We start from the raw sequence: 56,777 nt of genomic DNA, 5'->3' as shown, positions 1-56,777 counted from the left end.
CAGGCGCAGGAGGGCGGACCAGAGGCCTTCCTTGGTGCGGGTGTGGCGTCCGACGAGGACGTTTTCCAGGACCGTCATGTTGTTGAAGAGACGGATGTTCTGGAAGGTGCGGGCGATGCCTGCGGCGGTGACCTTGTAGGACTTGGGGGGCAGGACCGTGCCCTTGTACCGGACTTCGCCCTCGGTGGGGATGTAGAGGCCGGTGAGGCAGTTGAAGAAGGTGGTCTTGCCGGCGCCGTTGGGGCCGATGAGGCCGACGATCTCGCCGCTGCGGACGGTGAGGTCGACGTTCTTGACGGCGGTGAGGCCGCCGAAGCGCATCGTGACGCCGCGGGCGTCGAGCACCGTCTCGGTGACCGTCTCGGTCGTGGTGGTGGTCATGGATCAGGCCCCTGTCTTGCCGAGGACTGTGGGTGCTTCGAGGTCCTTGTGCAGTTCGAGCTGGTTGCGCCGGTTGGGGATGAGGCCCTCGGGGCGCAGGCGCATGAGGACGACGAGCGCGATGCCGAAGACGAGGAGCTGGTACTCGCCGAGGAACTGGAGCTTGTTGGGGATCATGAAGAGGAGGGCGCCGCCGACGAGGGGACCGGAGATGGTACCCATGCCGCCGAGGACCACCGCGGCCAGGAGGAAGGCCGAGTTCGGGGGGACGGCGTTGGCGAAGACGTACTGGTCCGGGGTGACGGTGTAGTTCACGTGGGCCTGTACGGCTCCGGCCAGGCCGGCGAGGGTGGCGCCGAGGGCGAAGGCGATCAGCTTGACGCGGAAGCCGTTGATGCCCATGGCTTCGGCGGCGGTCTCGTCCTCGCGGATGGCGACCCAGGCGCGGCCGATGCGGGATTCGGCGCTGCGCCGGAAGACCATGATCACGATGAGGGTGACCAGGAGCATCAGCAGGAAGTAGTTGGCGAAGCGGCCGACGGTGAATCCGGCGATGGTGTGGGTGGCGCCGAAGTCGAAGCCGAAGAGGTCGACGTTGGGGACGCCGGCGATGCCGTTGGGGCCGTTGGTGAGGTCCGGGCCGGAAACGCCGTCGAGGTTGTTCATCGAGATCCGGAAGATCTCTCCGAAGCCGAGCGTGACGATGGCGAGGTAGTCGCCGCGCAGGCGCAGGGTCGGGGCGCCGATGAGGACGCCGAAGACCATGGAGGCGAGGGCTCCGAGGAGGATCGCGGCCCAGAAGGGGAAGTGCACTCCGAAGGGGGAGTTGGGGGAGCCGGAGACCAGGGCGGCGGTGTAGGCGCCCACGCCGAGGAAGGCGACGTACCCGAGGTCGAGGAGGCCGGTGAGGCCGACGACGATGTTCAGGCCGAGGGCGACGGTGGCGAAGATCAGGATGTTGACGCCGAGCGTCGCGTACTGGTCGTCGGTCTGGGTGAGGGGGAAGGCGGCGGCCGCGACGAAGGCGCCGACGAGGGCGACGTTGCGGTGCTTGTTGGTGAGTGCGGTGAAGCGGGCGACCAGGCCGGCCTTGTTGAGGGCGGTGAAGCCGAAGGCGGCGATGATCAGGAAGCCGATGAAGAGTTCCTGGTAGGCCGTGGTGACGCCGTAGGTGAAGAGGCCGAGGGCGACGGCGAGGAGCACGGCGATGAGCAGGATCTCGGCGTAGGCCGGGAGCGCGCGGGCCGGTGCCGGGGTGCCGCCGGCGTGGGCGGCCTTGGCGACGGCCCAGCTGTTGGAGACGTTGTGCTTGGTCTGCTCCCACCAGGTGTCTTCGGGGTCCGCGAGTTCGAGCGCGGGCCGTTCGAAGGGGAGGGAACGGGCGCCGATGTAGGCGGCCGCGGCGGTGACGACGGCGACGAAGGCGCCGGGTTCGAGGTTGACGAGGCCGCCGAGGGTGTTGCTGATGGCCCAGGCCGTGTAGAGCACGGTGAGCAGGGTGCCGAGCGCGGTGAGTTTGATCGCGGCGTCGGCTCCGCCGGGGGTGAGCCAGCGCAGGCCCTTGATGCCGTAGGAGGAGAGGCCGAAGAGGGTGGTGAGGGCGCCGCCGACGAGGACGAGCCACTGGAGGCCGCCGGGGTATCCGTAGACGGTGAGGTCTCCGGGGAAGGCGGCGGTCCAGGTCCAGGCGAGGAAGCAGGAGATGACGGTGAGGGCGCCGCCGGCGGTGGCGAGGGCGCGGGCCGTCTTCTCGGGGAGGGCGATCCCGGGGCGGCCGGCGAGCGTCTGCTGCGGGGCGTCCGTGGTGTCCGTGGTGGTTGTCGTCATGGTTCTCACGCCCTGTCGGCCACGCGCTCGCCCAGCAGACCCTGGGGTCGGAAGAGGAGCACGAGGATGAGGAGTACGAACGCCCAGGTGTTGCCCCAGGACTGGCCGCCGAGCTGGCTCATGCCGGGGACGTCGGCGATGTAGGCGGTGGTGAGCGTTTCGGCGAGGCCGAGGACCAGGCCGCCGATCATGGCGCCGTAGATGTTCCCGATGCCGCCGAGGACCGCGGCGGTGAAGGCCTTGAGTCCCAGGATGAAGCCCATGCGGTAGTTGACTTCGCCGTACTTGAGCCCGTAGGCGACGGCTCCGATGGCGGCGAACGCGGCGCCGAGGGCGAAGGCGACCGTGATGATGCGGTCGGTGTTGATGCCCATGAGCTTGGCGGTGTCCGGGTCCTGCGCGGTCGCCTGCATGCCGCGGCCGGTGCGGGTCTTCTTGACGAAGAAGCCGAGGAACGCCATGGAGATGGGGGCGGCGAGGAGGAGGAAGACGTCGCCCGTCTGGATGGTGATGCTGCCGAGGTGGAAGGGGCCGCCGGGGATCTCGGGGAACTTCACGGAGGACTTCGCGTCGGGGTACCAGGCCCACACCGCCTGCTGGAGGACGATGGAGAGGCCGATGGCGGTGATGAGCGGCGCCAGGCGCGGCGCGCTGCGCAGGGGCCGGTAGGCGAAGCGTTCGGCGCCGACGGCTATGAGGGTGGCGACGATGACGGCGCCTATGAGCATGAGCGGCAGCGCGACCCACATGGTGGTGCCGCCGGGGAGCATCAGCCAGACCGTGAGGGCTCCGAACCCGCCGGTCATGAAGATCTCGCCGTGGGCGAAGTTGATGAGCTGGACAATGCCATAGACCATCGTGTAGCCGATGGCGACGAGCCCGTACATGGATCCCAGTAGCAGGCCGTTGACCAGCTGTTGCGGCAGTTCGTGCACCGCAGGTCCTCCGAGTCTTTCGACGGATGTGACACCGCGCGGGGCGCTTGTGCGCGCCCCGCGCGGCAGGTGAGGGGTGAGGGCTAGCGAGCGGGTGCTAGCGGCGCCGGGTCAGCCGGCGAGGGTGCCGGACTCGACGGCCTTGAAGTCGTCGCCGTCGACCTTGTAGACGGTGAGCTGCTTGTTGGTGGCGTCACCGAACTCGTCGAAGGCGACCTTGCCGGTCACGCCGTCGAAGGAGACGTTCTGGACGGCTTCGAGGACCTTGGCGCGGGCGTCGCTCGGGAGCTTGCCGTCGTTGGCCTCGACGACCTTCTTGACGCCCTCGATGATCGCCCAGGCGGAGTCGTACGAGTAGCCGCCGTAGGCGGAGAAGTCGTCCTTGTAGCCGGCCTTCTTGTAGTTCTCGATGAACTCCTTGGCGGACGGCAGGGACTCGACGGGGGCGCCGACGGAGGTGCAGAGGTCTCCGGCGGCGGTGGTGCCGGCGAGCTCGACGAACTTCTTGTCCTTGATGCCGTCGCCGCCGACGAGCGGGATGTTGGCGCCGGAGGCCTTGATCTGCTTGCTGAGCGGGCCGGCCGCGGGGTACTCGCCGCCGTAGTAGACGACGTCGGCGCCGGAGCTCTTGACCTGGGTCACGATCGCCGAGAAGTCCTTGGACTCGGGGTCGATGTGGCCCTCGCCGGCGACGGCGCCGCCGAGCTTGGTGAACTCGCCCTTGAAGGTTCCGGCGAGGCCGGCGCCGTAGGTCTTCTTGTCATCGATGATGAAGACCTTCTTCTTGCCCGCCTTGTTGAAGAGGTACTGCGCCGCGTACGGGCCCTGGATGGCGTCCGTGGTGGCGGTGCGGAAGTAGCTCTTGTAGGTGCGGGTCTTCTGGCCCTCGGCCCACTTGGGGCCCTGGGTCAGGGAGGGGCTGGTGTTGGCGGGGGAGATCTGGACGAGCTTGGCGTCGTCGAAGACCTTCTGCATCGACTCGGAGACCGAGGAGTTCAGGGGGCCGACGACACCGAGGACGTCCTTGTCGGCGGTGAGCTTGGTGGCGTTCTGCTGGCCGGAGGAGGCCTGCGCCTGGTCGTCCAGGGCCGTGAACTTGAAGGTGACGCCCTTGACGTACTTCTTCTCGTTGGCCTGCTTGACGGCGAGCTCGGCGGAGTTCTTGATGCCGAGGCCGAGGGCCGAGAGGTCGCCGGTGAGGGGGGCGTCGACGGCGATGGTGACGGTGGTGCCGCCACCGTCGGAGCCGCCGGCCTTGTCGTCGCGCGATCCGCAGGCGGTGAGAGTGAGGGCACCCGCGGCGAGGGCAGCGGTCACGGCGATGAGCTGACGATGACGCACGATCAGTCCTTTCCTGGCGCCGCGTCCCCCCTGGGACGCGCCGAGTCGAACGCGGGGAACCGAACTGAAGTGAATCCGGCGGTCGCGGTAACTGGCCGTGACTCTAAGCGGCTCATCGGGGGATATGGAGGGCTGAGGCCAATGATGTGACTCTCTTGTTATGCCACGGCGTAATACATAGCGGATCTCTGCGGGTGGAACGGGGGAATTCAGGCCGGTTCGTCTTGTCCGCATGGTGAGACGCGTGAGGACCGTAAAGCGGTTTGAGTCCTGTCGCGCCAGGACTCTGGGACCTTTTGGTCATGACGGGGGCGTGGGCGCGGCGTCTCGGGTTTCGGGACAGGCCCTGGTCAGGGCGACGGAAAGATCCCTGGCATAACGGTCACCGGGGATGTAACTGTGATCCTCTTTCTGGAATCCATTACTGAGGGTTACTTCCAGGAAAGGGAGCCCGGAATTCCGTGCTACATGCACGCAGTCTTTCGCCTGAATCGTCAGGATCAGCTCGCGGACTTCCCCGGCTGCCACGGTGACCGGCAGCGCTGGCCGGATCGTGACGCCCAGCGCGCCCGACGGCTGGCCGATCCGCTCCAGCGTGACGGCCGGACCGGAGGAGGTCCGCACACGCACAGTGAACGCGAACGCGCTCCCGGCCGGAGGCGGCTCCAGCGGATCCCCGTAGCCGAGGGAGAGGGTCTGGGACGGGGGTGGCGGCGCGGCCGGGGGCACGGTCTCGGGCCGGGTGGCGTACCAGCGGGCGGCGCCCCCGGCCAGGACGGCGGCCGCCGCCAGGGCCAGCAGGGCGCGCCGCCGGCGCACCGCGCCCGCGCGGATCCGCAGCGCGAGGCGGGCCGTGGGCGTACGGGGACCCGTGCGCGGGGCCTCGCGGCCGGCCGTGCCCTCCCCGGGCTCCACCGGGCCGATGCCGCCGCTCACCGCCCCGCCCCGCGGGCGGTGGCGCCGCGGCGGGCATGGGGCGCGGCGGCGCTCGGCGCGGCGGTCCCGTGCGCGGTCGCCCGGGGCGTGCGCGCGGCGGTGGCGGCGCGCCGCGGCGCCGGTCCCGGTCCCATGGCGGGAACGCTAGACCGGCGCCGGTGGCCGCACAACTGCTCGTATCGGCCCGCTTGTTAAGACTCCGTGTCGCGCAGCAGGCAGGTGATGCGGGCGGTGCAGACACGGCGGTCAGCTTCGTCGCTGATGACGATCTCGTAGGTGGCCGTGGAACGGCCCCGGTGGACGGGCGTGGCCACGCCCGTGACCAGGCCGGAGCGGGCGCCGCGGTGGTGGGTGCAGTTCAGGTCGACGCCGACGGCGACCTTGTTGATCCCGCCGTGCATCATCGCGCCGATGGAGCCGAGGGTCTCGGCCAGCACGGCGGAGGCGCCGCCGTGCAGCAGTCCGTAGGGCTGGGTGTTGCCCTTGACGGGCATGGTGGCCACGACCCGCTCGGCGGATGCCTCCAGGACGCGGATCTCCATGCGGGTGCCGAGGTCGCCGGCCGAGAAGAGCGCGGGCAGGTCTATGCCCAGGGCCGCGTACTCGTCGAGGACTTCCTGCGGGAACTTCACGGCGTGCTGCTCGGCGTGCTGCTCGGCGTGCTGCTCGGCCATCGGGATGCTCCGTTCGTCAACGCTCGTTAACTCGATGTCTGTGGTGGCCGTTCTATCAGGCCTGCTCGAAGCGGACGACGACGGACTTGCTGGCGGGGGTGTTGCTGGTGTCGGCGGTGGAGTCGAGGGGGACCAGGACGTTGGTCTCCGGGTAGTAGGCGGCGGCGCAGCCCCGGGCGGTGGGGTAGTGGACGACGCGGAAGCCGGGGGCGCGGCGTTCGACGCCGTCGGTCCACTCGCTGACGAGGTCGGTGTAGGAGCCGTCGGCGAGGCCGAGCTCGGCGGCGTCGTCGGGGTGGACCATGACGACGCGGCGGCCGCCGGTGATGCCTCGGTAGCGGTCGTCGAGGCCGTAGATGGTGGTGTTGTACTGGTCGTGGCTGCGCAGGGTCTGCAGGAGCAGGCGTCCGGCCGGGACGCGGGGGTACTCGACGGGGGCCGCGGTGAAGTTGGCCTTGCCGGTCTTCGTGGGGAAGCGGCGTTCGTCGCGGGGGGCGTGGGGGAGCTGGAAGCCGCCGGGGCGGGCGACGCGGGCGTTGAAGTCCTCGAAGCCGGGGACGACGCGGGCGATGCGGTCGCGGACGGTGGCGTAGTCCGCCTCGAACTCCTCCCACGGGGTGGCGGAGGCCTTCCCGAGGACGGCGCGGGCCATGCGGGCGACGATGGCGGGCTCGGACAGCAGGTGGGGGGAGGCGGGGGCGAGGTTGCCGCGGGAGGCGTGGACCATGCCCATGGAGTCCTCGACGGTGACGAACTGCTTGCCGGAGGCCTGGACGTCCTTGTCGGTGCGGCCGAGGGTGGGCAGGATCAGGGCCCGCCGGCCGGTGACCGCGTGGGAGCGGTTGAGCTTGGTGGAGACGTGCACGGTGAGGGAGGCCCGGCGCATGGCGGCCTCGGTGACGTCGGTGTCGGGAGTCGCGCCCACGAAGTTGCCGCCCATGGCGAAGAAGACCTTGGCCTCGCCGTCGCGCAGGGCCTGGATGGCGCGGACGACGTCGAAGCCGTGGGCGCGCGGCGAGGTGATCGCGAATTCCCGGTCGAGGGCGTCGAGGAAGGCCGGGGCGGGCCGTTCGAAGATGCCCATGGTGCGGTCGCCCTGGACGTTGGAGTGGCCGCGGACGGGGCAGACGCCGGCCCCCGGGCGGCCGATGTCGCCGCGCAGCAGGAGCAGGTTGACGACCTCGCGGATGGTGGCGACGGCGTGCTTGTGCTGGGTGAGGCCCATGGCCCAGCAGACGATGGTGCGCCGCGAGGCCAGGATCATGGCCAGGGCGGATTCGATCTCGGGGCGGGTCAGGCCGGTGGCGGTGAGGGTCTCGTCCCAGTCGGCTTCCTTGGCGGCGGCCGCGAACTCCTCGTAGCCGTGGGTGTGCTCCCGGATGAAGGCCTCGTCGGTGGCGTCGCCGGCGTCGAGGACGAGCTTGTTGAGGAGGCGGAAGAGGGCCTGGTCGCCGCCGATGCGGATCTGCAGGAAGAGGTCGGTCAGGGCGGTGCCCTTGAGCATGCCGAGGGGGCTCTGGGGGTTCTTGAAGCGTTCGGTGCCGGCCTCGGGCAGCGGGTTCACCGAGATGATCTTCGCGCCGGCCTGCTTGGCCTTCTCCAGGGCGGAGAGCATGCGCGGGTGGTTGGTGCCCGGGTTCTGCCCGGCGACGATGATCAGTTCGGCCTGGTGGAGGTCTTCGAGGGAGACGCTGCCCTTGCCGATGCCGATGGTCTCGTTGAGGGCGGAGCCCGAGGACTCGTGGCACATGTTGGAGCAGTCGGGCAGGTTGTTCGTGCCGAATTCGCGGGCGAAGAGCTGGAAGAGGAACGCGGCCTCGTTGCTGGTGCGGCCCGAGGTGTAGAAGACGGCCTCGTCGGGGGAGGACAGGGCGCGCAGCTCCTCCGCGATCACCGCGAAGGCCCGCTCCCAGCTGATCGGCTCGTAGCGGTCCGCGCCCTCGGGGAGGTAGACGGGCTCGGTGATGCGGCCCTGCTGGCCGAGCCAGTACCCGGAACGGTCGGCGAGGTCGGCGAGGGGGTGCTCGGCGAAGAAGGCGGGGGTGACCCGGCGCAGGGTGGCCTCCTCGGCGACGGCCTTGGCACCGTTCTCGCAGAACTCCGCCGTGTGCCGCTTGTCGCCCTCGGGCCAGGCGCAGCCGGGACAGTCGAAGCCGTTCTTCTGGTTGACCTTGAGGAGGGTGCGCGCGGTGCGGGCGATCCCCATCTGCTCCTGGGCGATCTTCAGGGTGTGCCCGATCGCGGGCAGCCCGGCCGCCGCGTGCTGAGGGGGCGCGACCTGCGGCGCGTCCTGTACCGGATCACCTGCGGGCGGCTTGGTGGCCATGTCGCTCCCCTTTGAGCATCCTGGGCGTCGTGCGTCCCGAGCTGCCGCGTCCCGCCGTGCGGCCGCGGCAGCGCGCGTATTCGCGTACATGTCCGATCCTGTCACGCTCCGCCGACATCACCGAAGCCGGATTTGTCGGTGGGGGCGCCTAGGATCGGGGGCGTGGCAGAGACAGCAGCGAAGAAGACCGACCAGCCGCCCGCAGCGGACCGCCCCCGCCTGATGCTCATGGACGGGCACTCCCTGGCGTACCGGGCGTTCTTCGCGCTGCCCGCGGAGAACTTCACCACCGCGACCGGCCAGCCGACGAACGCCATCTACGGCTTCGCGTCGATGCTGGCGAACACGCTGCGCGACGAGGCGCCCACGCACTTCGCGGTGGCGTTCGACGTGTCGCGCAAGACGTGGCGCTCGACGGAGTTCCCCGAGTACAAGGCGAACCGTTCCAAGACCCCCGACGAGTTCAAGGGGCAGGTCGAGCTGATCGGCGAGCTCCTCGACGCGATGAAGGTGCCGCGGTTCGCGGTCGACGGCTTCGAGGCCGACGACGTGATCGCGACGCTGGCCACGCAGGCCGAGGCGGCCGGTTTCGACGTGCTCATCGTCACCGGTGACCGGGACTCCTTCCAGCTGGTGTCCGAGCGCACCACGGTGCTGTACCCCACCAAGGGCGTCTCCGAGCTGACCCGCTTCACCCCGGAGAAGGTCGAGGAGAAGTACGGCCTCACCCCCCAGCAGTACCCGGACTTCGCGGCGCTGCGCGGCGACCCGTCCGACAACCTGCCCGGCATCCCGGGCGTCGGCGAGAAGACCGCCGCCAAGTGGATCACCCAGTTCGGGTCGTTCAAGGAGCTGGTGGAGCGCGCCGAGGAGGTCAAGGGCAAGGCCGGGCAGAACTTCCGGGACCACCTGGAGGCCGTCAAGCTCAACCGGGTCCTGACCGAGATGGTCAAGGACGTGGAGCTGCCGAAGGCCCCCGCCGACCTGGAGCGCGCCCCCTACGACCGGTCCGCGGTGACCGGAGTGCTGGACGTGCTGGAGATCCGCAACGCCTCGCTGCGCGAGCGGCTGCTGGCCGTGGACCCGGGCACCGCCGAGGAGCCGGCCCCGGCCCCGGCCGCCGGGGTGGAGCTGGACGGCTCCGTGCTGGGCGCGGGCGAGCTGGCGCCCTGGCTGGCGGCGCACGGGGACGGCCCGCTGGGCGTCTCCACCGTCGACAGCTGGGCCCTGGGCCAGGGCAACGTCTCCGAGGTCGCGCTGGCCGCGGCCGGCGGGGCCGCCGCCTGGTTCGACCCGTCCGCCGCGGACGAGGCCGACGAGCGGGCGTTCGCCGCCTGGGCGGCCGACGCGGCCCGGCCCAAGGTCGTGCACAACGCCAAGGGCCTGATGCGGGTCTTCCCCGAGCACGGCTGGACCCTGGCCGGGGTCACCATGGACACCGCGCTCGCCGCCTACCTGGTCAAGCCGGGCCGCCGCTCCTTCGCGCTGGACGTACTGTCCAACGAGTACCTGCACCGGGAGCTGGCTCCGGCCGCCTCCGACGGACAGCTGGCCTTCGGCGACGCGGACGACACCGCCGAGGCCGACGCGCTGATGGCGCAGGCCCGCGCCGTCCTGGACCTGGGCGAGGCCTTCACCGCCAAGCTCGACGAGGTGGGCGCCACCGGGCTCCTGCACGACATGGAGCTGCCGACGTCCGAACTGCTGGCCCGGCTGGAGCGGGCCGGCATCGCCGCCGACCGCGACCACCTGGAGGCAATGGAGCAGCAGTTCGCCGGAGCCGTGCAGCAGGCGGTGAAGGAGGCGCACGCGACGGTCGGCCACGAGTTCAACCTCGGCTCGCCCAAGCAGCTCCAGGAGGTGTTCTTCGGCGAGCTGGACCTGCCGAAGACGAAGAAGACCAAGACCGGCTACACCACGGACGCGGACGCCCTGGCCTGGTTGGCCAAGCAGACCGACCACGAACTCCCGGTGATCATGCTGAGGCACCGGGAACAGGCCAAACTGCGCGTCACGGTCGAGGGCCTCGTCAAGTCCATCGCCGCCGACGGCCGGGTGCACACCAGCTTCAGCCAGACCGTCGCCGCGACGGGCCGGCTGTCCTCCACCGACCCCAACCTGCAGAACGTGCCGGTGCGCACCGACGAGGGCCGCGCCATCCGCCGCGGCTTCGTCGTCGGCGAGGGCTACGAGTCCCTCATGACCGCCGACTACAGCCAGATCGAGCTGCGCGTCATGGCCCACCTCTCCGAGGACGAGGGCCTGATCGAGGCCTTCGCGACCGGCGAGGACCTGCACACCACCGTCGCCTCCCAGGTGTTCGGGGTGGAGCGGTCCCAGGTCGACGCCGAGATGCGCCGCAAGATCAAGGCCATGTCCTACGGTCTGGCGTACGGGCTGTCCGCCTTCGGTCTCGCCCAGCAGCTGAACATCGAGCCCGCCGAGGCGCGCGGTCTGATGGACACCTTCTTCGAGCGGTTCGGCGGGGTCCGCGACTACCTCCAGCGCGTGGTCGACGAGGCCCGCGCGACGGGGTACACGGCCACCGTGTTCGGGCGCCGCCGCTACCTGCCGGACCTCAACAGCGACAACCGCCAGCGCCGTGAGGCCGCCGAGCGGATGGCGCTGAACGCCCCCATCCAGGGCACCGCGGCCGACATCGTCAAGGTCGCCATGCTGCGCGTCGACAAGGCCCTCGCCGAGGGCGGGCTCACCTCGCGGATGCTGCTCCAGGTCCACGACGAAATCGTGCTGGAGATCGCGCCCGGCGAGCGCGGGCGGGTCGAGGAGCTGCTGCGCCGGGAGATGGCCGCCGCCGTCGAACTGCGGGCCCCGCTCGACGTGTCCGTGGGCGTGGGCGCGGACTGGGAGTCCGCCGCGCACTGACGCCCGTACCCGGTCCGTCCGCCCGGGCGCCCGTTCCCGCCTACGCGGCGGGGGCGGGCGTCCGCGCGTCCCGGCCGGACCGGCCGGCGGAGTCGGGGGAGTCGGCGGGACCGGCCGGTCCACCGGGTCCGGCCGGTCCGGGGCGGTGGCGCAGCCGCACGAGGGCCCCGTACAGCAGCAGTCCGACGGCGAGGCCGCCGCCCGCACCGAAGCAGACCGTCGGGATGATGTCGAGCGGGGTGCCGATCCGGTCGAAGAACGTGAAGTAGCGGACCACCCGCGCCGTGATGCCCACCGCCACGCACCCCGTGACCAGCACGGCCGCCGCCCACAGCGTGCCGCGGCCGAGCTCGGGCACCGCCGCGGGCGGCCCCGGCGGGACCGGCGTCCGGCGCAGCGCGCTCACCGCGAACCACAGCAGGGCGCAGGCGGCGAGTGCCGAAGTGCCGTACTGCACGAAGGAGTACAGCGGCAGCCCGAAGGCGAAGGGCTCCCCGAGCCGGGGCAGCAGCTCCGTGCCCCAGCGGTGCGGGTGCGTGAAGCTGTCCCACACCACGTGCGTGAGCGAGCCCGCCACCGCCGACAGGTAGAACCACAGGGCGAGCGAGGGGAGCCGGCGCTCCCGCCAGTCCTCGCCGCGCACGCACGCGTACGCCCGGCCCCGGCGGCGCCGCGGCAGCAGCGCGAGGAGCGGCTCGCGCAACAGGAGCCAGGCCGCGCACAGGGCGGCGCTCAGCACGGCGTCCACGGTGAACACGCCCGCCGGGGAGTGCGCGAAGCCGCCGTAGCCGAACAGGCCCTGGACGACCGCGTCCGCGAAGTAGAAGGTGTCCGGCGCGAACGAACCCGCGACGAGGGCGGAGGCGACCAGCGGTCCCCGGGCGCGGCCGGTCCTGCGGAGCACCGGAAGGACGGCTGCCGCATGGCTGAGGGTGAACGGCACGGGGGCTCCTCCTGCTCTTCGGGACCGGGACAGTATGCGCGAGCGGCGCGGGGACGTGCGGATCCGGTGAAATCCGGACCTCGCTGCGTGCCCTGTGAAGGGAGTTGACGTAGGGTCACGCGCACACCTAGGGGAGGGACCGCTCATGTCGGCACGAATAGTCGGACGCGGACTGCGCAGGGGCGCCGCGGCCGCTCTGGTCTCGGCACTGGTCGCCGCGGCGATGACGGCTTCGCAGGGTCCGGCCTCCGGCATCGGCGGGCGGATGTCCGCGGCCGGGGAGGACGCGCGGTCCGAGGCGGCGGGGCCCGCCGCGGGATCCGGCGGCGACTCCTCCTACATGACCGAACTCCCGCCGCTGCTCAGCCCCGCGCCCCCGGCCGTCCTGCTGCCGGAGGGCGGACAGCCCGCCGTCCAGCCGACGCCCGGCCCCGTGCCCGACGCGGCCGCCCCGGCGGTGCCCGTGACGGTGCCGGTGGTGTGGGAGGGCGCCGGCGCCCAGGGGATACCCGCGAGCGTGCTGGCGGCGTACCGGGGGGCCGAGCGCAGGATCGCGGAGACGGACCCCGGCTGCGGGCTGCGCTGGCAGCTCCTCGCGGCGATCGGCAAGGTCGAGTCCGGGCAGGCGGGCGGCGGCCGGGTCGATGCCGCCGGAACCACCCTGCGGCCCATCCTGGGACCGGTGCTCGACGGCAACGGATTCGCGAACATCTCCGACACGGACGGCGGGGCCTACGACGGCGACGCCCGCCACGACCGGGCCGTCGGACCGATGCAGTTCATCCCCTCCACCTGGGCGGCCTGGGGCCAGGACGCCAACGGCGACGGGCGCCGCGACCCGAACAACGTCCACGACGCGGCCCTGGCGGCCGGCCGCTACCTGTGCGCGGGAACCCGTGACCTGCGGGTGGGGGCCGACCTCGACCGGGCGGTGCTCTCCTACAACCAGTCCGGGGAGTACCTGAGGACGGTGCGGGCCTGGTTCACGTACTACCTCCAGGGGGCGCACGAGGTTCCCGACACGGGTGGTACGGGCGGCGGCGGTACGGGTGCGGGTGCGGGCACGGGCGCCGGGACGGGCGCGCCGGCCACCCCGAAGCCGGAGCCGAAGCCCACCCCGACGCCGAAGCCCACGCCGACGCCGACTCCGACGCCGAAGCCGACTCCCACGCCGACCCCCACGCCGACCCCCACGCCGACCCCCACGCCGACGCCCACGCCGACGCCGACCCCGAAGCCGACCCCGACTCCCACGCCGACGCCGACCCCGACCCCCACGCCGACCCCGAAGCCGACGCCGACCCCCACCCCGACCCCCTCGGCGTCGGCGTCCTCCCCGGCGAAGCCCTCCGTCCCGGCTGCCACCCCCAAGGCGAGCCCCGCCCCCGGCGCCTCCGCCACGCGCACCCCGTAGGGCCCCGGAGTCCCCGCGGCCCCAGGCCCGTTCCGCCCGCCGCCCGGGCGGGGCGGGCCTTCTCGCGCGCAGGTCCAGACGGTTCTCATCTCGCCCCCGCGTTGCTACGGTACGCCTCCCTGACGCCCCATCAGATATCGGAGGCCCCGGCATGCGCGCACTCGTCGCCGCCGCCATCGGGCTGGCCGCCGCGCTGGCCCTCGTCCTCGCCGTCACGGCGTTCGGGGCGCCGGAGGGCACGACCTCGCCCAAGCCCCTGCTCACCACCGCGCCCGCCGCGCCCGGACAGTAGAGGAGACCGGCCGTGCGACGCAGAGCGAGCCTGGTCCTGCTAGCCCTCGCCGTGTTCTGCGCGGCCCTCGCCCCACTGCTGCGCTGGTACGCGTACCCCAGGCTGGCCAAGATCCCGCCGAACCAGTACCAGGAGATGGTGCTGGAGGCCAAGGACGCGACCCTGCTCGACTACACCGGCGGCATGCAGCCCAAGAAGGTCGACAAGGTCACCATCGTCCAGACCCTCAAGGGCAACGTCGAGGCGTCCAGGGAGATCGAGGCCAGCGCGGGCAAGGACGTCGTCGTCTGGGACACGCTGTCCTACATCATCGGGCCGGACGGCAAGATGGTCTCCCGGATCCCCGAGCGCTACATCTTCGACGCGCACACCCAGGACCCGGTGCACGCCACCGGCGAGATGGTCGACGCAGACCCCGTCAAGCGCCAGGGCATCGAGTTCAAGTGGCCGTTCTTCACCGAACCGCGCGACTACCTGTACTTCGACGCGCAGACCCGCACCTCGTCGCCGATCCACTACGTCGGACCGCGCACCTACCGGGGCATGGACGTCTACTACTTCGAGCAGACCGTCCCCTGGACCAAGGTGCCCATGCCCAAGAAGATGCCGATCGAGGGCATCGACCCGGCGACGATCGAGCAGACCACCGGCACCACCCTCTGGTACACGGTGACGGCCCGGTTCTGGGTGGATCCCGTCACGGGGGCGCCCGTCAACGCCGAACAGGACATCCAGCAGGAGATGCGCGGCGGCATCGCGGCCGGGGCGCCCGATGGCAAGCTCACCGCCTTCGCCGGGCACGTCACCATGCGGCCCGACTACGCGAAGTACACCCTGGACCTGGTCTCCGCCAACCGTACGAAGGTCCTCGCACTCCACACCTACGCCCCGGCCGGCCTCGCCCTGGGCGGGCTGGCGCTGCTCGCGGCCGCCCTCTGGCTGGAGGCCCGCGGCCGCCGCGGGGAACGCCACCGCGAGGGCGGGCTCAGCGCCTGAGGCGGGCGTTGGTGTGCCGGGTCGGCTCGGCGGTCGCCGGATCCTCGGGCCACGGGTGCTTGGGGTACCGGCCGCGCAGCTCGGCGCGCACGGCGCGGTAGCCGCCCCGCCAGAAGGAGGCCAGGTCGGCGGTGACGGCGGCGGGCCGCCCGGCCGGGGACAGCAGGTGCACCAGCACCGGCACCCCGGCCACCCGCGGCGTCTCGGCCAGCCCGAACAGTTCCTGGAGCTTCACCGCGAGGACGGGCTGCTCGGCGGAGTAGTCGACGCGGACGCGGGAGCCGCTGGGCACCTCGATCCGCTCGGGGGCCAGTTCGTCGAGCCGGACCGCCTCCCCGGTGGCCCACGGCAGCAGCCGGTTCAGCGCCTGGCCCGCGTCGATGCGGCCCAGGTCGGCGCGGCGGCGGGCCCGCGACAGCTCGGGCTCCAGCCAGTCCCCGGCCCGGCCCAGCAGAGCCGCGTCGTCCGCCACGTCGGGCCAGCCGCCGCCCAGCGTCCGGTGCAGGAAGCCCAGCCGGGACCGCAGCGCCAACGCGTCCGCGGACCAGCGCAGCAGCCCCAGGCCGTCACCGCGCAGCCCGTCGAGGAGGGCGGCCCGGACCAGGTCCGGGTCGGGGGAGCGCAGCGGGCGGACGGTCAGCTCGATCGCCCCGAGCCGCTCGGCGGTGCGGGCGACGATGTCGCCGTCCTCCCAGCGCACCTCCTCGCCGGAGGTGAGCAGGTGCCGGGCCGCTGCGCGGGCGTCGCCCTCGTCGATGACGGCCGCCAGCCGGACCCGGGCGGAGGGGGAGTGCGGCGCCCGGTCGGCGACCGCTACGGCCAGCCAGGGCGCACTGCGCAGCGGCGAGGCCTCGGCGAGCTCGGCCCCCGTGCCGCCCGCCATCAGGAAGGCGCCGCCGCCCTTGGCCTTCGCCACCCGCTCCGGGAACGCGAGGGCCGCGACGAGCCCGGCCGCGGCCTGGTCGGACAGCGTGCGCTCCGGGCGCGGAGCGGGGTTCCCGTCGGTGGCGGCGCGTTCCAGCCGCCCCGCCTCCGCCCGCCAGCGCGCGGCGTACGCGTCGCCGCCCGACCGGGCCCGGCGCCAGGCGGCGGCGAGGTCGTCCCCGTACTCGCGCGGCGGCTCCTCGCTCAGCAGCGCGACGACCTCCGCCGCCCGCCGGGACCCCAGCGCGGCGGAGCCGTCCAGCAGGGCGCGGGCCAGGCGCGGGTGCAGCCCCAGCCGGGCCATCCGCTGCCCGCGCGGGGTCGGCCGCCCGGCCGCGTCCACCGCGCCGACGGCCCCCAGCACCTCCCGCGCGGCGCCCATCGCCCCGGCCGGCGGCGGGTCCGGCAGGGCCAGCCCGGCGGCGTCGGGGTCGCCCCAGCAGGCCGCCTGGAGCGCGAACTGCGCCAGGTCCGCGATCCGGATCTCGGGAGAGGGGAAGGCGGGCAGCCGGGCGTCCTCCGCCTCGGCCCAGCACCGGTACACCGTCCCCGGCGCCTCCCGGCCGGCCCGGCCCGCCCGCTGGCGGCCCGCCGCGCGCGACGCCCGTACGGTCGCCAGCGCCCCCAGGCCCCGGGCGTGGTCCACCCGGGGTTCGCGCGCGAGCCCCGAGTCCACGACCACCCGTACGCCCGGCACGGTCAGGCTCGACTCCGCGACCGCCGTCGCCAGGATCACCCGGCGGTGCGGCGCGGCCGTCAGCACCGCGTCCTGGACGGCGGCGGGCGCCCGGCCGTGCACCTGGAGGACCTCCGCGCCGACCGCTCCCAGCGCTGCGGCGACCCGGGCGATCTCGCCCACGCCGGGCAGGAAGCACAGCACGTCACCGGTGCGTTCCGCCAGGGCCCGCCGGACCACCGAGGCCACGTGCGCCAGCTGGGCCGGATCCACCCGCATCCCGTGCGGCGGCCGCACCGGCCGGGGCGGCGGCGCCCACACCGTCTCCACCGGGTGGGAGACGGAGGCGGCCTCCACCACCGGGGCGGGCGATCCCGCCCCGGGCCCGGCACCGGCCCCGGGGTCGCCCAGCAGCCGGGCCCACGCGTCCGCGTCGGTCGTCGCCGAGGCCGCCACCAGGCGCAGCTCCGGGCGCAGGGTCGCGCGCACGTCGAGGAGGAAGGCGGCGGCGGTGTCCGCGTCCAGGTGCCGCTCGTGGCACTCGTCCAGGACCACCACGTCCACGCCGGTCAGCTCCTGGTCCCGCTGGAGCCGTTGCAGCAGCACTCCGGTGGTGACCACCTCGACCAGCGCGGCGGGACCCACGACCCGCTCGCCGCGCACCGTGAAGCCGACCGACTCCCCGGCCCGCTCGCCCAGCAGCCACGCCATCCGCCGGGCGGCGGCCCGGGCCGCGATCCGCCGCGGCTCCGCGACGAGCACCCGGCGCCGCGGCCCGCCTCCCACGAGCCCCGCCAGCACCAGCGGCACCAGCGTGGTCTTGCCGGTGCCGGGCGGGGCGCACAGCACCGCCGCGCCCCGGTCCGCCAGGGCGGCGACGAGCGCGGGCACGGCCTCCCGTACGGGCAGGGCGTCGAGATCGGCGGTCCGCGGCGCGCGGTGGGCGGCGGGGCCCTGCGGGGGACGGGTCACGTCAGTCGCGCTCGCAGACGAAGATCGCGGTGCCCGGGATCAGGTTGCCGCGCAGCGGGGACCAGCCGCCCCACTCCTGGTCGTTCCACTCGGGCCACTCCGGCTCCACCAGGTCCAGCAGCCGGAACCCGCCCGCCACCACGTCGCGGACCCGGTCGCCGAGGGTGCGGTGGTGCTCGACGTACACGGCGTCGCCCTCCTCGTCCTGCTCGACGTACGGGGTCCGGTCGAAGTAGGAGGCGGCGACGGAGAGGCCCTCCGGCCCGGGCTCGTCGGGGAAGGCCCAGCGGATGGGGTGCGTGACGGAGAACACCCAGCGGCCGCCGGGCCGCAGGACGCGGCGCACCTCGCGCATCACGTTGACCGGGTCGGCGACGAAGGGCACGGCCCCGTACGCGGAGCACGCCAGGTCGAAGGAGCCGTCGCGGAACGGCAGCCGGCCGGCGTCGGCCTCGACGAGCGGGACGTCGTCGCCGATCCGCAGGGCGTGCTGGAGCTGGCGGTGGGAGAGGTCCAGGGCCACCGGACGGGCACCCCGGGCGGCCAGCCAGCGCGAGCACTGGGCGGCTCCGGCGCCGATCTCCAGTACGTCCTTGCCCCGGAGGGAGGCGGCCGGTCCCAGCAGGGCGGCCCGCTCCTCGTCGAGGCCCTCGGGGCCCCACACGAAGCGGTCGTCGCCGAGGAAGGCGCCGTGCTCGCTCTGGTAGTCGTCGGCGTTGCGGTCCCACCAGCCGCGGCTCGCCCGGCTGCTCTCCGCCTCCCCGGCGTCACGCCGGGTGGCCTCGGCGTCGTCCCCGGCGGGGTCTTCCGCCTCGTACGCGGCTTCGGGGGCGTAGTCCTCTTGGTTCATGGGGCCCGTCGTCGTAGTCTGCGGATGGGTTCTGGAAGCGTTCCGGACAGCTTCTCGATGTGCTCATCGGGACGTCCACGCCCACGAATTGTGCCGGTTGTGCGGTGATCTGCCCGGGGTGTGCGCCTTCGCGCATTGACCCTGTCCGGCTGCCCCCGTATGCTACAAGTTGCGCTGCGAGCCTGTGCTCCTCAGACCTAGCAGGCTGCGCTTGCTTCTGTTGATGTCCCCTCGGTTTTCGAGGCCCTGCCGCTTGAGCGGATCTGGGGCTTCCTTGGCTGTCCGGCTTCGGCAGATGCCGATAAGGGCTCCCGGCGTAGCAGTACCTACGACTTTCTGTCCGTAACCGGAGCCCTTTCCCACATGACGAGCAGCACCGAGACCACCGCCACCACCCCTCCGCAGGTAGCGGTCAACGACATCGGCGACGCGGACGCGTTCCTCGCGGCCATCGACGAGACGATCAAGTACTTCAACGACGGCGACATCGTCGACGGCGTCATCGTCAAGGTGGACCGGGACGAGGTTCTCCTCGACATCGGTTACAAGACGGAGGGCGTGATCCCGAGCCGCGAGCTCTCGATCAAGCACGACGTCGACCCGAACGAGGTCGTCAAGGTCGGCGACGAGATCGAGGCCCTGGTTCTCCAGAAGGAGGACAAGGAAGGCCGTCTGATCCTGTCCAAGAAGCGCGCTCAGTACGAGCGTGCCTGGGGCACGATCGAGAAGATCAAGGAAGAAGACGGCATCGTCACCGGTACCGTCATCGAGGTCGTCAAGGGTGGTCTCATCCTCGACATCGGCCTCCGCGGCTTCCTGCCGGCCTCTCTCGTCGAGATGCGTCGCGTCCGCGACCTCCAGCCCTACGTGGGCAAGGAGCTCGAGGCGAAGATCATCGAGCTGGACAAGAACCGCAACAACGTGGTCCTGTCCCGCCGTGCCTGGCTCGAGCAGACCCAGTCCGAGGTTCGCCAGACGTTCCTCACCACCCTGCAGAAGGGTCAGGTCCGCTCCGGCGTCGTCTCCTCGATCGTCAACTTCGGTGCCTTCGTGGACCTGGGCGGCGTCGACGGTCTCGTGCACGTCTCCGAGCTCTCCTGGAAGCACATCGACCACCCGTCCGAGGTTGTCGAGGTCGGCCAGGAAGTCACCGTCGAGGTCCTCGACGTCGACATGGACCGCGAGCGCGTCTCCCTGTCGCTGAAGGCGACGCAGGAAGACCCGTGGCAGCAGTTCGCCCGGACCCACCAGATCGGCCAGGTCGTCCCGGGTAAGGTCACCAAGCTGGTTCCGTTCGGTGCGTTCGTCCGCGTGGACGAGGGCATCGAGGGTCTGGTCCACATCTCCGAGCTGGCCGAGCGCCACGTGGAGATCCCGGAGCAGGTCGTCCAGGTCAACGACGAGATCTTCGTCAAGGTCATCGACATCGACCTCGAGCGTCGCCGGATCTCGCTGTCCCTGAAGCAGGCCAACGAGTCCTTCGGTGCCGACCCGGCGTCGGTCGAGTTCGACCCGACCCTGTACGGCATGGCTGCCTCGTACGACGACCAGGGCAACTACATCTACCCCGAGGGCTTCGACCCCGAGACCAACGACTGGCTCGAGGGCTTCGACACCCAGCGCGAGACGTGGGAGCGCCAGTACGCCGAGGCGCAGGTCCGCTTCGAGCAGCACCAGGCGCAGGTCATCAAGAGCCGCGAGGCCGACGAGGCCGCTGCCGCCGAGGGCGCTGCCGCCCCGGCCGCCGGTGGCAACACCGGTGGCGGCGCCAGCCTCTCCGGCGGTTCGTACTCCTCCGAGGGTGCGGACGAGACCTCCGGCGCCCTGGCGTCGGACGAGGCCCTGGCCGCGCTCCGCGAGAAGCTGGCCGGCGGCCAGAGCTGATCGCAGCGCACGGCACCGGCACCGCGCCACGGCGCATGCCGAGCTGAGCACGACGACGAGGCCCGTCCCCTTCGGGGGGCGGGCCTCGCCGCGTTGCGGGGCGCGTGCGGCGGGCCGTTGTGGGGGCTCTTCCGGTGAAAGGCGTCAACTGGGGAATGACACCGCCTCCTTGCACGTTCTCACCCAAGAACACGGCGCGAGGGAGGAGTGGTGACGGTGCTTGATCCACAGGGTCTGTACGAGTGGGACGCCAAGGGGCTGGCGGTGGCCGACCTGGCGCTCGCCCAGGACTCGGCCGGACTGGTCATGCTCTACCACTTCGAGGGGTACATCGACGCGGGCGAAGCCGGCGAGCAGATCGTCGAGCGGCTCCTGGACTCGCTGCCCCACCAGCTCGTCGCCCGGTTCGACGCGGACCGGCTCGTGGACTACCGCGCCCGGCGCCCGCTGCTGACCTTCAAGCGCGACCACTGGACGGAGTTCGAGGAGCCCGCCCTGGAGGTGCGCCTGGTCCAGGACGCCACCGGCGCCCCCTTCCTGCTGCTCTCCGGCCCCGAGCCGGACGTGGAGTGGGAGCGCTTCGCCGTGGCCGTCCGGCAGATCGTCGAGCGGCTCGGAGTGCGGCTCTCGGTCAACTTCCACGGCATCCCCATGGGCGTCCCGCACACCCGCCCCGTCGGCATCACCCCGCACGGCAACCGCACCGACCTGATGCCCGGCCACCGCAGCCCCTTCGACGAGGCGCAGGTCCCCGGCAGCGCCGAATCGCTCGTCGAGTTCCGCCTCGGCCAGGCCGGGCACGACGTGCTGGGGGTCGCCGCGCACGTACCGCACTACGTCGCGCGCTCCGCGTACCCGGACGCCGCGCTCACCGCGCTGGAGGCGATCACCGCCGCGACCGGGCTGGTCCTGCCGGCCGTCGCGCACGCCCTGCGGACCGAGGCGCACCGCACCCAGACCGAGATCGACCGCCAGATCCGGGAGGGCGACGAGGAGCTCGTCAGCCTGGTCCAGGGGCTGGAGCACCAGTACGACGCCGCCGCCGGGGCCGAGAGCCGGGGCAACATGATCGCCGAGCCCGCCGAGATCCCGTCCGCGGACGAGATCGGCCGCGAGTTCGAGCGCTTCCTGGCGGAGCGCGAGGGCGAGGGATAGCCGTGGCGGGGCCCCGGTCCCCGCTCCCGGCCTCCGCTCCCGGCCCACGGCCGGTGCGGGGGGCCTGGCTGCGGCGGGCCGACGGGGCCTAGGGTGCACAGCATGCTGAAAGTGGGCCTGACAGGCGGAATCGGTGCCGGCAAGAGCGAGGTCTCGCGGCTGCTGGCGGGGTACGGGGCGGTCGTCGTGGACGCCGACCGCATCGCGCGGGAGGTCGTCGAGCCCGGTACCCCCGGGCTCGCGGCCGTGGTGGCGGCCTTCGGGGAGGGCGTACTGACCGCGGGGGGCGCCCTGGACCGGCCGAAGCTGGGCGCGGTCGTGTTCGCCGATCCCGAGCGGCTGAGGACCCTGAACGCGATCGTGCACCCGCTGGTCGGAGCACGCTCCGCCGAGCTGGAACGGGCCGCGGGACCGGACGCGATCGTGGTGCACGACGTACCGCTGCTCGCGGAGAACGGGCTCGCACCGCTCTACGACCTCGTGGTCGTCGTGGACGCCGCGCCCGCGACGCAACTGGCCCGGCTGACGGCGCTGCGCGGCATGACCGAGGACGAGGCCACGGCCCGGATGGCCGCGCAGGCCACCCGGGAGCAGCGGCTCGCGGTGGCCACGCTGGTCATCGACAACGACGGGCCGCTGGCGGAGCTGGAGCCCCAGGTGCGCGCGGTGTGGAAGGAACTCACGGCGCGCGCGGCGGCGCAATAGCCCCGGCGGCGGGGGGCGTTGAACGTGCCCGAAGAGGGAAGGAAGAACACCGTGTCCGACACCACGCCCCCACAGCAGCCGGAGCCGGAGCCGCAGCCGCAGGACCGGTCCGGGGACCGGCCGGCTCCGGGTGCCGTCAGTCCCGAGACGCACGTCATCGACTACCGGGCCGCCGAGCAGCTGCTCGCCGCCCGGGACCCGCGCGGCGCGCTCCGGCTCCTCGACTCCGTGATAGCCGCCCACCCCGAGAACACCGCGGCCCGGCTGCTGCGCGCCCGGGCCTTCTTCGCCTCGGCCCAGCTGCGCCGCGCGGAGCGGGAGTTCGGGGTCGTGCTGGAACGGGAGCCGGACAACGCCTTCGCCCACTTCGCGCTCGCCCGCACCCACGAGCGGTCCGGGCGGCCCGACCGGGCGCGGCGCCACTTCCGGCTCGCCGCCGCCCTCGACCCGCAGCCCGAGTACCTGGCTGCGGCGCGCTTCGAGGAGTGAGTCAGCCGCCCCGGCGGGGCGGCTTGTACGGGGGCACGTCCCGGCCCGGCTGGTAGTGCGGGCCCTGTCGCATGTGCCGGACCACGACCACCAGGTCCACCCCGGCCAGCACGACGAGCGCCGCGCAGGCCGCGGCCCAGCCGGGACGGCCGGCCAGGGCGAACGCGGCCGCCCCGGCGGCGCCCCAGACCATCCCCCACAGACTCAGCCAGAACCGCAGCCGCAGCGGACTGCGGGCGGTCACCGGCTCGTTTCCGGTACGCATGGGCATCGCCTCATGTCCATGGTCGCACCGTGACGGCGGTCAGGGGTTGAGCTTGTTCACGGCCGTGGTGGTCGTCTTCTCGAAGGCCGGGACGGGGGCGTCGGTCAGGTGCCCCATCTGGCCCCAGGAGACGACGGTCACGGTGGCACCGTCGCGGCCGATCCCGAACAGGTGCACACCGGGCTCGGACTCGGGGATCGAGGTGTCGACCCCGTAGACGTGCGCGCCCTCCTCGACCGGGAGCTTCCCGTAGTCCTGCCAGGAGGCCGTGCCGCCCGGGGTGCGGCGCAGCCAGTCCGCGGCGCAGGCGGCGGCCCTGCGCTCCAGGGCGGTGGCCAGCTTGGCGGCCGCGGCGTCCGAGGCGGTGCGTACGGAGACCTGCACGGCACCGGTGTCGAGGTCGGTCCCGAAGGAGCGGTGCCAGCTGCCGGCCGCCGGAAGGGCCCCCTCCAGGCAGAACGGCGCGGTCTCGGGCAGCCCCTTGACGATCTTCCCCGCGGTCCAGGGGGAGGAGGGGTGCGGGGGCAGGTCGGCGGCGCCGAGGAATCCGGGCGCGGTGGCCGCGGCGGTGGCGGTGCCGGAGGCGCTCAGGGCGAGGGCGAGCGCGGCGGCCGTCGCGAGGACGGCGGAGGCGGTGGAACGTCGGAACACGGTGTACTCCCCGTACGAGATGCGGATGCGGCGTGCGGCGTGCGGCGTGCGGCGTGTGGCGCCCGGCGTGCGGTGCCGCGGGAACAGCCTTCCCCGGTTCGGGGGGCGGTGCGAGGTCTTGGGGCGGGATCGGGACACTGGGACGGTCGTACATGCCTTCACCTGGGGGAACATCCCTGGCATGGGACGGAGTCACGGGACGGGGGGCGTCGTGGGAGATGCGGAGACCGAGCGGTTCGCGCGGCTGATGCGGGAGCTGAAGGAGCGCGGGGGAGCGAGCTACGGGACGCTCGCGCGGCGGCTGTACACGAGCGGGTCGAGCCTGCACCGGTACTGCAACGGGGAGGCGGTGCCGGCGGAGTTCGCGGTGGTGGACCGCTTCGCCCGGGCCTGCGGGGCGTCCCGGGACGAGGCGGTGGAACTGCACCGCGCCTGGCTCCTGGCCGACGCCCGCCGCCGCGCCCCAACCCCACCCGGACCCCCCGAGGCCCCGGCCCCGGCCCCGGGCCCGGGTCCGGCTCAGGTTCCGGGGCCGGAGGCGGGTGGGGGAGGGTCCGGTCACGGGGGAGCGGCTGGGGGGAGCGTGGTGCGGCCTGCGGGCGCGGGCGGCGCCGCGGGGGTCCGCCACCGGCGGCGGGGGGTCGTGGCGGCCGGGGTGGGGGTGGTGGCCGCGGTGACGGTGGCGGCCGTGCTCGCGGTGGGGCCGTCCCAGCCGCCCGCCGGGGGCGCCGCGCCGTCGCGGGCGGGCGGTCGGGCCGGGCCGGTGGCGCCGGGGGCCACGGAACCGGCGCTGCCGACGCCCTCCGCGTCGCCGTCGGGCAGCGTCCGCCCGTCGCTCCCGGCCGCCGCCGCGCCGGGGAGCCCCGTACCGCAGGCGTCTCAGGCGTCTCAGGCACCGCAGGCGGCACCGGCGGCCGTCGTCCGGTCGCACGTGTGGGCCTCGGGGTGCGATCACGCCTACCTCTCCGAGCGGGCCCCGGCGGCCGTGCCCGCGCCACCCGTGCAGGCGGACGCGCCCGGCTGGGCGCGGGCGCAGCGCGCCGTGCACGCCGGGAGCCAGATCGTCGAGGTCACCCTGCACGGCACCGGCGAGGGGGCCGTGGTGCTCCAGGGGCTGGAGGTACGCGTTGCCGCGCGGCGGACCCCGCCGCCGTGGAACGTCTACCGGATGTCCCTCGGCTGTGGCGGTGCCCTCACCCCGGCCGTGTTCGCCGTCGACCTGGACGCCCCCCGTCCGCTCGCACGCCCCCTCGCGGGCAACGACTCCGGGGAGCCGATCCCGGCCCCCCGCTTCCCGGTGCGCGTCTCCGCCGACGAACCCGCGGTGCTCAGGGTGGAGGCCACCGCCGCGCGCTGCGACTGCGACTGGTACCTCGACCTGCGCTGGAGCGGCCCCGGCGGCTCCTTTGGCACCCTGCGGCTGGACGACTCCGGCGTCCCCTGGCGGACCAGCGGCACGACGGGACGGCCCGAGTACGGATACGCCACCGAGCAGGGCCGCTGGATGCGCTGACCCACCCCTCACCCCGGTATCCGTGCAGGTCAGCGGCGGTTGTCGGTGGGCCCGCCTAGACTCGACGGCAGTGGAGCCGCCATGACCGGGCGGAGCCGGAGACGTCAGGGAGGGGGAGCGCAATGAGCTCGCCGCAGCCGCCACGACAACCGCCGTCGCCGCTGCTGCGCCGGGCCGCGGTGTTCCTGCCCGCCGCCGTCCCCCGCGAGGGCCGGGTCGCCTTCTGGTGTCCCGAGGGCGATCCGCTGCCCGAGACCGGCGGCGGCAGCCCCGGCCCGCTCCAGGTGGTCCGGCCGCACGGCGACGGGGTCCGTACCCGTACCGTGCCCGCGCTGACCCTGACCCTCGCCGAGGCCCTGCCGGTGCTCGCCGGAGCACCCCACAGCCCCGCCTCCCACCCTGCGACCCGGGCCTGGGGAGCCGCGGCCCGGCTCGCCCTGCTCCTCGTCGCGCGCGGCCGGCTGCTGCCCGGGCTCACCCCCGAAGGGATCGACGCCTGGCGCGCCGGGCCCCTCGAAGCCGAGGACGTCGCCCACCTGCGCGCCGTCGCGGCGGCCCTCCCGTACGAGGGGTACGCCACCCCGCTCGCCGGCCGCCGCCCGCTGACGCTGCCCGAACCGCAGGCCCTGGTCCGGGCGTTCCTCGATGCCGTCGCCGACACCCTGCCCCGTACCCCGGCCGCGCCCTTCGCCGCCGGGCTCCCCTTCGCCGCGCGGGAGCCGCAGCGGGTGCCCGGCATGAAGGAGTGGGCCGCGCAGGTCGCGGCCGGCGCCGATACCGGGGTGGGGGTCTCGCTGCGCCTGGACCTGTCCTCCTTCCGGCTTTTCGACGAGGCCGAGCCGCCGGACGTGCGCCGCGCCGGGGCCGCCGTGGTGCAGGTGCACAGCCTCGCCGATCCGACGCTGGTGACGGACGCCGCGCAGCTGTGGGCCGGGACCGCCGCCGCCGGGTTCGGGCCGCGCGCCCGGATCGACGCCGTGCTCGCGCTGCGCCGGGCCGCCCGGGTCTGGCCGCCGCTGCTGCGCCTGCTCGACCAGTCCGTGCCCGATGCGCTGGCCCTGTCCGACCCGGAGCTCGAAGACCTGCTCGGCACGGCCGCGCCCCGCCTCGCGGCGGCCGGCGTAGCGGTCCACTGGCCGCGCGAGCTGGCCCGTACCCTGTCCGCGACCGCCGTCGTGCGCCCCGCCGCGCCCGGTTCCGCCACCGACGGCACCGCCTTCTTCGACGCCGCCTCGCTGTTCGCCTTCTCCTGGGAGCTCGCCCTCGGCGGGGACCGGCTCACCCCCGGTGAGATGGACGCGCTCGCCCAGGCGCACCGGCCCGTGGTGCGGCTGCGCGACCAGTGGGTCCGGGTCGATCCGGAGCTGGTGCGCAAGGCGCGCAAACGGGAGCTCGGGCTGCTGGACCCGGTGGACGCGCTGGCCACCGTACTGACCGGGACGGCGGAGGCCGACGGGGAGACCGTGCCCGTCGTGCCCGTCGGGGCGCTCGCGGCGTTGCGGGAGCGGTTGACGGGGGAGTTGCCGGTGGTGGCGCAGCCGGTGGGGCTGAAGGCGGTGTTGCGGGACTACCAGTTGCGGGGTCTGGCGTGGCTGGATCTGATGAGTTCGCTGGGTCTGGGGGGTTGTCTGGCGGATGACATGGGGCTGGGCAAGACGGTGACGCTGATCGCGTTGCATCTGCACCGGGACCGGGCGGAGCCGACGCTGGTGGTGTGTCCGGCGTCGTTGCTGGGGAACTGGCAGCGGGAGATCGAGCGGTTCGCGCCGGGTACGGCGGTGCGCCGTTTCCACGGCGCGGGCCGCAGCCTGTACGGCCTGCCGCAGGCATCCGACGCGCCGGCCCCGGCGGGCTCGCCGGCGCCGGCTGGCTCGTCGGGCTCGTCGGCCTCGTCGGCCTCGTCGGGGGGCTTCGTGCTCACCACGTACGGCACGATGCGCGGCGCGGCCGCCGAACTGGCCGCCGTCTCCTGGGGCCTGGTCGTCGCGGACGAGGCGCAGCACGTGAAGAACCCGCATTCGGCGACGGCACGCGCGCTGCGCACGATCCCGTCCCCGGCCCGGGTGGCCCTGACCGGGACGCCCGTCGAGAACAACCTTTCCGAGCTGTGGGCCCTCCTCGACTGGACCACCCCCGGCCTGCTGGGACCGCTCACGACCTTCCGGGCCCGGCACGCCCGCCCCGTCGAGCACCAGCAGGAGGAGGACGGCGGCAACGAGGCGGCCGTCGCCCGGCTGGCGGCGCTGGTGCGGCCGTTCCTGCTGCGCCGCAAGAAGTCCGACCCCGGCATCGTCCCCGAGCTGCCGCCCAAGACCGAGACCGACCATCCGGTGTCCCTGACGCGGGAGCAGGTCTCCCTCTACCAGGCGGCGGTGGAGGAGGCCATGGCGGTGATCGAGTCGAGCGAGGGCATGGAACGACGCGGCATGATCATGAAGTTGCTGGCCTCGCTCAAGCAGATCTGCAACCACCCGGCGCAGTACCTGAAGGAGGAACCGCCCCGGATCCCGCACCGTTCGGGCAAGCTCGCGCTGCTGGACGAGCTGCTCGACACGATCCTCGCCGAGGGCGGCTCGGTCCTGGTCTTCACCCAGTACGTGACCATGGCCCGGCTCCTGGAGAAACACCTCACCACGCGCGGGATCACCACCCAGCTCCTGCACGGAGGAACCCCCGTACCCCGCCGCGAGGAACTCGTCGACCGCTTCCAGTCCGGCGAGGTCCCCGTCTTCCTGCTCTCCCTCAAAGCCGCCGGCACCGGCCTCAACCTCACCCGCGCCGGACACGTCATCCACTACGACCGCTGGTGGAACCCCGCCGTCGAAGACCAGGCCACCGACCGCGCCTACCGCATCGGCCAGACCCAGCCCGTCCAGGTCCACCGCATCATCACCGAAGGCACCGTCGAAGACCGCATCGCCGACATGCTCCACGCCAAACGCGCCCTCGCCGACGCCGTCCTCGGCTCCGGCGAATCCGCCCTCACCGAACTCACCGACCGCGAACTCGCCGACCTCGTCTCCCTGCGGAGGCCCGCGTGATCACCGCACGGGACGACCGCCGCCGCACCTTCGAGACGGTGCCGGCGGGCGTGGACGCGGCGACCTGGTGGGGCCGGGCCTGGGTGACGGCCCTGGAAGCGCGCGCGCACGACGCGGCCCGGCTCGCCCGGGGCCGGGCCTACGCCGCCGAGGGACACGTCGACGCCGTCACCGTCACCCCGGGCCGCATCGTGGCCTACGTCCGGGGCAGCCGCGCCCGCCCGTACCGCACCGAACTGTCGCTGGCCGCCTTCGCGGACGGCGCGTGGGCCGAGCTCCTGGAGGCGGTCGCGGCGGACCCCGCGGCCCTGGGAGCACTCCTGGAGCGGGAGGTTCCGCAGTCCCTGGCGCAGACGGTGCTGCCCGGCGCGGGCGAGCTCGTCGCGCGTTGCTCCTGCCCCGACGTGGCGCGGCCGCCCTGCAAGCACGCCGCGGCGCTCTGCTACCGGGCCGCCCGGCTGCTCGACGCGGACCCCTTCGTCCTGTTGCTGCTGCGCGGCCGCGGGGAGCGCGAGCTCCTGGAGGAGCTGACCCGGCGCAACGCCGCCCATGCCGCGCGCGAACAGCCCGGCTCCGCACCGGACTTCCCCGGCGTTCCGGCCCGCGCGGCGGTGGCCCGCACCGTCCTGCCCCCGCTGCCGGCCGTGCCCGCGGCCCCCGCCGCCATCGGGCTGCCGCCCGCCTACCCGGCCGACCCGGTGGCCCCCGACCCGCTGGCCCTGGACCAGCTCGCCACCGACGCCGCCGCCCGCGCCCTCGCCCTGCTCACCACCGGATCCGACCCCACCGGGGGGCTCACCCCGTGGCAGGACGCCGTACGACTGGCCTCCGCGCACCCCACCGCCGGCCTGACCGGCGCCGCGCGCACCCTGTACCGGGACCTGGCCCGGGCCACCGGCCGCACCAGCACCGACCTGGCCCGCGCCGCCGCGGCCTGGCGGCAGGGCGGCCTGCCCGCCCTCACCGTCCTCGACGAGCCCTGGGACCCTCCGGCCGGCCCGTTCGACCGGGCCCGACCGGCGCTCCTCGCCGCCGGTCAGGGCTCCTTCCGCCCCGACCGCAACCGCCTCACCGCCCGGACCCGTCAGATCCGGCTGAGCCGCGAAGGCCTCTGGTACGGCTACGAGTCCCGCCCCGGCACCGAGGACTGGTGGCCCACCCCCGCCCCCGCCTCGCCGGATCCCGTCACCGCCCTGCGCTGACCTCGGCCGCCCAGCCGGCCAGGGCACGGAAGTCCCGTTCGCGCAGGCCGCGTCCGGGACGGATGCGCAGGAGCAGGGCCGGGGCGGGATGGTGGGCGGCGACCCAGGCCCGGTCCGCGGGGGTGATCATGTCGTCGACCCAGGCGAAGGGACGGCCGGCCGCCCACTCCAGCAGCGGCCGGGTCTTCCAGAACAGCCCGTCGGGATCGCGTGCGAACATTTCCGGCCAGTCGATGACGGGCAGGTCGGTGGGGAGTCCGATGTGCGGTGCGATCAGGGTGTTGGCCTGGTGCGTCCAGGCCGTCGCCCACGCGAGCTCGAAGGGGAGCGCCAACAGGCGGGCCCCGTGGGCGGGATGGAGCCGGACCCGGAGCCCGCGCCGGGCCCGCCGGGACTGCGGGTCGCGGTAGGAGAGCCAGATGTCGGGTCGCATCCGGTGGCTCGTGTAGCCGCGCAGGGCGGCGAAGGGATCGCGGAACGGATTGAGGGGTCCGTCCACGTCCAGCAGGAGCAGAGGTCGTTCCGTCATGAAGGAGGCAGTACCCAATACACGATGGAGTGAAATGCTTACCTGCTCTATAACCCGAATGGGTTTAGGGCGTTGTTTCCGGTGCGGGCGAGATGTCCGCGAACCCTCCGGAAGGCAGGAAAACTGATGCGTCACAGTCGTCGGAACGGCTTGATCGCGGCGATGGTCGCGGGCGGTGGACTGGCGGTCGCGGGGGTGGGTGGCCTCGCCCACGCCGACGCGGACGCGGGCGGACAGGCCGAGCGTTCGCCGGGGCTCCTCTCGGGCAATCTGCTGCAACTGCCGGTGCAGACACCGGTGAACGTCTGCGGAAACACCGTGAGCGTCGTCGGAGTACTCAATTCCGCGAGCGGCAACCGATGTGCCAACGGGTCGGGAGGCGGGGGGAATCCCGGGCCCAGGCCCGCCCATCCGTCCGGAGCCGGGGACACGTCGACATCAGGGTCGAGGAACGGCGCGGGGGCTGTCGCGGACGGGCGCGGAAAGGATTCACCCGGACTGCTCTCCGGCAACGGCCTCCAGCTTCCCGTGGAGTTGCCCGTCAACCTCAGCGGCAACTCGGTGAGCGTCGTCGGGGTCGGCAACGCCTCCCACGGCAACACCGCCGTCAACGGCGAGACCCCCACCATCGGCAAGCCCCCGCAGCCGCCCGTCACCGCCCGGCCGGTCACCCCGCCCGCGCCCCCGGCCCCGACGGTCCGCTCCGTCCCGCCGCGCGAGACCACGGCACTGGCCCACACCGGCTCCGACGGCCTCGGCTACCTGCTGCCCGGCAGCGGAGCCCTGCTCCTGGGCGGTGCCCTGCTCTACCGGCGCTTCCGCGCTTCCGCCTGAACCGGCGGACGGCCCGGCGCCGGACTCCGGCGCCGGACCCCGGCGCGTGCGCGGCGGAGCTCACGGCGCCGCACGCCAGCCGTCCAGTACCGCGTCGATCCGGCCCGCGAGGCGGGCCCGGGCCGTGAAGCGGGGAACGCCCGCCATCAGCAGGGCGTCGTAATCGGTTTCGGTGTGCCGCACCGCCGCCCGGACCGCCACCGACACCGCCTGTTCGTCGAGGGCGCGGCCCGCGGCCGTGCGGCCGACCCGGCCGCTGCCGCGCACCGAGGCGTGCGCCGCGATCGCGTGGGCGCGGCCGGGCGGACACCGGGGGAACAGCCGCAGGATCTCGGCGCCGAACGCCGCGGTGAACCGCACGTCCTCGGCCGCCCTGCGCAGCCGGTCGCGCTCCCGGCGGCGGGCGCGGGCGTCCGCGTCCGCGAGGCAGGCGTGCTCCGCCCGGGCCAGGGCGGCCTCCTCGACCAGCAGCCCCTGACGTTCGTAGCGCCGCCGCCCCCGGTGCCGGCGCACGACGACGGCGGACAGCGAACTGGCCGCGCGGGCCCGCCGGGTGAGCGCCGCGTCGCCGCGCGGGAGGTACACGAGGTGCCCCAGGTCGGCACAGTCCAGGCAGCGGGGCACACCGGCCTCGCGCACGAGGTGCCGCAGCGGGCCCCGTCGGCACTCGGCGCACTGGATCTGCTTCTGTGACTCGAAAACGACGAGACTCATAGGGTGGTGATACCGCCGCCCCGGGCTCCTCTCACCTCGTACGGACGGGCAATCGGCGCCGCCCCGTACGGGGAAGTGCCGTGGTGACCCCCGTCCGCCACGGCACCGCCCCCCCCGGGGCTCAGACCAGCCGGCGGATCTCGCCGCGCACCCGGTAGAAGCCCCCGGACGCCGGGTGCAGCCCGTCCACCACGTACCGGGCGCCGGGCTCCCGGATCCCGCGCGGGAACTGCACGTTCCAGCTGGACTCGAAGCCCTCCGACACCACCTGCACCCGCATCCGGCCGTTCTGCTGCACGCACTCGACGACCACCGTGCCCGCCGGGACCGCGGCCGACCGCACCGTCGCCACCGCGGCGGCCGACGCCGCCGGGGTGAACACCGGCAGGGCGGCCGCCGACTTGACGTCCATCGCCGCGGGCACCGAGCCCTGCTGGGCCGCCGCGATGGCCGCCTCGCTCGCGTCCACGCACACCAACGAGCCGTCCGTCGTGACCAGATAGAGCCGTCCGTCGAAGTACTGCATCGACAGGGCCGCCCCGCTCCCCGTGCCGAGCTTCCAGAGCCTGCGCCCCTGGGCGTCGAAGCAGTACACCGAGGAGGCGAGGTCGCCCGCGAACACGTGCCGCCCGTCCGGGGAGGTCGCGCAGGAGTACACCGCCGCGTCGCACCGGTACGAGGCCTCCACCGCGCCCGTCGCCTTGGACAGCCGCTGCACGGTGTTGCGCCCGGTCCCCGCGTACACGGCGTCCCGCTCCTGCCAGCCGAAGAGCACCGAGCCGTTGGTGGCGGTGTGCCACAACTCGCCGCTGCCGTCCGGAGCGTAGGCCGTCACGCCCTGGCTGTGCCCGTGGTAGACGGCGCTGTCGTCCGCCCGGACCATCCAGGCGTTGGAGCCGGCGGAGCGGCGCGACCACTGGAACTCGTCCTCGTGGTCGATGACCGTCAGCCCGCCGTCGCGGTCGGCCACGTTCAGCACGCCCTCGCGGATGTCGAGCCAGAAGATGTCCACGTCCGCCGCGATGTCGTACGCCCCGAACGGCACCTTGGAGGACAGGTCGTAGACGGTGCCGTCGTCACAGCCGGCGTAGATCCAGAACTCGTCGGCGACCAGGCACTTGACCCCGTCCGGCAGCGAATAGCGGGCCAGCACCTCACCGCCGTGGCTCACCGTGTACACGTCGCCCGCCTGGTTGCCGACCCAGCAGCGCTCCTCGTCCACGTGGATGCCGAACGCCGAGGAGCCGGTGCGCAGCCGCCACAGCACCGGCGCCACGGCCCGCGCCGTGGACGGCGTCGAGGTCACCTGCCTGCGGGTCACCGCGCGGGCCGCGCGGGCGCCCTGGACCGCCGGCGCGTACCCCTTGCGGACCTTCTCGCCGATCTTCTTGGCGGCGGCCGCCCGGGCCTTGTCCGGCGTGGGGAACGAGGAGCTCTGCAGCTGTCCGGCGGCGCCGATGCGGCCGTAGCGCACCGAGACGGTGGTGCCGTCGACCGTCACCTCGTAGAACTTGTGCGCCGCGCCGTCCTCCTGCGACAGCTCCAGGTACGTCGTCTCCCGAGCCATGACAGACCCCTCCCCAAGAGTGGGGCCAACGGCTCCTGTTCACCGGTGATCCCTCGTGAAAAAAGCTAAGCCCGAGCACTGACAATGGGACCGTGAAGCTGGAAGCGATCACCTGGCAGCGGATGGCCGAGCGGCTCGCCGCCCACCTCGACGGCCCCCCGGCCGGGGGCGACGGCGGGGGCGACGGCGGGCCGGAGGCCGTCTGGCAGCGCGTCGGCATCGACGGCGCGCCCGCGGCCGACACCGGGCTGCTCGCGGGAGGCCTCGCGGACGCGCTGCGGGCGCGGGGCCGCACGGTGCTGGTCGTCGGCGCCGGGGGGTTCCTGCGGCCGGCGTCGCTGCGGTACGAGTTCGGACGGCAGGACGTGGACGCGTTCCTCGGGGGCTGGTACGACACCGGCGCCCTGTGGCGGGAGGTCTTCGGGCCGACCGACCCCGGCGGGAGCGGCCGGGTGCTGCCCGACCTCTGGGACCCGGTGACTGACCGGGCCACCCGCAGCCCGTACACCGCACTGCCGCCGGGAGCGGTGCTGGTCGTGCACGGGCCGCTGCTGATGGGGCACTGGTTCCCCTTCGACCTCAGCGTGCACATCAGCCTGTCGGCGGGGGCGCTGGCGCGGCGTACGGAGGAGGGCGCGCGCTGGACGCTGCCCGCCTTCGACCGGTACGCGCGGGAGACCGACCCGGCGGCGGCGGCCGACGTGCTGGTCCGGGCCGACGATCCGCGGCACCCGGCGTGGAGCGGCTGCCCCGGCCGGGGGTGACCGGGCCGGTCAGCAGGGGCGGGCGCCCAGACGGCTCACCGCCCGGGCGGCCGCGCCGCACCCCGCCGCGGCGGCGCCGGCCGGGTCGGCGCCCGCGAGCCGGGCCGCCAGGAAACCGCCGGTGAAGGCGTCGCCGGCGCCCGTGGTGTCCACGGCGTCGGCCGGCCGCGCCGGGACCTCGGCAGTGACCCGGCCCCCCTCCGCGACGAGCGCGCCGCCCGTGCCCCGGGTGACCACGACCAGCGGCACCCGCCGACTCAGCTCGGCGGCCGACGCGACCGGATCGGGCAGGCCCGTCAGGACCCGGGCCTCGTCCTCGTTCGGCAGCAGTACGCCGGCCCCCGCCACCGCCGCCAGGAACCGCCCGGCACCGAGCACGGTCAGGAACCCCGCCGACGCCGGGTCCACGCTGACCGGCACGCCCCGGGTCCGGGCCGCCCGCAGCGCGACCAGAGCCAGCTCCCGGCTGCTCTCCGCGAAGAAGAGGTACCCCGACAGGTGCAGGTGCGCGGCGCCGTCCAGCAGCGCGGGCGCCCAGTCGGCGGGGCACAGCCGCAGCGAGGCCCCGCTGTCGGTGAGGAAGGTCCGCTCCGCGTCCTCGCCGACCAGCGCCACCACCGTCCCGGTCGGCTCCACCGGGTCCACCACCAGCCGGGGCCGCACCCCCGCGTCGACCAGGGCCCGCTCATGCCAGCGCGCCGACTCCGCGCCCACCCGGGCGAGCAGCCGTACCTCCGCGGCTCCCGAGCGGGCCGCCCAGCAGGCCGCGTTCGCCCCCGCGCCACCGGGCAGCGTACGGATCCGGGCGGCCGTGTCCGTCGCCGGGGCGAGGGGTTCCGTATGGACCGCCACCACGTCCGTGACCACGTCCCCGACGACCACCAGCGCCCCCGGAGCCTCCGGAGCCTCCGGTATCCCCGCCACCTGCGCCGCCGTCATGCGCGGGCCGCCCAGGCCCCGGCGACGAGGGCGCCGAGGCGTACGTTGCCCCTGACCGCCGCCAGGTTCGCCTCCAGGGAGGCTCCGCCGGTCGCCCGTACGAGCTGGTCCAGCAGGAACGGCGTCACCGCCTGGCCGGTGATCCCGCGCGCCCGGCACTCGGCGAGCGCCCCGGCCAGGACCCGGTCGTGCAGGGCGGGGTCCAGCTGCTGCTCCACGGGCACCGGGTTGGCCACCAGGAGCGCCGACGGTGGTCCGCCGACGGCGTCCTGAGCGGCCATCACCGCCGCCACCTCGCGCGGGTGCTCCACCGTCCAGTCGACGGGTTCGCCGGAGTCGGCCAGGTAGAACCCGGGGAAGCGGCGCGTGCGGTAGCCGAGGATCCCGACACCGAGCGTTTCCAGCCGCTGGAGGGTGGCCGGCACGTCCAGGATCGACTTCACCCCCGCGCACACCACCGTGATCCGGGTCCGGGCGAGCAGCGCGAGGTCCGCCGACTCGTCCTGCGAGCGCGTCCACTCGCGGTGTACGCCGCCCAGCCCGCCCGTGGCGAAGACCCGCAGCCCCGCCCGCGAGGCCAGCAGGGCCGTCGCGGAGACGGTCGTCGCGCCCGTCGCCCCCGCGGCCAGGGCCGGCGCGAGGTCGCGGTGGCCGAGCTTGCGGACGCCCTCACCCGCGGCGATCCGCTCCAGGCCGCCCTTGTCCAGGCCCGCGTACGCCACTCCGTCCAGCACCGCGACCGTCGCCGGAACCGCCCCCTCCGCCCGGACCAGGGCCTCCAGTTCCAGGCCCACCTCCAGGTTGCGGGGGCGTGGCAGCCCGTGGGCGATGATCGTCGACTCCAGGGCGACGACGGGCCTGCGCGCGGCGAGCGCCTCGCGCACCTCTTCCGACAGGACGGGGACCCCGGTTGCTCTGTGCTGTGGCATGTCCCCATCCATGGCACGGGATCCGCGGCCCCAAACCCGCCCGCCGGGCTCCGGCGCGAAGCTGTCCGAGTCGCGTTCCCGCCGTCCGCGCCGCGCGGGCCGGAACCCGTCGGAGCCTGCCGGAACCGGCCGGCCGGGCTCGACGGAGTGACGGGTGCGCCGCGTCCGCACTGGACGCTCTGGTCACCCCGGGGGCGGGGGAGCCCGGATTAGGCTGACGCGTCATGAGCACCAGTGATCACACCGCCCCCGGCTCCTTCGCCGTGTCCGTCGCGGACGTGCCCGACTCCGAGCTGGAGGCCGAGGACCTCGACCCCGCGCAGATCCTCTCCGGCGCCCCCGTGGTGACGGGCCGGGTGCTGTGGGAGGCCGAGGACGGCTCGCAGGTCCGGGGGATCTGGCAGATCACCCCGGGCGTGGTCACCGACACGGAGGCCAACGAGCTGTTCGTCGTGGTCAGCGGGCGGGCCACGATCGAGGTCGAGGGCGGGGCGACGCTGGAGGTCGGCCCGGGCTCCGCCTGCGTCCTGCGGGAGGGCGACCGCACCACCTGGACCGTGCACGAGACGCTCCGCAAGGCCTACCACATCAGCTACTGACGCCCTTCGCCGTCACGGGGTGGCGCCGTGAGGTGAACAGGGCGAGCGCCGCCATCGGCAGGAGCAGCGCGGCGCCGATCGCGTTGAGCCAGCCGTAGCCCGCCTGGGACATGACGAGTCCGGCCGCCGCCCCGCCGAGCCCCGCGGCGGTGTTCATCGTCAGGTCGCCCAGGCCCTGTACGGCGGCCCGCGCGGGCTGCGGCACCGAGTCCGTGAGCAGCGCCGAACCGGCCACCATCCCGGCGGACCAGCCGAGGCCGAGCAGGAACAGGCCCGCCGCGCTCTGGGCGTGGTTGCCGTGCGCGGTGCCGGCGAGCAGCGCGGCGACCGACAGCAGGCCCGCGGCGAGACCGATCACGGACAGCCGGCCGAGCCGGTCGGCGAGCCACCCCATGACGGGGGAGAAGGCGAACATGCCGGCGATGTGGCCGCTGATGACGAGGCCGACGAGCTTGAGACCGGCGCCGTGGTGCCCGAGGTCGACGGGGGTCATCACCATGATCGAGACCATGGTGGTGTGGGACACGGCGACGGTGAGCAGCGCGAGCCGGGCCCGCGGGGAGGCCCGTACGGCCTGGATCCCGGCGCGCAGCGAGCCGCTCTGCCGGGACTGCTGCGCGGGTCCGGCCAGGGCCCGGGCCGTCAGCAGCGGGTCGGGGCGCAGGAACACGGCGAGCAGGATGCCGGTGAGGACGAAGACGGCGGCGGCCCAGACGAAGGGGCCCGCCGTCTGGGGTATGGAGGTGCCGGCGAAGCTGGAGCTGGCGGGGGCGGAGAGGTTGGGGCCGAGCACCGCGCCGATGGTGGAGGCCCAGACGACCACCGAGATCGAGCGGGCCCGCCGGTCGGGCGCGGCGAGGTCGGCGGCGGCGAAGCGGGCCTGGAGGTTGGCGGAGGAGGCGGCGCCGAAGGCGGCCATGCCGAGCATGAGCAGCGGGAAGCTCTTGACCGAGGCGGCCAGGACGACGAGGACGGCGCCGAGCGTGCCGATCGCGTAGGCGACGACCAGCCCGGGGCGGCGGCCGCGTGCGGTCATCAGCGCCGCGAGGGGCAGCGAGACCAGGGCGGTGCCGATCACGGAGGCGGTGGAGGCGAGCCCGGACAGCGCCTCGGTACCGCTGATCTCGGTGGCGAGCACGGGGGCGAGGGCGATGCTGATGGGCACGCCGAGGCTGCCGATCATCTGGCTGGCGATCAGCACCCCGGAGACCCGGCGCCGGAGCCGCGCCAGCTCGGCCGCGTCGGGGACCTGCGCCGGGACCGCGGCGGGGCCGCCGCCCGGGCCGGTGCCCGCGGCGGCGCCGGTGGCGTCGGCCGCGTCGGTGGCGGTGGCGGTGGCGTCGGCCGGGGCGGGCGCCGGGCCGCCGTCGGCGACGCCGCCCGGGGTGGCTTCGGGGGTGGGGGTCACGCCCGGCACCCCCCTCGCGGACACGCGGGAACGAGGTCCGGGGCGGGGGTGCGCGCGGGGAGGCCGGATGCGGCGGCAGTAGTCACCGCGGAAGTGTCCCACCCCTTACCGCATGGCGGAACAGGGCGGGCGCGGGCGACAACGCGCAGGTCAGAAGATCAGAAGAGGGGCTGCGGAAGGACTCCCTCCAGCGCGAGCAGCATCCGCTTGGTCTCCACCCCGCCCCCGAAGCCCCCGATGCCCCCGTCGTTCTCCACGACCCGGTGGCAGGCCACGACCAGGGGCAGCGGATTGGACCCCATGGCGTTGCCGACCGCCTGGGCCGCCCCGGGCTGTCCGGCCCGCGCGGCCAGCTCCCCGTACCCGACCACGGAGCCGTACGGGACCGAGCGGTCGAGCTCCAGGAGCACCTGGCGGTTGAAGCCGGAGCTGAGCCGCCAGTCCAGCGGGAGGTCGAAGCGGCGCAGCACACCGGCGAAGTAGGCGTCGAGCTGGCGCATCGGCTCCGCCAGCAGGACCTCCTCGCCCGGGGCCGGGCGCCGGGCGTCGGCGCCGAGCCGGGAGACGAGCGAGCCGATCATCCGCTCGACCCGCTGCGGCCCGGCGTGGAACTCGACCCGGACCAGGCCCTCGGGGGTCGCGGCCAGGAGGAGGGGACCGATGTCGCTGGGGACGACGGTCCATTCGAGGTGCGGCCCGCGGGGCCGCTCGGTGCTGTCCACGCCTCCACGGTACGGCGCCCCGCCGACAGCCCGCCCCGGCCCCGCCCCGCGACCGGCCCCGGCCCGCGCCGGCTCAGAAGCCGCCCACGGCCTCCCGTACGACGTCGGGCATGTTGGTGATGATGCCGTCGACGCCCATCTCCCGGACCTTGCGGGCCGTCGCCGCGTCGTCCACGATCCAGGTGTCCACTTCCATGGCCTTGCCGTGCGCGCCCCGCAGGCCGTGCACCGCCTTGACCCAGTCGGCCGTGATCGTGGTGTGCCAGGGGTTGATCCGGTCGGTGAATTCGGCGTAGCGGGGCAGCTCGGCGACGGTCGGGGTGCCCAGGAAGGCCGTCACCAGGTCGGGCCGCAGCCGGTGCACGATCCGTACGGAGTCGGCGCTGAAGCTCTGCACCACCAGCCGCTGCGAGACGTGCTTGGCGTCTAGCCAGCCCAGCTCGCCGAGCAGCTTGAGGGTCTGCTCCTCGATCCCCGGGTAGAGCTCCGGCTTCTTGATCTCCAGCAGCAGCCGCTGCTGGTTGTCCTGGACCCGGTCCATGTACTCCCGCAGGGTCGGCACCCGGGCGCCCGCGAACTGCGGGTCGAACCAGCTCCCCGCGTCCAGCCGGGCGATCTCGGCCGCCGTGAAGTCCTTGACCAGCCAGGGCTTGCGGTCGGGGAACACCTGCTCGACGTCGGTCGTGCGGGCCAGCGAGTCGTCGTGGATCACGACCAGCTCTCCGTCACGGGTCCGCTGGACGTCGTTCTCGACCCATTTGAAGCCCATCCACATGGCCCGGTCGATCGACTCGACGGTGTTCTCCGGGGCGTAGGCCGAAGCCCCCCGGTGGGCGTACACGACCGGGCCCAGGAAGCGCTGCTGCCCGACGGCGGAGGCGGGGGCCGGGGCCCCCGGCGCGCCGGGGGAACGGGGGGAGCCGGCGGCGCCCGGCGCGGCGGAGGCGGCGGTGCCGCCCAGCACACTGAGGGCGAGGCCCAGGAAGGCGGCGGCTGCCGCGGCGGCGGGTCGGACGACGTACATGTGCGATCTCCTCGGGTCGTGAGCCCTGCTCTGCCTCAAACGGGTGCGGAGCGACAGACGTTGCGGCGACGCACCCGCCGTGCACCGGCGGCGAGCCCTTCCACGGCGATCATGGGGTTGATGATCACCGCCCCGCCACCGAACTACGACAAACGGACCAGACCGCGCTGAGTGTCAGTGGGGGGCCGTACGGTTGACCCATGCGGCCCGTATCGAAGATCGAACGCACGGTGGCGCCTTTCGAGGTCGTCAGCCCCTACCAGCCCAGCGGCGACCAGCCGACGGCCATCGCCGAGCTGGAGAAGCGCATCCGTGCAGGTGAGAAGGACGTCGTACTGCTGGGTGCGACGGGCACAGGCAAGTCGGCGACCACCGCCTGGATGATCGAGAAGCTCCAGCGCCCCACGCTCGTGATGGCGCCGAACAAGACCCTCGCCGCCCAGCTGGCGAACGAGTTCCGCGAGCTCCTGCCGAACAACGCCGTCGAGTACTTCGTCTCGTACTACGACTACTACCAGCCCGAGGCCTACGTACCGCAGTCGGACACCTACATCGAGAAGGACTCCTCGATCAACGAGGAGGTGGAGCGGCTGCGCCACTCCGCGACCAACTCGCTGCTGACCCGGCGCGACGTGATCGTCGTCGCCTCCGTGTCCTGCATCTACGGCCTGGGCACCCCGCAGGAGTACGTCGACCGGATGGTCCCCCTGAAGGTCGGCGCGGAGATGGACCGCGACCAGCTGCTGCGCCGCTTCGTCGACATCCAGTACACCCGCAACGACGTGGCCTTCACCCGCGGCACCTTCCGGGTCCGCGGCGACACCATCGAGATCTTCCCGGTGTACGAGGAACTGGCCGTCCGCATCGAGATGTTCGGCGACGAGATCGAGGCCCTGTCCACCCTGCACCCGCTGACCGGCGAGGTCATCAGCGAGGACCGCGAGCTGTACGTCTTCCCCGCCAGCCACTACGTCGCCGGGCCCGAGCGCATGGAGAAGGCCGTCGCGGGCATCGAGGCGGAGCTGACCGAGCGCCTCGCGGAGCTGGAGAAGCAGGGCAAGATGCTGGAGGCCCAGCGGCTGCGCATGCGCACCACCTACGACCTGGAGATGATGCGCCAGATCGGGTCCTGCTCCGGCATCGAGAACTACTCGCTGCACATGGACGACCGCGAGCGCGGCTCCGCGCCCAACACGCTCATCGACTACTTCCCCGAGGACTTCCTCCTCGTCATCGACGAGTCCCACGTCACCGTGCCGCAGATCGGCGCCATGTACGAGGGCGACGCCTCCCGCAAGCGCACCCTGGTCGACCACGGGTTCCGGTTGCCGTCCGCCCTCGACAACCGGCCGCTGAAGTGGGAAGAGTTCCAGGAGCGCATCGGCCAGACGGTCTACCTCTCGGCCACGCCCGGCACCTACGAGCTCTCGCGCGGGGACGGCTTCGTCGAGCAGATCATCCGCCCCACCGGCCTCATCGACCCGGAGGTCGTGGTCAAGCCCACCGAGGGCCAGATCGACGACCTGGTGCACGAGATCCGCGCGCGCGTCGAGAAGGACGAGCGGGTCCTGGTCACCACCCTCACCAAGAAGATGGCCGAGGACCTCACCGACTACTTCCTGGAGCTCGGCATCCAGGTCCGCTACCTGCACAGCGACGTCGACACGCTGCGCCGCATCGAGCTGCTGCGCGAGCTGCGGGCGGGCGAGTACGACGTCCTGGTCGGCATCAACCTGCTGCGCGAGGGCCTCGACCTGCCCGAGGTGTCCCTCGTGGCGATCCTCGACGCCGACAAGGAGGGCTTCCTGCGCTCGGGGACCTCCCTCATCCAGACCATCGGCCGCGCCGCGCGCAACGTGTCCGGCCAGGTGCACATGTACGCGGACCGGATCACCCCGGCGATGGAGAAGGCCATCGACGAGACGAACCGGCGCCGCGAGAAGCAGGTCGCCTACAACACGGCGAACGGCATCGACCCGCAGCCGCTGCGCAAGAAGATCAACGACATCGTCGCCACCATCGCCCGCGAGGAGCTGGACACCGAGCAGCTGCTCGGCACCGGCTACCGCCAGGCCAAGGAGGGCAAGGGCGCCAAGGCGCCGGTCCCGGCCCTCGGCGGCAAGGCGGCCGGCGCGGCGGGTGCGGCCAAGGCGGGCAAGGGCGGCAAGGGGGCCAAGGGCGCGAAGGCGGCCGAGGTGCTCACGGACCGTCCGGCCGCCGAACTGGCCGCGCTGATCGAGCAGATGACCGAACGGATGCGGGGCGCCGCCGCGGAGCTCCAGTTCGAGGTCGCCGCCCGGATCCGCGACGAGGTGAGCGAGCTCAAGAAGGAGCTCCGGCAGATGAAGGAAGCGGGTCTCGCCTGACCCGGGGCCGGTCAGTAGGGTTGGGGCACAGCCACGGTTACACGCTGCGCGCCCGTTAACGGGGCGGGCTACGGAGAGGGGACAGCGCGTGACGGTCAACATGACCAAGGGTCAGGCCATCAGTCTGCAGAAGTCGGACGGCGGCACGCTGACAGCGGTCCGCATGGGCCTCGGCTGGCAGGCGGCCAAGCGCCGCGGGCTCTTCGGCTCGCGGACCCGGGAGATCGACCTGGACGCCTCGGCGGTGCTCTTCGCCGACAAGCAGCCGGTCGACGTGGTGTTCTTCCGCCACCTGCAGAGCGACGACGGCTCGGTCCGGCACACCGGTGACAACCTCGTCGGCGGCGTCGGCCAGGGCGGGGACGACGAGGCGATCCTCGTCGACCTCCAGCGCGTGCCGGTGCACATCGACCAGATCGTCTTCACGGTGAACTCGTTCACCGGCCAGACCTTCCAGGAAGTGCAGAACGCCTTCTGCCGCATCGTCGACGAGACCAACGGCCAGGAGCTGGCCCGCTACACCCTCGACGGCGGCGGCCAGTACACCGCGCAGATCATGGCGAAGGTGTCCCGGGCCGGCAGCGGCTGGCAGATGACGGCCCTCGGCAACCCGGCCAACGGCCGGACCTTCCAGGACCTGATGCCGGCGATCCTGCCGCACCTGTGAGCACGCCCGCCGCGCAGCGGCGGCAAGAGCAGTAGCGGTCGACAGCAGTAGCAGTAGCGGTATCGGTACGGAACAAGAGAAGAAGGCACGGGGGGTGGCTGCACAGTGACGGCCGAACTGGTCCGGGGGCAGAACCACCCCCTGTCCCGCAACCGGGTGGAGATCAGGGTTTCAGCGGGCGCCGCCGTGCTGGCACTGGCCGCCACCGCCGACGAAGGGGGCCGGCTCGCCGGTCCCCGGGCCCTGGCGCACCCCGGTGCCCGGGCCCTGCCGGGCCTGGAGGTGCCGGACCGGGTCGACGACCGGCACCGGTTCACCGTCGACCTCGACGCCGTCGGGGCCGACGTGCACCGCGTCCGGGTCCTGCTGGTGCTGCCGCCCGGCGGCCCGGCCCGCTTCGGCGCGGTCGCCGTCCCGCACGTGGCCGTGGCCGACCCGGAGGGCGCCGAGCTCGCCGGGTACACCGTCACCGGCCTGGACTCCGAGAGCGCCGTCGTGGCCCTGGAGCTGTACCGGCGCCAGGCCGCCTGGAAGGTCCGGGCGGTGGGCCAGGGCTACGCGGGCGGCCTCGGCGCGCTCCTGGCCGACGCCGGTCTGGCCGGACCCGCCGCCGCGGAGCTGACCGCCGCCGCACTGGGGCTGGTCGCCTCCGGGGACGTCACCCTGGCCGCCCTGCCGACCGGGGGCGCCCCGACCGTCCCGCGCGGGCTGCGCGCCCCCGAGGACCCCGCCCCGGGCCCCACCGCGCCCGCTCCCGTACCGCCGGACCCGCTGCCGCCGGCCGGAGCCGCCGCGGGCCCCGCCACCGTGGCCGGGGGACCGCCCACCATCGACTACGCCCACCCGCGCCGCCGGCGCACCACCGCCGAAGCGCCCGAGCCGGCGCCCCGGCCCGCCCCCGCCGACGCGCCGGGCCGGCCCCCGCGCCCCGTCGCCGGGGACGCCAGTGGCTGGTCCATGGACGAGCGGCTCTACAACCAGGTCTGGGGCATGTTCGAGGACCTGGCCCGCAGCGTCGCCGCCTACCGCAGCGCCGTGGACTTCGCAGACTCCCGGCGGGACCGCGAGCTCGACGCGGCGCTGGCCGACCCCCGCCACCGGCTGGGGGGCGCCGGGGACGCCGCCCGCGACACCGCGCGGGCCCGCCGCGACGACCTCGTCGCGCAGGCCCGGGCCGTCCTCGACCGGGACCTGGTCCAGCTGTCCGCCGAGGCCGAGGTGGTCGAGCCCGCGCTCCCGGCCGCCTACGCCCGCTGGGACGCTCCCGTCTGGCACGCCGGGTCCGTCCCCGAGGAGGGCCCGCTCGCCCTGCGCCTGGGCGACCTCAGCCTCCCCGAGCGGCCCGGTCTGCGGATCCCGATGCTGATGAGGCTCCCGCTGGAACGCGGCCTGTGGATCGACAACGGCCGCACCGGCTCGGAGGCGGCCATGACCATGGACACCGAGCGGCTGCGCCGGCTGGCGATGGACATGGCCGTCGCCCACGCGGCCCGGCTGCTCGCCGTCCACCCCGCCGACCGCTTCCGCGTCCACGTCATCGACGCGGCCGGGGCCGGGGCCGCCTCCCTGGCCCCGCTGGTGCGCGCCGGCGTGCTCGCCGCCCCGCCCGCCGCGGGCGCCGCCGGGGTCACCCGGACCCTGGAGCTGCTGACCCGGCGCGTGGACCTCGTACAGATGGCGCTGCGCGCCGGGGCCCCGGAGGACCTGCCGCCGGACGTGGACCGGGCCGAGCAGCTGCTGGTCGTGCACGACTTCCCGCACGGCTTCGACGACCGGGCCGTCACCCGTCTGCGCTACCTGGCGGACGAGGGCCCCGCCGTCGGCGTGCACCTGCTGATGGTCGCCGACCGTGACGAGGCCTCGGCGTACGGGCCGCTGCTGGACCCGCTCTGGCGCTCGCTGATGCGGCTGTCGCCGGTGCCGGACAGCCATCTCGCCGACCCCTGGGTGCAGCACGCCTGGACCTTCGAGCCGGACCTGCCCCCTCAGGGCAGCAGGGTCCTGGAACAGGCCCTGGAGCGGGTGGCACGGGCCCGGAGGTCCTCCCGCGGCTGACCGTTCATGACCGGGCGCTGACCGCTTCTTGGTCTGCACTTTACCTTTGACCCCCTCCGCGGGTACTGTGGGACGCGCGGAGGGGAGTATTCCTGCTATTTCCTGCGCGGCGTACCCGTCAATACGGACCGTTACGGTCCCGGGGCGCCGGCCCGCGGTCCCTCCGGGCCGCCCGGGTGGAAGAGACCTCCGGCAGCGATGACGCTGACCCTGTGCTGAGCCATCCGCCGGAGGCGTGAATACCGTGGACGTTTCGTTGACCCTATGGGTGCTGACCATCGTCGGTCTGGGCATCCTCATCGGCGCCGACTTCTTCATCGGCCGCAAACCGCACGACGTTTCCATGAAGGAAGCGGGCATCTGGACGGTCGTCTGGATCGCGCTCGCCGCCCTCTTCGGCCTGGGCCTGCTGCTCTTCGGCAACGGCCAGGCCTCCCAGGAGTTCTTCGCCGGCTTCATCACCGAGAAGTCCCTGAGCGTCGACAACCTCTTCGTCTTCGTCCTGATCATGGCGAAGTTCTCGGTGCCCTCCCACCTCCAGCAGCGGGTGCTGCTGGTGGGCGTGCTGATCGCCCTGGTACTGCGCGCGATCTTCATCGCCGCGGGCGCCGCGATCATCACCACCTTCTCGTGGGTCTTCTACATCTTCGGCGCGTTCCTGATCTACACCGCGTGGAAGCTGATCCAGGAGGCCCGCAAGGACGAGGAGGACGAGGAGTTCGAGGAGAACCGGCTCCTGAAGTCGATCGAGAAGAAGTTCGGCGTCGCCGACCGCTACCACGGCACCAAGCTCTTCATCCGGGACAACGGCAAGCGGATCATGACCCCGCTGATGGTCGTCATGCTCGCCATCGGCACCACCGACGTCCTCTTCGCCCTGGACTCGATCCCCGCGATCTTCGGCCTCACCCAGGACCCGTACATCGTCTTCACCGCCAACGCCTTCGCCCTGATGGGCCTGCGCCAGCTGTACTTCCTGATCGGCGGCCTGCTCAAGAAGCTGGTCCACCTCAGCTACGGCCTGTCCGTGATCCTCGGCTTCATCGGCGTGAAGCTGGTGCTGCACGCCCTGCACGAGTCCGGGGTGCACGTACCGCAGATCTCCATCCCGGTCTCGCTCGGCGTCATCTGCGGCGTCCTGGTGATCACCACCATCACCAGCCTCCTCGCCTCGAAGAAGCAGGCGGCGGCCGAAGCCGCCGCCACCCCGCAGGACAAGAGCATCGACGCCTGACGGATGTGAGGGGCCCGGGGGCCCGACGGATCACGCGGGGGCGGCCGCTTCGGCCGCCCCCGTTCCCGTGCCCGCCCGCGTCCGCAGGCGGGCGGGGTTGGTTTCCGGGAGGAGGGCGAAGCAGGCCAGGCTGGTCAGGGAGAGGGCGGTCAGGTAGACCGCCACGCCCCAGGGCGGGCCGGAGCCCTCCGCGAGGGCCGTCGCCACCACCGGGGTCAGGGCCCCGCCCAGCACTCCGCCCAGGTTGTAGCCGACGGCGGCGCCGGTGCAGCGGATCCGCGGGGCGTAGAGCTCGGGGAGGTACGCGCCGACCACCGCGAACGCCGAGACCATCCCGAGCAGCGCCCCCGCGCAGCCGAGGGTGACCAGCAGCGGGTCGGCCGTGCGCAGCAGGGCCACGAAGGGGAACATCCACACCGCGCAGGCCGCGCTGCCGGCCAGGCAGAGCGGGCGCCGCCCCCAGCGGTCGCCGAGCGCGGCGAGCAGCGGGGTGAGCAGCCCCTGGAGCAGGACCGCCGTCATCACGCAGGCCAGCATCACGGTGCGGTCCAGGTGCAGCCGGCCGGTGGCGTACGCGAGGGACCAGGTGGTGACCGCGTAGAAGACGGCGTACCCGAAGGCCATCGCCCCGCCGGTCAGCAGGAGCAGCCGCCAGTGGCCGCGGAAGACCTCGGTGAGCGGTGCCTCGGCCCGCCGGCCGGTCTCGGTGAGCGCGCGGAACTGCGGGGTCTCCTCGGCCGTGCGGCGCAGCCACAGCCCCGTCAGCGCGAGCAGTCCGGCGCCCCAGAACGGCACCCGCCAGCCCCAGGCGGCGAACTGGGCGTCGCTCAGGGTCGCCGACAGGGCCAGGACCACCCCGTTGGCGAGCAGGAAGCCCACGGCGGGGCCCATCTGGGGGAAGCTCGACCACAGCCCGCGGCGCCGCTCCGGGGCGTGCTCGGCGGTCAGCAGGACCGCCCCGCCCCACTCGCCGCCGAGCCCGAGCCCCTGGAGGAAGCGCAGCAGGACCAGCAGGACGGGGGCGGCGATCCCGATGGAGGCGTACGCGGGCACGCAGCCGACGGCCACCGTGGCGAGGCCGGTGAGCAGCAGCGAGCCGAGCAGCACCGGGCGCCGGCCGTGGCGGTCGCCGATGTGGCCGAACAGGACGGAGCCGAGCGGACGGGCGAGGAAGCCGACGCCGAAGGTGGCGAAGGCGGCGAGCGACGCGGCCAGCGGGGAGAAGGCGGGGAAGAACAGAGGGCCGAGGACCAGGGCGGCGGCCGTGCCGTAGGCGAAGAAGTCGTAGAACTCGATGGCGGTGCCGGCGAGGGAGGCCAGGGCGATCCGCAGCATGGAGGGGGAGGTGCCGGGGGGCGGGGAGGGGTGTCGTTGCATGGTGCAGCAGTTACCCCGGCCCGCCCCCTGGGGAGGTGCGTTCGGTGATCATCTACCGGAAGGAGTGCAGGCCGCCGCCGGGTTGACGGCGGCGCGGGTCACCAGCCGCGTGCGCGCCATTCGGCCAGGTGCGGCCGCTCGGTGCCCAGGGTGGTGTCGTTGCCGTGCCCGGGGTAGACCCAGGTCTCGTCCGGCAGCTGCTCGAAGAGCTTGTGCTGCACGTCGTCGAGCAGGCGGGTGAAGGCCTCGGGGTCGTCGTGGGTGTTGCCGACGCCGCCGGGGAAGAGGCAGTCGCCGGTGAACACGTGAGGGTGACCGTGCGGGTCGTCGTAGACGAGCGCGATCGAGCCGGGGGTGTGCCCGACCAGGTGGCGGGCGGTCAGGGAGACCCGCCCGACGGTGACCGTGTCGCCGTCCCCGACGAGGACGTCCGTGGCGACGGGGATGCCCTCGGCGTCGAGGGCGCCCGCGTAGGTCCGGGCGCCGGTGGCCTCCACGACGGGCGCGAGCGCGCCCCAGTGGTCGCCGTGCCGGTGGGTGGTGACGACGGACGCGATGCCGTCGTCACCGATCAGGCCGAGCAGCGTGTCCGCCTCGGCGGCCGCGTCGATCAGCAGCTGCTCGCCGGTGGCCCGGCAGCGCAGCAGGTACGCGTTGTTGTTCATCGGGCCCACCGCGACCTTGGAAATCATCAGGTCCGCGAGTTCGTGCACGTCGGCAGGGCCGCCGACCTTCACCGCTCCGCTGTACGTCATGTCGTCGATCCTAAGGGTGTGCGGGACGGGGGAGGTTTCAGAGCGGCGGGAGCACGGGCAGGCCCGCGCCGTCCGCGACGGTGAGGCCGGCGCCGTGCGTGCCGCGGCCGGCCAGCCAGCCGAGCAGTTCGTCCTTGGGGCCGGAGACGGTCACGGGGGCGCCCTCGGGGCCGCCGGTGTGCCAGACGTCGCCGGTCCCGGCGCGCAGGGTGACGGGCGGGACGTCCGGGCGGCCGGACCAGCGGTCGGCGAGGAAGGCGATCTCGCGGTCGGTGAACTCCTCGGGGAGGTCGCCGAGCCCGTAGCCGACGTTCAGGTCGACGTGGTGCAGCTCGGCCTCGACCAGGCGCCGGAAGGGCACGTTCGAGGCGAGGTCGGTGACGCCGTTGCGCAGTTCGACCGTGCGGGACCAGTCCTGGGCCGGCTCCGTGGTGGCGAGGAAGCGGGCGGCGGAATCACGGAGGTCCGCGAGGTGTTCTTCCAGGGGCCGGCCGGCGTCGCGCGCGATGTCCGCGTCACGGGCGGCGGCGCTCTCGTACATGGGGCGGCCCTCGAAGACGTTGACGAGGGCGTCCGCGTTGCGCGCGAGGTGGGCCAGGATGTGGCCACGGCTCCAGCCGGGGAGGAGTGACTCCTCGGCCAGGGCGGCGTTGTCCAGTTTCGTGACCGCGGTCAGCAGTCGCTCCGTGGCTTCACGTACAGATCGCAGGTCGTGCACATGATCAGTCATGGATCCGAGCGTAGTGGCCCCGGGGCCCTCGCCACACGATCGGGTGAAGCCGTCTCTCGGGTGCCGTAAATCGAATGTGCGTGCTATACGCTCGGGAGTCCTGACCCACTCCGTCGCAGAGGCGCCCCCCATACCCTGGATAGCCGGGGCCCGTGGCCCCCGCTTCTCTCAAGAAAGGTGCGGACCGGCGTGACCGACCGTCTCATCGTTCGTGGCGCTCGCGAGCACAACCTGAAGAACGTCTCGCTCGACCTGCCCCGCGACTCCCTCATCGTCTTCACCGGACTCTCCGGCTCGGGCAAGTCCTCCCTGGCCTTCGACACGATCTTCGCCGAGGGCCAGCGCCGCTACGTCGAGTCGCTCTCCTCCTACGCCCGCCAGTTCCTGGGGCAGATGGACAAGCCCGACGTCGACTTCATCGAGGGCCTCTCCCCGGCCGTCTCGATCGACCAGAAGTCGACCTCGCGCAACCCCCGCTCCACCGTCGGCACCATCACCGAGGTCTACGACTACCTGCGCCTGCTGTTCGCGCGCATCGGCAAGCCGCACTGCCCCGAGTGCCGCCGGCCGATCTCCCGCCAGTCGCCCCAGGCGATCGTGGACAAGGTCCTCGCGCTGCCGGAGGGCAGCCGCTTCCAGGTGCTCTCCCCGCTGGTCCGCGAGCGCAAGGGCGAGTTCGTCGACCTCTTCGCCGACCTCCAGACCAAGGGCTACAGCCGGGCGCGGGTGGACGGCGAGACCATCCAGCTCTCCGAGCCGCCCACGCTGAAGAAGCAGGAGAAGCACACCATCGAGGTGGTCATCGACCGCCTCACCGTCAAGGACGGCGCCAAGCGCCGGCTCACCGACTCCGTCGAGACCGCGCTGGGCCTGTCCGGCGGCATGGTCATCCTGGACTTCGTCGACCTCGCGCAGGACGACCCCGAGCGCGAGCGGATGTACTCGGAGCACCTCTACTGCCCGTACGACGACCTCTCCTTCGAGGAGCTGGAGCCGCGCTCCTTCTCCTTCAACTCGCCCTTCGGCGCCTGCCCCGAGTGCACCGGCATCGGTACGCGCATGGAGGTGGACCCCGAGCTGATCGTCCCCGACGAGGACAAGTCCCTCGACGAGGGCGCCGTCTCCCCGTGGTCGCTCGGCCACACCCGGGACTACTTCCAGCGGCTCGTCGGCGCCCTCGCCGGCGAGCTGGGCTTCCGTACGGACATCCCGTGGGCCGGGCTGCCGCTGCGAGCGAAGAAGGCCCTGCTGTACGGGCACAAGACGCAGATCGAGGTCCGCTACCGCAACCGCTACGGCCGCGAGCGCGCCTACACCACCGCCTTCGAGGGGGCCGTGCCCTTCGTCAAGCGCCGGCACTCGGAGTCCGAGAGCGACGCCAGCCGCGAGCGCTTCGAGGGCTACATGCGCGAGGTGCCCTGTCCGACCTGTGAGGGGACCAGGCTCAAGCCGATCGTCCTGGCGGTGACGGTGATGGAGAAGTCCATCGCCGAGGTCGCCGCGATGTCGATCAGCGAGTGCGCGGACTTCCTGGGCCGGATGCGGCTCGACGCCCGCGACAAGAAGATCGCCGAGCGGGTCCTCAAGGAGGTCAACGAGCGGCTGCGCTTCCTCGTGGACGTCGGCCTGGACTACCTCTCGCTCAACCGCGCCGCCGGCACCCTTTCGGGCGGCGAGGCCCAGCGCATCCGGCTGGCCACGCAGATCGGCTCCGGCCTCGTCGGCGTGCTGTACGTGCTCGACGAGCCGTCCATCGGCCTGCACCAGCGGGACAACCACCGGCTGATCGAGACGCTGGTGCGGCTGCGCGACATGGGCAACACCCTCATCGTCGTCGAGCACGACGAGGACACCATCAAGGTGGCCGACTGGGTCGTGGACATCGGCCCCGGCGCGGGCGAGCACGGCGGCAAGGTGGTGCACAGCGGCTCGCTCAAGGAGCTGCTGGCCAACCCCGAGTCGATGACCGGGCAGTACCTGTCCGGCAAGCGCTCCATCCCGGTGCCGGACGTCCGCCGTCCGGTGAACGGCGAGCGCAGGCTCACCGTCCACGGCGCCAAGGAGAACAACCTGCGGGACATCGACGTGTCCTTCCCGCTGGGCGTGCTCACGGCGGTCACGGGCGTATCGGGCTCCGGCAAGTCGACCCTGGTCAACGACATCCTCTACACGCACCTGGCGCGCGAGCTGAACGGCGCCCGGTCCGTGCCCGGACGGCACACCCGGGTGGAGGGCGACGACCTGGTCGACAAGGTCGTGCACGTGGACCAGTCGCCGATCGGCCGCACCCCGCGGTCCAACCCGGCCACGTACACGGGCGTCTTCGACCACGTCCGCAAGCTCTTCGCGGAGACGATGGAGGCGAAGGTGCGCGGCTACCTGCCGGGCCGCTTCTCCTTCAACGTCAAGGGCGGCCGGTGCGAGAACTGCTCCGGCGACGGCACGATCAAGATCGAGATGAACTTCCTGCCGGACGTGTACGTCCCCTGCGAGGTCTGCCACGGCGACCGGTACAACCGGGAGACGCTGGAGGTCCACTACAAGGGCAAGTCCATCGCGGAAGTCCTCGACATGCCGATCGAGGAGGCGCTGGACTTCTTCGAGGCGGTGCCGACCATCGCACGGCACCTGCGCACGCTGAACGAGGTCGGACTGGGCTACGTCCGGCTCGGCCAGTCCGCGCCGACGCTGTCGGGCGGTGAGGCGCAGCGCGTGAAGCTGGCGTCGGAGCTGCAGAAGCGGTCGACGGGCCGGACGGTCTACGTCCTGGACGAGCCGACGACGGGTCTGCACTTCGAGGACATCTCGAAGCTGATCAAGGTGCTGTCGGGGCTGGTGGACAAGGGCAACTCGGTGATCGTCATCGAGCACAACCTGGACGTCATCAAGACCGCCGACTGGGTCGTCGACATGGGCCCCGAGGGCGGCTACGGCGGCGGGCTCGTCGTCGCCGAGGGCACGCCGGAGCAGGTGGCGTCGGTGGGCGCGAGCCACACGGGCAAGTTCCTGCGGGACATCCTCGGGGCGGACCGGGTCTCGGACGCGGCCGTGCCGGTGGCGCGGACCGCGAAGAAGGCCGCCACCGGGAAGAAGGCCGCCCCGGCCAAGAAGGCGGCCTCGGCGAAGAAGGCCGCGGCGGCGAAGAAGGCCGCGGTGGTCAAGCAGGCGGCCCCGGCCAAGAAAGCCACCCGCGCCCGCAAGGCGTAGCGCGCGGCGGCCGGCGAACGGCCCGGCCCGGCCCCCGCACCCCGACCGGGGGCGGGGGCCGGGCCGTCGGCGCGTCCGGGCCGGTGCGATCAGCCGTCCGATGCCCCGGGGAGCCGCCTCCCCGGGCCGTGGGGGCGGTGTGCCCCGGCCCGGCCCGGGGCCCCGCCGTCAGGCCCGGGCGGGCGCGTCGGCGGCCGTTGCCGGCCGAGCCCGAGCTCGGCCGCGTACGGGGGCTCCGCGCCCGCCCGGGAACAGGTCAGCGCGGCCGCGCGGGCAGCGAAGTCCAGGGCGGCGGGCCAGTCCAGCCGCCCGGCGCCGCCGGCCTCCACGAGCCGGTACAGCAGGGCCGCGTTGACGGTGTCGCCCGCCCCGATCGTGTCCACGACGTCCACCGGCCGGGCCGGCGCACGGTACTCCTCGCCCCGCGCCGTCCGCACCGTCAGACCCGCCGCGCCCCCGGTCAGCACCACCGCCGACGGCCCCGCCGCCAGCCAGTCCTCGACCCGGCCGCCCAGCCACTCCGCGTCCTCCTGCGACAGCTTCAGCACCGACACGTACGGCAGCCAGCCCAGGAACCGCTCGCGGTAGGCCGCCGGGTCGGCGATCACCGCCGGGCGCACGTTGGGGTCGAGCAGGGTCGTCAGCCCGCGCCCCGCCTCGCGCCGCAGCAGGGCCTCGTACGCGCTCGCGCCCGGCTCCAGCACCAGCGAGCAGGTCCCGAGCGCGAGGGCCCGTACACCGGGCGGCAGGGCGGAGGGCAGCGTGAACAGCCGGTCCGCGGTCCCCTCGGTGTAGAAGCCGTACGCCGCCGAGCCGTCCGGGGCCAGCGAGGGCACGGCCAGGGTGGTCGGCTCGGGCCCGCGCTGCACCAGTGACAGGTCCACCCCGGCGGCCCGCAGCCCGGCCAGCAGGGTCTCACCGAAGCCGTCGGTGGACACCCGGGAGCAGAAGGCCGCCCGCGCCCCGAGCCGGCCCAGGGCCAGGGCGGTGTTGTACGGCCCGCCACCGGGCCGGGGCGCCAGCGCGCCCGCCGGCTCCGCGAGGGGCACGAGGTCGATCAGGGCTTCTCCACCGACGACGATCACGCGGGGGAAGCTACCCCATCGACCGCCGGTATCGTCGGGTGGGCCCGCCCGGGCACCGTCACCTCGCGCCAGGAGAACCGCATGTCCGCGTCGCAGTCCGCCGCCCGCCGTACCGTCCTCAAGGGTGCCGCGGCACTCGCCGGGGCCGTGGGCGCCGGGGCGACGCTCTCCGCCTGCTCCACCGGGTCGAACGGCGGCGCGGGCGCCCCGGCGGTCCCGGAGGAGCCGGTCGAGCTGGGCGCGGCGAGCGAGGTGCCCGTGGGCGGCGCGAAGCTGTTCCGGGAGCGCAAGGTCCTGGTCAGCTGCCCGGCGGAGGGCCAGTACAAGGCGTTCAGCGCCCAGTGCACGCACGCCGGGTGCGTCCTCGACAAGATCGACAAGGGTGAGGGCAACTGCCCCTGCCACGGCAGCCGCTTCGACGTCACCACCGGCAAGGTCGTGCAGGGCCCGGCCGACCGGCCGCTGCCGGCCGTCCCCGTCAAGGTGGAGAACGGCAAGCTCATCGCGGGCTGAGCCCGGCGGCAGGACGGGGCACGGCGCGGGCGTCAGTCCCAGTCCCAGGCGATGCCGAGGAGGCCGCGCCGCACCCCCTGCTCCACCAGGTGCACCGCGCGGTGCCGCCCGCTCGGGGTGAGGTCCGCGAGGCCGGTGCGCGGGGCGTGCGGACCGGCGCGGGCGAAGCGGCGGCAGCGCACCGGCAGGGCCGCCTCGTCGAAGCGGACTTGGAGCATGTACTGCCCGCCCGCGTAGCTGAAGCCGCGGACGTACTCCGTGCAGCGCGCGCCCGTGCCGTCCTCGATCCCGTAGCCGAAGACGTACGTGTCCCCGCGCCGCAGCCGGGCGTCGAAGAGCAGCTCCGCCACCACCACGCCCGCCTCCCGGTGGCGCCGGACGCGCCCGGTGCGGCAGTTCTCGTACGCCGCGACCCGCACCCGGTCCGCGTCGCACCCCGGGTCGCCGTGGTGGACGGCGAGGTAGCGGTCGACGCCGTCGCGGTGGGCCCGGACGATCTGCTGGGACTCCCGCGCGCACAGGGCGCCGTCCGCCCCGATGCGGACCCGCTCGTGGTGGCCGACCGAGTGCAGGCCGCCGTCCGCCGGGAGCTCCAGGCCGGCCAGCAGCTGCTCCACCGCCGCGCCGACGCTCACCAGCGCCCGGTACGAGCGGGCCGCGGGGCGGCCCCGGCCCGGCCCGGGGAGGCCGCCGGGGCCGGTCAGCAGGCGCAGGAGGGCGCCGTCGGGCACTTCCAGGATCTGCTCCAGGGCGGCCACGGCCCGCAGCGACTCCGGGTGGCGCGGGCGGCGGGCGCCCTGCTGCCAGTAACTGAGGCTGGTGACGCCGACCTTGATGCCGCGCGCCGCGAGCCGGTGCTGTACCCGGTGCAGGGGCAGGCCGCGGCAGGCGAGGGCGGCGCGCAGCGCGAGGTGGAAGGGGCCCTCGCGCAGCAGGCGGCGCAGTTCGGCCACGACGGCCGGGTCCGCGGGGTGCGCGGCGGGCGGGGAGCCCGCGGCGTCCGCCGCCCCCGCCCCCGCCGTCGGCGCCTGGTCGCCGGTCGGCCGCATGGCGACTCCTCTGTGAACGTTCACACGCGCCGGCGTGGGGGCCGGGCGGGGCCGTACCGGTGGGGGCCGGGGGAGCAGGTGGAACGACAGCAGCCGTTCACACCACAACCCCACCGTTCACACTGCGATGTCACCGCGTATTGAAGCGTGTTGACCTGATCGCGACAACTCCCCGATGCTCCTCCACAGCGTCCGGACGCGCTCCCCCCCACTTCCCACCTCGGGTCCCCACCTCGGGAGGAACGCGATGCGCAACGACAGAACACGGCGGCTTTCCCCGGCCGCCGCCCTGCTCGCCGCCCTGCTCCTCGTCCTGTTGCCCCTCGGCGCCGGTACCGCCACCGCCGCCGCCGCGGGCACGGGCACGACCGCCACCGCCCCGTCCACCGCCGTCCAGTCGGCCACCGCCCCGGACACCCCCGGCGCGGCCCTGGCGTACAAGCGGCTGAACATCACCATGCAGGCCCAGCAGAAGAGCAACTGGTGCTGGGCGGCGAGCGGGAACACCGTGGCCACCTGGTTCGGCCGCGGCTACAGCCAGAACCAGTTCTGCAACGCCGCCTTCAACCGCCAGCAGAACACCGAGTGCCCCAACAACCAGGCCACCCTCGGCAACGTCCAGACCGCCCTGCGCTGGGCCGGCGTCAACTCCGGCAGCTACGTGACCGGCTGGCTCCAGTACGCGACCGTCCAGAGCGAGATCAACAACGACCGTCCGGTCGAGACCCGCATCCAGTGGGCGAACGGCGGCGGCCACATGCACGTCCTCTACGGCTACGACACCGCGAACAGCTGGGTCTACTGGGGCGATCCCTGGCCCTCCAGCGACCGCTACAACTGGGCCTCCCACGCCTGGTACGTGGACAACTCCACCTTCTCCTGGACCCACTCCCTCTACCGGATCGGGGCGTGACCGCCATGATCGTGCGCTCCGCCGCCGCGGCCGCCCTCGCCGCCGCCACCGCCGTGCTCGCCCTGGCCGGGCAGGCCGCCGCGGCCCCCGTACCCCAGCCGCAGACCGCCACCGCCGAGATCCGGGCGGCCGCCCACGAGGCCGCCGCCGCCCCCGCGACCCTGGCCACCCTCTCCCGGTTCTTCGCCCGGGAGGGCACGGCGTCCCCGGCCGCCGCACCGCCCCGGATCGAGGGCGAGGCGATCCCCGTCAGCTACCTCTCCCCGGACTTCGTCGCGGGCCGGGCCGGCGCGAGCGTGGCCCGGCTGGAGTTCCTCGCCAGCCAGGCGGTCTCCTCCGACGGCCGGCGGGCCGCGCTGTGGACCGCGAAGACCGCGCAGGGCTGGCAGGTGGTGAACATCGCCACCGGCGACGACGAGTTCCGCTACGCCCGGCTCGGTGCCGCCAGGCTCCCCGGCGGCACCGTCTTCCGCGAGCCGCAGATCGACGCCTGGTACGTGGCCGGGGGCGGGCGGGTGCTGCCGCTGGACGAGGACGCCGTACGGGCCGTCGGGGACGGGGGCACGACCCTCGCCGCGTACCGCTCCCGGGTGACCCGGGCGTACGGGGACGAGCTCCCCGGCTCGGCCTACGCGCGCTCCGGCGCGGCCGGCGGCTTCGAGCGGTCCGCACCGGATCCGGCCGGGCCCCCGGCGGCCGCGCTGGCCGCCGGCGCCGGGGCCCTGGCACTGGGCGCGGCGGGCTCGGTGCTCCTGCTGCGCCGCCGCCGCACGGCCCGGGCCTGACCCCCCGCCCCGCGGAGCCCGGCCACCGCCAGGGGCCGGGCCCCGCGGGGCCGGGGTACGGCCCGTTGTCGGCGGGCGCCAGTAGGGTGGGCGGCATGGCCGACCCTTCCAGTTACCGCCCCGAGCCCGGGCAGGTTCCCGACTCCCCGGGGGTCTACAGGTTGCGCGACGAGCACCGCCGGGTGATCTACGTCGGGAAGGCCAAGAGCCTGCGCCAACGCCTGGCCAGCTACTTCCAGGACATCGCCGGACTGCACCCCCGTACCGCCACCATGGTCACCACGGCCGCCTCCGTCGAATGGACCGTGGTCTCCACCGAGGTCGAGGCGCTCCAGCTCGAATACTCCTGGATCAAGGAGTACGACCCCCGGTTCAACGTCAAGTACCGGGACGACAAGAGCTACCCGTCGCTCGCCGTCACCATGAACGAGCAGTACCCCCGCGTCCAGGTCATGCGCGGCCCCAAGAAGAAGGGCGTGCGCTACTTCGGCCCGTACGGCCACGCCTGGGCCATCCGCGAGACCGTCGACCTGATGCTGCGCGTCTTCCCGGTCCGCACCTGCTCCGCCGGCGTGTTCAAGCGCTCCGCCCAGATCGGCCGGCCCTGCCTGCTCGGCTACATCGGCAAGTGCTCAGCCCCCTGCGTGGGCCGGGTCAGCCCCGAAGAGCACCGCGAACTGGCCGAGGACTTCTGCGACTTCATGGCCGGCCGCACCGGCACCTACCTCTCCCGC

48 protein-coding genes (2 of these 48 only partly in view) are annotated in these 56,777 nt (G+C 73.6%); 23 read left to right on the top strand and 25 right to left on the bottom strand.

Translation table 11 applies throughout. The features are described from left to right. From ACGFXC_RS21080 to ACGFXC_RS21050, 7 genes are all read right to left on the bottom strand, one after another. Nucleotides 1–381: the 5' portion of an ABC transporter ATP-binding protein gene (locus ACGFXC_RS21080; RefSeq protein ID WP_393714900.1), read on the bottom strand. Its footprint begins 531 nt before the window's first position; 381 of the gene's 912 nt are visible here — the first part of the coding sequence; it begins with the start codon at nt 379–381; its stop codon lies off the left edge, out of view. Nucleotides 382–384: 3 nt separating this feature from the next. After that, nucleotides 385–2,217: a branched-chain amino acid ABC transporter permease gene (locus tag ACGFXC_RS21075; RefSeq protein WP_393714898.1), complete on the bottom strand. Its 1,833-nt coding sequence runs from the start codon at nt 2,215–2,217 to the stop codon at nt 385–387. Beyond that, nucleotides 2,214–3,143, bottom strand: a complete 930-nt coding sequence (locus ACGFXC_RS21070; protein ID WP_393714897.1) for a branched-chain amino acid ABC transporter permease — start codon at nt 3,141–3,143, stop codon at nt 2,214–2,216. The genes ACGFXC_RS21075 and ACGFXC_RS21070 overlap by 4 nt, the downstream gene beginning before the upstream one ends. Before the next feature lie 111 nt (nt 3,144–3,254). Continuing rightward, on the bottom strand, nt 3,255–4,484 hold the full coding sequence (locus ACGFXC_RS21065) for a branched-chain amino acid ABC transporter substrate-binding protein (protein ID WP_393714895.1): 1,230 nt from the start codon (nt 4,482–4,484) through the stop codon (nt 3,255–3,257). A gap of 300 nt (nt 4,485–4,784) precedes the next feature. Beyond that, nucleotides 4,785–5,420 carry a Tat pathway signal sequence domain protein gene (locus ACGFXC_RS21060; RefSeq protein ID WP_393714893.1) on the bottom strand — a complete coding sequence of 212 codons (636 nt, stop codon included), beginning with the start codon at nt 5,418–5,420 and terminating at the stop codon, nt 4,785–4,787. 191 nt (nt 5,421–5,611) lie between these two features. Then, a complete protein-coding gene (locus ACGFXC_RS21055) occupies nt 5,612–6,094 on the bottom strand; it encodes a PaaI family thioesterase (protein WP_393714891.1) in 483 nt (160 codons plus the stop codon). Nucleotides 6,095–6,149: 55 nt separating this feature from the next. Then, nucleotides 6,150–8,420: an FdhF/YdeP family oxidoreductase gene (locus ACGFXC_RS21050; RefSeq protein WP_393714889.1), complete on the bottom strand. Its 2,271-nt coding sequence runs from the start codon at nt 8,418–8,420 to the stop codon at nt 6,150–6,152. Between the two features lie 162 nt (nt 8,421–8,582). Between ACGFXC_RS21050 and polA the strand changes: the two genes are divergently transcribed. Continuing rightward, nucleotides 8,583–11,306 (top strand): DNA polymerase I, encoded by a 2,724-nt coding sequence (gene polA / locus ACGFXC_RS21045; protein WP_393714887.1) that lies wholly within the window; start codon nt 8,583–8,585, stop codon nt 11,304–11,306. A 40-nt stretch (nt 11,307–11,346) separates the two neighbouring features. Here polA and ACGFXC_RS21040 read toward each other — a convergent pair whose 3' ends face one another. Then, nucleotides 11,347–12,249: a DUF4184 family protein gene (locus tag ACGFXC_RS21040; RefSeq protein ID WP_393714885.1), complete on the bottom strand. Its 903-nt coding sequence runs from the start codon at nt 12,247–12,249 to the stop codon at nt 11,347–11,349. A gap of 145 nt (nt 12,250–12,394) precedes the next feature. On the opposite strand from ACGFXC_RS21040, the gene ACGFXC_RS21035 reads away from it, so the two are divergent. From ACGFXC_RS21035 to ACGFXC_RS21025, 3 genes are all read left to right on the top strand, one after another. Further along, nucleotides 12,395–13,663 (top strand): lytic transglycosylase domain-containing protein, encoded by a 1,269-nt coding sequence (locus ACGFXC_RS21035; RefSeq protein ID WP_393714883.1) that lies wholly within the window; start codon nt 12,395–12,397, stop codon nt 13,661–13,663. Between the two features lie 151 nt (nt 13,664–13,814). Beyond that, complete coding sequence (locus tag ACGFXC_RS21030) at nt 13,815–13,955, top strand: SPW_0924 family protein (RefSeq protein WP_351825887.1); 141 nt, start codon at nt 13,815–13,817, stop codon at nt 13,953–13,955. A 12-nt stretch (nt 13,956–13,967) separates the two neighbouring features. Beyond that, nucleotides 13,968–14,951, top strand: a complete 984-nt coding sequence (locus tag ACGFXC_RS21025) for a DUF3068 domain-containing protein (RefSeq protein WP_393714881.1) — start codon at nt 13,968–13,970, stop codon at nt 14,949–14,951. On the opposite strand, the gene hrpB is transcribed toward ACGFXC_RS21025, so the two are convergent. Beyond that, nucleotides 14,941–17,523 (bottom strand): ATP-dependent helicase HrpB, encoded by a 2,583-nt coding sequence (hrpB, locus tag ACGFXC_RS21020; protein WP_393714879.1) that lies wholly within the window; start codon nt 17,521–17,523, stop codon nt 14,941–14,943. The two genes, ACGFXC_RS21025 and hrpB, sit on opposite strands and share 11 nt — an antisense overlap. Nucleotide 17,524: 1 nt before the next feature. Continuing rightward, complete coding sequence (locus tag ACGFXC_RS21015; protein WP_393714877.1) at nt 17,525–18,373, bottom strand: class I SAM-dependent methyltransferase; 849 nt, start codon at nt 18,371–18,373, stop codon at nt 17,525–17,527. Nucleotides 18,374–18,736: 363 nt separating this feature from the next. Between ACGFXC_RS21015 and rpsA the strand changes: the two genes are divergently transcribed. The 4 genes from rpsA to ACGFXC_RS20995 all read left to right on the top strand — a co-directional run bounded on the left by rpsA (nt 18,737) and on the right by ACGFXC_RS20995 (nt 22,606). After that, nucleotides 18,737–20,257 (top strand): 30S ribosomal protein S1, encoded by a 1,521-nt coding sequence (gene rpsA, locus ACGFXC_RS21010; RefSeq protein ID WP_385004153.1) that lies wholly within the window; start codon nt 18,737–18,739, stop codon nt 20,255–20,257. Between the two features lie 216 nt (nt 20,258–20,473). Continuing rightward, nucleotides 20,474–21,412, top strand: a complete 939-nt coding sequence (locus ACGFXC_RS21005; RefSeq protein WP_393714875.1) for a PAC2 family protein — start codon at nt 20,474–20,476, stop codon at nt 21,410–21,412. A gap of 102 nt (nt 21,413–21,514) precedes the next feature. Then, on the top strand, nt 21,515–22,117 hold the full coding sequence (gene coaE, locus ACGFXC_RS21000; protein WP_393714873.1) for a dephospho-CoA kinase: 603 nt from the start codon (nt 21,515–21,517) through the stop codon (nt 22,115–22,117). Between the two features lie 156 nt (nt 22,118–22,273). After that, nucleotides 22,274–22,606, top strand: coding sequence for a tetratricopeptide repeat protein (locus ACGFXC_RS20995; RefSeq protein WP_393715352.1), 333 nt, complete (start codon nt 22,274–22,276; stop codon nt 22,604–22,606). A gap of 1 nt (nt 22,607) precedes the next feature. On the opposite strand, the gene ACGFXC_RS20990 is transcribed toward ACGFXC_RS20995, so the two are convergent. Both ACGFXC_RS20990 and ACGFXC_RS20985 read right to left on the bottom strand, forming a co-directional pair. Beyond that, nucleotides 22,608–22,871, bottom strand: a complete 264-nt coding sequence (locus ACGFXC_RS20990; RefSeq protein ID WP_393714872.1) for a DUF6343 family protein — start codon at nt 22,869–22,871, stop codon at nt 22,608–22,610. A gap of 39 nt (nt 22,872–22,910) precedes the next feature. Further along, entirely contained in the window at nt 22,911–23,522 is a 612-nt protein-coding gene (locus ACGFXC_RS20985; protein ID WP_393714870.1) for a hypothetical protein, read from the bottom strand. Nucleotides 23,523–23,733: 211 nt separating this feature from the next. On the opposite strand from ACGFXC_RS20985, the gene ACGFXC_RS20980 reads away from it, so the two are divergent. From ACGFXC_RS20980 to ACGFXC_RS20970, 3 genes are all read left to right on the top strand, one after another. Continuing rightward, nucleotides 23,734–25,035 carry a helix-turn-helix domain-containing protein gene (locus ACGFXC_RS20980; protein WP_393714868.1) on the top strand — a complete coding sequence of 434 codons (1,302 nt, stop codon included), beginning with the start codon at nt 23,734–23,736 and terminating at the stop codon, nt 25,033–25,035. 122 nt (nt 25,036–25,157) lie between these two features. Further along, the gene (locus tag ACGFXC_RS20975) at nt 25,158–28,076 is read left to right on the top strand and encodes a DEAD/DEAH box helicase (RefSeq protein ID WP_393714866.1); all 2,919 of its coding nucleotides are present in this window, start codon (nt 25,158–25,160) and stop codon (nt 28,074–28,076) included. Next, nucleotides 28,010–29,278 (top strand): SWIM zinc finger family protein, encoded by a 1,269-nt coding sequence (locus tag ACGFXC_RS20970; RefSeq protein ID WP_393715350.1) that lies wholly within the window; start codon nt 28,010–28,012, stop codon nt 29,276–29,278. The genes ACGFXC_RS20975 and ACGFXC_RS20970 overlap by 67 nt, the downstream gene beginning before the upstream one ends. Here the strand turns inward: ACGFXC_RS20970 and ACGFXC_RS20965 are convergent. Then, nucleotides 29,262–29,807 (bottom strand): hypothetical protein, encoded by a 546-nt coding sequence (locus tag ACGFXC_RS20965; RefSeq protein ID WP_393714865.1) that lies wholly within the window; start codon nt 29,805–29,807, stop codon nt 29,262–29,264. The genes ACGFXC_RS20970 and ACGFXC_RS20965 overlap by 17 nt on opposite strands. A 126-nt stretch (nt 29,808–29,933) precedes the next feature. Here ACGFXC_RS20965 and ACGFXC_RS20960 point away from each other — a divergent pair, with 126 nt between their 5' ends. Further along, nucleotides 29,934–30,641, top strand: coding sequence for a chaplin (locus ACGFXC_RS20960; protein WP_393714863.1), 708 nt, complete (start codon nt 29,934–29,936; stop codon nt 30,639–30,641). Between the two features lie 60 nt (nt 30,642–30,701). Here ACGFXC_RS20960 and ACGFXC_RS20955 read toward each other — a convergent pair whose 3' ends face one another. Then, complete coding sequence (locus ACGFXC_RS20955) at nt 30,702–31,355, bottom strand: DUF2293 domain-containing protein (protein WP_393714861.1); 654 nt, start codon at nt 31,353–31,355, stop codon at nt 30,702–30,704. Nucleotides 31,356–31,476: 121 nt separating this feature from the next. Continuing rightward, nucleotides 31,477–32,922: a WGR domain-containing protein gene (locus ACGFXC_RS20950; protein ID WP_393714859.1), complete on the bottom strand. Its 1,446-nt coding sequence runs from the start codon at nt 32,920–32,922 to the stop codon at nt 31,477–31,479. A gap of 92 nt (nt 32,923–33,014) precedes the next feature. Between ACGFXC_RS20950 and ACGFXC_RS20945 the strand changes: the two genes are divergently transcribed. Further along, nucleotides 33,015–33,686, top strand: coding sequence for a uridine kinase (locus ACGFXC_RS20945; protein ID WP_393714857.1), 672 nt, complete (start codon nt 33,015–33,017; stop codon nt 33,684–33,686). A 9-nt stretch (nt 33,687–33,695) separates the two neighbouring features. Here ACGFXC_RS20945 and ACGFXC_RS20940 read toward each other — a convergent pair whose 3' ends face one another. Beyond that, entirely contained in the window at nt 33,696–34,625 is a 930-nt protein-coding gene (locus tag ACGFXC_RS20940) for a carbohydrate kinase family protein (RefSeq protein ID WP_393714855.1), read from the bottom strand. Continuing rightward, nucleotides 34,622–35,554: a pseudouridine-5'-phosphate glycosidase gene (locus ACGFXC_RS20935; protein WP_393714853.1), complete on the bottom strand. Its 933-nt coding sequence runs from the start codon at nt 35,552–35,554 to the stop codon at nt 34,622–34,624. The genes ACGFXC_RS20940 and ACGFXC_RS20935 overlap by 4 nt, the downstream gene beginning before the upstream one ends. 224 nt (nt 35,555–35,778) lie before the next feature. Here ACGFXC_RS20935 and ACGFXC_RS20930 point away from each other — a divergent pair, with 224 nt between their 5' ends. Continuing rightward, nucleotides 35,779–36,153: a cupin domain-containing protein gene (locus ACGFXC_RS20930; protein ID WP_393714851.1), complete on the top strand. Its 375-nt coding sequence runs from the start codon at nt 35,779–35,781 to the stop codon at nt 36,151–36,153. On the opposite strand, the gene ACGFXC_RS20925 is transcribed toward ACGFXC_RS20930, so the two are convergent. From ACGFXC_RS20925 to ACGFXC_RS20915, 3 genes are all read right to left on the bottom strand, one after another. Beyond that, nucleotides 36,143–37,384, bottom strand: a complete 1,242-nt coding sequence (locus tag ACGFXC_RS20925) for an MFS transporter (RefSeq protein WP_393715348.1) — start codon at nt 37,382–37,384, stop codon at nt 36,143–36,145. The two genes, ACGFXC_RS20930 and ACGFXC_RS20925, sit on opposite strands and share 11 nt — an antisense overlap. Nucleotides 37,385–37,719: 335 nt before the next feature. Then, a complete protein-coding gene (locus ACGFXC_RS20920; protein WP_393714849.1) occupies nt 37,720–38,283 on the bottom strand; it encodes a methylated-DNA--[protein]-cysteine S-methyltransferase in 564 nt (187 codons plus the stop codon). A 73-nt stretch (nt 38,284–38,356) separates the two neighbouring features. Then, on the bottom strand, nt 38,357–39,307 hold the full coding sequence (locus ACGFXC_RS20915) for a glycerophosphodiester phosphodiesterase (protein WP_393714848.1): 951 nt from the start codon (nt 39,305–39,307) through the stop codon (nt 38,357–38,359). A 200-nt stretch (nt 39,308–39,507) separates the two neighbouring features. Between ACGFXC_RS20915 and uvrB the strand changes: the two genes are divergently transcribed. From uvrB to ACGFXC_RS20895, 4 genes are all read left to right on the top strand, one after another. After that, the gene (uvrB, locus tag ACGFXC_RS20910) at nt 39,508–41,673 is read left to right on the top strand and encodes an excinuclease ABC subunit UvrB (protein ID WP_393714846.1); all 2,166 of its coding nucleotides are present in this window, start codon (nt 39,508–39,510) and stop codon (nt 41,671–41,673) included. Between the two features lie 88 nt (nt 41,674–41,761). Then, the gene (locus tag ACGFXC_RS20905; protein ID WP_393714845.1) at nt 41,762–42,340 is read left to right on the top strand and encodes a TerD family protein; all 579 of its coding nucleotides are present in this window, start codon (nt 41,762–41,764) and stop codon (nt 42,338–42,340) included. 105 nt (nt 42,341–42,445) lie between these two features. After that, entirely contained in the window at nt 42,446–44,395 is a 1,950-nt protein-coding gene (locus tag ACGFXC_RS20900; RefSeq protein ID WP_393714843.1) for a TerD family protein, read from the top strand. Nucleotides 44,396–44,639: 244 nt separating this feature from the next. Further along, nucleotides 44,640–45,629, top strand: a complete 990-nt coding sequence (locus tag ACGFXC_RS20895; protein WP_393714841.1) for a TerC/Alx family metal homeostasis membrane protein — start codon at nt 44,640–44,642, stop codon at nt 45,627–45,629. A 30-nt stretch (nt 45,630–45,659) separates the two neighbouring features. On the opposite strand, the gene ACGFXC_RS20890 is transcribed toward ACGFXC_RS20895, so the two are convergent. From ACGFXC_RS20890 to ACGFXC_RS20880, 3 genes are all read right to left on the bottom strand, one after another. After that, nucleotides 45,660–47,006 (bottom strand): MFS transporter, encoded by a 1,347-nt coding sequence (locus tag ACGFXC_RS20890; RefSeq protein WP_393714839.1) that lies wholly within the window; start codon nt 47,004–47,006, stop codon nt 45,660–45,662. A gap of 98 nt (nt 47,007–47,104) precedes the next feature. Further along, nucleotides 47,105–47,761 (bottom strand): MBL fold metallo-hydrolase, encoded by a 657-nt coding sequence (locus ACGFXC_RS20885; RefSeq protein ID WP_393714837.1) that lies wholly within the window; start codon nt 47,759–47,761, stop codon nt 47,105–47,107. Between the two features lie 37 nt (nt 47,762–47,798). Continuing rightward, on the bottom strand, nt 47,799–48,491 hold the full coding sequence (locus tag ACGFXC_RS20880) for a maleylpyruvate isomerase family mycothiol-dependent enzyme (RefSeq protein WP_393714836.1): 693 nt from the start codon (nt 48,489–48,491) through the stop codon (nt 47,799–47,801). Between the two features lie 189 nt (nt 48,492–48,680). Here ACGFXC_RS20880 and uvrA point away from each other — a divergent pair, with 189 nt between their 5' ends. After that, nucleotides 48,681–51,698: an excinuclease ABC subunit UvrA gene (gene uvrA, locus ACGFXC_RS20875; RefSeq protein ID WP_393714834.1), complete on the top strand. Its 3,018-nt coding sequence runs from the start codon at nt 48,681–48,683 to the stop codon at nt 51,696–51,698. An 89-nt stretch (nt 51,699–51,787) separates the two neighbouring features. Here the strand turns inward: uvrA and ACGFXC_RS20870 are convergent, their stop codons facing one another. After that, on the bottom strand, nt 51,788–52,783 hold the full coding sequence (locus ACGFXC_RS20870; protein ID WP_393714832.1) for a carbohydrate kinase: 996 nt from the start codon (nt 52,781–52,783) through the stop codon (nt 51,788–51,790). Nucleotides 52,784–52,864: 81 nt separating this feature from the next. On the opposite strand from ACGFXC_RS20870, the gene ACGFXC_RS20865 reads away from it, so the two are divergent. Next, a complete protein-coding gene (locus ACGFXC_RS20865; protein ID WP_393714830.1) occupies nt 52,865–53,296 on the top strand; it encodes a Rieske (2Fe-2S) protein in 432 nt (143 codons plus the stop codon). 32 nt (nt 53,297–53,328) lie between these two features. Here ACGFXC_RS20865 and ACGFXC_RS20860 read toward each other — a convergent pair whose 3' ends face one another. After that, nucleotides 53,329–54,345, bottom strand: a complete 1,017-nt coding sequence (locus ACGFXC_RS20860) for a hypothetical protein (RefSeq protein ID WP_393714828.1) — start codon at nt 54,343–54,345, stop codon at nt 53,329–53,331. Between the two features lie 247 nt (nt 54,346–54,592). Here ACGFXC_RS20860 and ACGFXC_RS20855 point away from each other — a divergent pair, with 247 nt between their 5' ends. The 3 genes from ACGFXC_RS20855 to uvrC form a co-directional block, all read left to right on the top strand. Continuing rightward, nucleotides 54,593–55,258: a papain-like cysteine protease family protein gene (locus tag ACGFXC_RS20855; RefSeq protein WP_393714827.1), complete on the top strand. Its 666-nt coding sequence runs from the start codon at nt 54,593–54,595 to the stop codon at nt 55,256–55,258. A gap of 5 nt (nt 55,259–55,263) precedes the next feature. Continuing rightward, complete coding sequence (locus tag ACGFXC_RS20850) at nt 55,264–56,043, top strand: hypothetical protein (protein WP_393715347.1); 780 nt, start codon at nt 55,264–55,266, stop codon at nt 56,041–56,043. 95 nt (nt 56,044–56,138) lie between these two features. Continuing rightward, nucleotides 56,139–56,777 carry the start of an excinuclease ABC subunit UvrC gene (uvrC, locus tag ACGFXC_RS20845; protein WP_393714825.1) on the top strand. It continues 1,371 nt past the right edge of the window, so only the first 639 of its 2,010 coding nucleotides appear in the window; it begins with the start codon at nt 56,139–56,141; its stop codon lies beyond the right edge, outside the window.

This window comes from Streptomyces sp. NPDC048507 (genome assembly GCF_043199995.1).
In the GTDB taxonomy this organism is placed as follows: Bacteria; Actinomycetota; Actinomycetes; order Streptomycetales; family Streptomycetaceae; genus Streptomyces.
The sequence above is the reverse complement of the archived record's forward strand: the minus strand, read 5'-3'. Positions and strand labels throughout refer to the sequence as shown.

Excerpts from the sequence above, each read along its gene's own strand:
- ACGFXC_RS20880 (WP_393714836.1), bottom strand. The coding sequence starts at position 48,491 with ATGACTGATCATGTGCACGACCTGCGATCTGTACGTGAAGCCACGGAG.
- ACGFXC_RS21030 (WP_351825887.1), top strand. The coding sequence starts at position 13,815 with ATGCGCGCACTCGTCGCCGCCGCCATCGGGCTGGCCGCCGCGCTGGCC.
- ACGFXC_RS20890 (WP_393714839.1), bottom strand. The coding sequence starts at position 47,006 with ATGCAACGACACCCCTCCCCGCCCCCCGGCACCTCCCCCTCCATGCTG.
- ACGFXC_RS20990 (WP_393714872.1), bottom strand. The coding sequence starts at position 22,871 with ATGCGTACCGGAAACGAGCCGGTGACCGCCCGCAGTCCGCTGCGGCTG.
- ACGFXC_RS20940 (WP_393714855.1), bottom strand. The coding sequence starts at position 34,625 with ATGACGGCGGCGCAGGTGGCGGGGATACCGGAGGCTCCGGAGGCTCCG.
- rpsA (WP_385004153.1), top strand. The coding sequence starts at position 18,737 with ATGACGAGCAGCACCGAGACCACCGCCACCACCCCTCCGCAGGTAGCG.
- coaE (WP_393714873.1), top strand. The coding sequence starts at position 21,515 with ATGCTGAAAGTGGGCCTGACAGGCGGAATCGGTGCCGGCAAGAGCGAG.
- ACGFXC_RS20955 (WP_393714861.1), bottom strand. The coding sequence starts at position 31,355 with ATGAGTCTCGTCGTTTTCGAGTCACAGAAGCAGATCCAGTGCGCCGAG.
- ACGFXC_RS21035 (WP_393714883.1), top strand. The coding sequence starts at position 12,395 with ATGTCGGCACGAATAGTCGGACGCGGACTGCGCAGGGGCGCCGCGGCC.
- ACGFXC_RS20935 (WP_393714853.1), bottom strand. The coding sequence starts at position 35,554 with ATGCCACAGCACAGAGCAACCGGGGTCCCCGTCCTGTCGGAAGAGGTG.
- ACGFXC_RS21015 (WP_393714877.1), bottom strand. The coding sequence starts at position 18,373 with ATGAACCAAGAGGACTACGCCCCCGAAGCCGCGTACGAGGCGGAAGAC.
- ACGFXC_RS20960 (WP_393714863.1), top strand. The coding sequence starts at position 29,934 with ATGCGTCACAGTCGTCGGAACGGCTTGATCGCGGCGATGGTCGCGGGC.
- ACGFXC_RS21055 (WP_393714891.1), bottom strand. The coding sequence starts at position 6,094 with ATGGCCGAGCAGCACGCCGAGCAGCACGCCGAGCAGCACGCCGTGAAG.
- ACGFXC_RS20865 (WP_393714830.1), top strand. The coding sequence starts at position 52,865 with ATGTCCGCGTCGCAGTCCGCCGCCCGCCGTACCGTCCTCAAGGGTGCC.
- ACGFXC_RS20855 (WP_393714827.1), top strand. The coding sequence starts at position 54,593 with ATGCGCAACGACAGAACACGGCGGCTTTCCCCGGCCGCCGCCCTGCTC.
- ACGFXC_RS20950 (WP_393714859.1), bottom strand. The coding sequence starts at position 32,922 with ATGGCTCGGGAGACGACGTACCTGGAGCTGTCGCAGGAGGACGGCGCG.
- ACGFXC_RS20885 (WP_393714837.1), bottom strand. The coding sequence starts at position 47,761 with ATGACGTACAGCGGAGCGGTGAAGGTCGGCGGCCCTGCCGACGTGCAC.
- ACGFXC_RS20930 (WP_393714851.1), top strand. The coding sequence starts at position 35,779 with ATGAGCACCAGTGATCACACCGCCCCCGGCTCCTTCGCCGTGTCCGTC.
- ACGFXC_RS20860 (WP_393714828.1), bottom strand. The coding sequence starts at position 54,345 with ATGCGGCCGACCGGCGACCAGGCGCCGACGGCGGGGGCGGGGGCGGCG.
- ACGFXC_RS20850 (WP_393715347.1), top strand. The coding sequence starts at position 55,264 with ATGATCGTGCGCTCCGCCGCCGCGGCCGCCCTCGCCGCCGCCACCGCC.
- ACGFXC_RS20915 (WP_393714848.1), bottom strand. The coding sequence starts at position 39,307 with ATGTACGTCGTCCGACCCGCCGCCGCGGCAGCCGCCGCCTTCCTGGGC.
- ACGFXC_RS21050 (WP_393714889.1), bottom strand. The coding sequence starts at position 8,420 with ATGGCCACCAAGCCGCCCGCAGGTGATCCGGTACAGGACGCGCCGCAG.
- uvrB (WP_393714846.1), top strand. The coding sequence starts at position 39,508 with ATGCGGCCCGTATCGAAGATCGAACGCACGGTGGCGCCTTTCGAGGTC.
- ACGFXC_RS20965 (WP_393714865.1), bottom strand. The coding sequence starts at position 29,807 with ATGACGGAACGACCTCTGCTCCTGCTGGACGTGGACGGACCCCTCAAT.
- ACGFXC_RS20975 (WP_393714866.1), top strand. The coding sequence starts at position 25,158 with ATGAGCTCGCCGCAGCCGCCACGACAACCGCCGTCGCCGCTGCTGCGC.